Source organism: Pseudomonas sp. H1h (assembly GCF_000633255.1).
In the GTDB taxonomy this organism is placed as follows: domain Bacteria; phylum Pseudomonadota; class Gammaproteobacteria; order Pseudomonadales; family Pseudomonadaceae; genus Aquipseudomonas.
Window position 1 is genome coordinate 170005 of the sequence record NZ_AYMJ01000017.1, and the last position, 55808, is coordinate 225812.

Below are 55808 nucleotides of genomic sequence, written 5' to 3' on the forward strand. Positions count from 1 at the left end.
CGAAGTTGCCGCGCAGAACGAAGCCTGGCGTCAGGGTCGTCGTTATGTCGCCAAGCCGGGCACCGGTCAGCAGCAGCTCGATGCGACCAAGCGTGGTCGCAGCAACGCCGGCAGCGGCCAGAATGCCAAAGACAACCTGAGCCTGGTCTCCGCTGAAAGCGCCAAGGCGCGGGGCAAAGGCCCGGCCGGCGATGCCAAGGCATTGAGCAACAAGCTGGCGGTCACTCAGGAAAGCCTCGACACGACCCGTCGTGACAACGAGGAGCTGAAGAGCCGCATGGCCGATCTGCAAAGTCAGCTGGACAAGCTGCAACGCCTGATCGAGCTGAAAAACAATCAGCTGGCGAAAATGCAGGCTGACGGTACGGGCGCTGCCCCGGCCGCCAATGCTGCCGTGCCGGCGATCACTGCCGAGCTGGCCGCCACACCGCCGGCGACTCCGGCAGAAGCGGCGCCAACTCCGGAATCGGCAATTGCGCCGCCGGTCGACACACCCGCCGAGACGCCAGTCGTTGCGCCAAAACCGGTTGTCGATGAAGACAAAACGTTCAACGAGCTGCTGACCAATCCGATCCTGTTGGGTCTGATCGGTGGCGGTGCGGTGGTCCTGCTGCTTCTGCTGTTGTTGCTGGCCCGTCGCCGCAAAGCCCAGCAGGAAGCCGAGAAACACCTGCGCATGGCGCGGGCCCTGACTGAGGAGCAAGAGTTCTCCGCCGAGCAGGACCTGCCGGAGAGCAGCTTCGAAGGTCTGGAAGTGCCGGCTGCCAGCGTCAAACTCAATACCCAGGCCTCGGCACCTGCTCCGGCCCCGGTCGTGACGCCGGTGGTGATGGCCGAGCCGATCGCGGCGCCATTGGTCGCACCGGCTGCCGAGCGTTCCGATGACGTGCTGGACAAGGCCCAGTCGCACATCAACGCCGGCCGCCTGAATCAGGCTGCCGCGCTGTTGGAAGAGGGTGTCAGCCTTGAGCCGCAACGCAGTGATCTGCGCCTCAAGCTGATGGAAGTCTACGGTCAGCAGGGTGATCGCGATGCGTTCGTCGGTCAGGAGCGTCAGTTGGTGGCCAACGGCGATAACTTCGCCAAGGTCGAAGAGCTGAAGAAGCGCTTCCCGACCATGGCGGTGGTGGCTGCTGCGGGTCTGGCTGCAGCAGCAGTCGCTGCAGAGCTGGATGCGCAATATGTCAAAGACCTGCTGCTTGACGAGCCAGAAGCACCTGCACCGGAGTCTGCACCTGCACCTGCACCTGCACCTGCACCTGAGCCTGAGCCTGAGCCTGAGCCGGTGGCAGATGACCTGGACAGCGCTTTCGACCTGAGCCTGGATGACCTCGACAACATTACCCCGGTTGAGCCTGCTCCTGTCGTTGAGCCTGAAGCACCGGTGCAGTTGGACGAATTCCCGGCAGACGACGACCTGAGCTTTGAGTCGGTGTTGCAACAGCAGACCGAGATCAAGGAAAACCTCGACGACCTGTCGGACTTCGACCTGGATCTGGACCTCGGTGCCGAGCCAGCGCCAGCAGTGGACCTGGCAGACGATGACTTCCTGCTGGACCTGGACGAGGGCGTGAAAGACCTGTCTCCGGTCGAGCCTGCCGTGGTGAACGAAGCGCCGCAGGACGATCTGGAGCTGCCGGCGGATTTCGATCTGTCGCTGGCTGACGAGATGGACAGCAACCCGGCCGAACCGGATGCCTTCGCCGCCGAGCTGGATGATGTCAACGCCGAACTGGATCGCCTGTCGCAGAGTATTGCCGAGCCGACCTTCACCGAAGCCGATGCGGCCATCGGTGATGACCTGGGTGAAGACGATTTCGACTTCCTCGCCGGCACTGACGAAGCGGCGACCAAGCTCGACCTGGCTCAGGCCTACATCGACATGGGCGACAACGACGGCGCACGCGACATCCTCAACGAAGTGTTGACCGAGGGTGACGAGAAACAGCGGGGCGAGGCCAAGGAAATGCTTTCGCACCTGGCTTGATTCGGCGTCAGCAGTAAACAGAACGGCAGCCCATTAAGGCTGCCGTTTTTGTTTGGGCTGGATTTTGCTGCGTCTGGCGCGGCGCTTTCGCGAGCAAGCCCGCTCCCACAATGGTCCTGCGGCAGCCACCCATCCCGATCTCCCCCCCCAATCCCCTGTGGGAGCGGGCTTGCTCGCGAAGAGGCCGGATCGGTCAATACAGAACTGACTGGCATCCCCGACTCACAGCCTTATAATGCCCGCCTTTGCAGATCAGCAGGCTGTCCCACTTTGGCAAACATAGATAACCCGGCCGCCGAATTGGCACCCGACGGCTTTTACCGCGTGGCGCTGGGCGTCGAGTACAAAGGTTCGCGTTACAGCGGCTGGCAGCGTCAGCTGACGGGTGTCGCGACGGTGCAGGAAGAACTCGAAAAAGCCTTGTCGAAAGTCGCCAATTCACCGGTGTCGCTGCAGTGTGCCGGTCGCACCGATGCCGGGGTGCATGCATGCGGGCAAGTGGTGCACTTCGACACGCAGGTCGATCGCTCGCTGAAAGCCTGGGTGATGGGCGCCAATATCAATTTGCCTCACGACATCAGTGTCAGTTGGGCGCGGGTCATGCCGGCGCATTTTCATGCGCGCTTCAAGGCCATCGCCCGGCGTTATCGCTACGTGATCTACAACGATCAGATTCGTCCGGCCCATCTCAACGAAGAAATCACCTGGAACCATCGCCCGCTGGACGTCGAGCGCATGGCCGAAGCCGCGCAATACCTGATCGGCACCCACGATTTCAGTGCGTTCCGCGCCGGCCAGTGCCAGGCCAAGTCGCCGATCAAGAAGATGCATCATCTGCGCGTGACCCGTCACGGCAAGATGATTGTGCTCGATATCCGCGCCAATGCGTTCCTGCACCACATGGTGCGCAACATTGCCGGTGTTCTGATGACGATTGGCGCCGGCGAGCGTCCGGTGGAATGGATGAAGGAAGTGCTGGAGAGCCGCGAGCGCCGTTCCGGTGGTGTGACCGCGCATCCATACGGGTTGTATCTGGTGCAGGTCGAGTACCACGACGAGTTCCCGTTGCCCGAGCGTTTCATCGGGCCACATTTCCTTACGGGTTTCTCTGGTCTTGACGGCTGACGCCCCTGAACGCTTTTGTTACCATCCGGGACTTTCCCGGTTTTTGCCTTGAGGTTTTTATCGACATGTCAGCCGTTCGCAGCAAGATTTGCGGGATTACCTGCATAGAAGATGCGTTGGCAGCGGTCGAAGCCGGGGCCGATGCAATCGGTTTCGTGTTTTATGCAAAAAGTCCACGGGCGGTGAGCGTGCAGCAGGCGAGGGCGATCATCCGCGCCTTGCCGCCGTTTGTGACCACCGTTGGCCTGTTCGTCAATGCCAGCCGCTGCGAGTTGGGGGAAATCCTCGATGCCGTGCCGCTGGATCTGCTGCAGTTCCATGGTGATGAAAGCGCAGAAGAATGCGAGGGCTGGCATCGGCCTTACATCAAGGCGCTGCGGGTCAAGGCCGGCGACGACATCGCCGCCGCTGTCGATGCCTATCCGAGCGCCAGTGGCGTGCTGCTCGACACCTATGTCGAAGGCGTGCCTGGCGGAACCGGCGAGGCGTTCGACTGGTCATTGATTCCACAGCGGTTGAGCAAGCCGCTGATCCTGGCCGGTGGTCTCACGCCGGAAAACGTCGCTGCCGCCGTGGCGCGGGTCAAACCGTACGCGGTCGACGTCAGCGGTGGGGTGGAGGCGAGCAAGGGCATCAAGGATCATGCGAAGATCCGTGCGTTCATCGATGCCGTACGCAGTAGCTCACCGGGAGCGCCTACTTCGATGTGACGGCTTGCAGTCTGCCGCCGTCCATCAATGCACTTGCACAAAGCAGGCGAGGCTGAGGGTTTTTGGAGTTGCACGCAGGTCATGTTTCGCGCTGACCGCGGCGTTCCACCGACCATCGCCACACACATGAATTTAGCTGAAGGGCATACGCGGGGCTGCGAACCAGAGCGTTCGGGCCGCCGGTACTGGAGAAAGAAAGCATGAGCAACTGGTTAGTAGACAAACTGATCCCTTCGATCATGCGTTCGGAGGTCAAGAAGAGCTCGGTGCCTGAAGGTCTGTGGCACAAATGCCCGTCCTGCGAGGCTGTGCTGTATCGCCCTGAGCTGGAAAAGACCCTGGACGTTTGCCCCAAGTGCAACCACCACATGCGCATCGGCGCACGTGCGCGCATCGACATCTTCCTCGATGCCGAAGGCCGTAACGAACTGGGTGCCGATCTGGAGCCGGTTGACCGTCTGAAATTCCGCGACGGCAAGAAGTACAAGGACCGTCTGGTCGCAGCACAGAAGCAGACCTGCGAAAAAGACGCGCTGATTTCCGTCAGCGGCACCCTGCTGGGCATGCCGGTAGTGGTTTCGGCGTTCGAATTCAGCTTCATGGGCGGTTCCATGGGCGCCATCGTCGGTGAGCGCTTCGTGCGCGCCGCCAACTACGCTCTGGAAAACCGTTGCCCGATGATCTGCTTCGCCGCTTCCGGTGGTGCGCGGATGCAGGAAGCGCTGATCTCGCTGATGCAGATGGCCAAGACGTCCGCGGTGCTGGCGCGTCTGCGTGAAGAAGGCATTCCGTTCATCTCGGTACTGACCGACCCTGTCTACGGCGGCGTTTCCGCCAGTCTGGCGATGCTTGGCGACGTGATCGTCGGTGAGCCGAAAGCACTGATCGGCTTCGCCGGTCCGCGTGTGATCGAGCAGACCGTGCGGGAAAAACTGCCGGAAGGCTTCCAGCGCAGTGAATTCCTGCTGGAGCACGGCGCAATCGACCTGATCATCGATCGTCGTGAGCTGCGTCCACGCCTGGGCAATCTGCTGGCGCAAATGACCGGTCAGCCGACACCGACCTACATTGCCGCTCCAGTCGAGCCAATCGTCGTTCCACCGGTGCCTGCCAACGTATGACCGAGCGTACCCTTGGCGAGTGGCTCGCCTACCTTGAGCAGTTGCATCCATCGGCCATCGACATGGGGCTGGAGCGTTCGCAACAGGTAGCGTCCCGCATGGGGCTGGGCCAGCCGGCGTCTCGGGTGATTACGGTCACCGGCACCAACGGCAAGGGTTCGACCTGCGCCTTCGTGGCTTCATTGCTGCGAGCGCAGGGCCTGAGCGTTGGTGTCTACAATTCTCCGCACCTGCTGCGCTATAACGAGCGGGTGCAGCTCAATGGCGTCGAAGCCACTGATGCACAGCTGTGCGAAGCCTTCGCTGCGGTCGAGACCGGGCGCGGCGAGACCTCCCTGACTTACTTCGAAATGGGCACCCTGGCGGCGTTCTGGCTGTTTCAGCAGGCCGGGCTCGATGCGGTGGTGCTGGAAGTCGGTCTGGGCGGACGCCTGGATACGGTCAACGTGGTGGATGCCGATATCGCGCTGGTCACCAGCATTGGTGTCGACCATGCCGAATACCTGGGTGATACCCGTGAATCCGTGGCTTTCGAGAAGGCCGGGATTTTCCGCCAGGGCAAGCCTGCCTTGTGCGGCGATCTGAATCCTCCGCAGCCCTTGCTCGACAAGGCGCGTGAACTGGCGTGTCCGTTTTTCCTGCGTGGGCGTGATTTCGATCTCGGTATCACCGAGCAGCATTGGCAATGGCGCGGTACCGATGCACAAGGCCGGCAGGTCGAACTGCATGATGTGCCGCTGCTGGATCTGCCGATGGAAAACGCCGCGCTGGCATTGCAGGCGTATCTGCTGCTCGATTTGCCGTGGAATGCGCCGCAGATCATCGCGGCCTTGCAGGCGACTCGCGTGGTCGGGCGTCTGGATCGTCGTTCATTCCAGTTCAATGGCAAGCGCCTGAACCTGCTGCTGGATGTGGGGCATAACCCGCACGCGGCGGAGTATCTGAAGCGACGTCTGGCCAGTCGGCCGCCGGTGGGCAAGCGCCTGGCGGTATTCGGCTTGCTCGCAGACAAGGATCTGGATGGTGTTGTCGGCGAATTGAATGCTAGTGTCCAGCATTGGGCTGTCGCGCCGCTGGATTCGCCGCGTTCGCGTCCGGTCAGTGAATTGCACGCCGGGTTGCAGAACCTTGGCGCATCCGTCACGTCCTATGACAGTGTCGCGGCCGCGCTGGAAGGGCAGTGCGCAGTGGCCACCAGCGACGACGAGATTCTGTTGTTCGGATCATTTTATTGTGTCGCCGAGGCCCTTGAATGGCTGGCCCGGCGCTCCACGGAGGAAGCGGCAAATGGCTTTGCTGGATAAAGCGTACAAGCAGCGCATGGTTGGTGCGCTGGTGCTGGTGGCGCTGGCGGTGATTTTCCTGCCGATGCTGTTTTCCCGTCAGGACGAACAGCGCCAGGTGACGGTCGAGGCGCCCGCCGCGCCGCAAGCACCTGCTGTGCCACAAGTGCAGTTGGAGCCGGTCGCTGTGCCTGAACCGCAAACGCTGCCGCAAGAACCGGTGCCGAGCGATGACGAAGTGGCCGAGCAATCGGCGCCGTCGGCGCCGATTGCACCGGCGCCAGCGCCAGCGCCAGTGGCCAAACCGGTTGCTCCAGCACCGGCGCCGGCGGCCAAGCCGACAGCGGCACCAGCGCAGCCGATTGCTGCGGCCCCGGCCAAGCCTGATACCACGCAAAGCCGTGTCGATGCCAACGGTCTGTCGGTCAGCTGGTCGGTGCAACTGGCCAGCCTGTCGAGCCGCGAGGGTGCGGAGTCTCTGCAGAAAACCCTGCGCAGTCAGGGTTACAACGCCTATATCCGCTCTGCCGATGGCAAGAATCGGGTGTTTGTCGGCCCGTTGATCGAGCGTGCGGAGGCGGATCGTCTGCGTGATGTTTTGAGTCGTCAGCAGAACCTCAAGGGTTTTGTCGTGCGTTTCCAGCCTGAGCGCGGCTAAAAACTATCACCCGGATTGAAATGCACTGACAATCGCAGCTTACCGACAGCGGTGCGCTCTGCTAAAATGCGCCGCCTTATCCGTCTGTAGGCTGCACTGTGCCATTTACCCTGGTTGACTGGGCGATCGTTGCAATCATCGCCATCTCCGCTTTGATCAGTTTGAGCCGCGGCTTCGTCAAGGAAGCATTATCGCTGGTGACCTGGATCATCGCAGGAGCCGTTGCCTGGATGTTCGGTGGCTCACTGTCCGAGTACCTCGCCGGATACATCGAAACCCCATCGGCTCGCGTGATCGCGGGCTGTGCCATCATGTTTGTCGCCACACTGATCGTGGGCGCAATGATCAATTATCTTATCGGCGAGTTGGTTCGCGTTACCGGATTGTCCGGCACCGACCGATTCCTGGGCATGGCCTTTGGCGCAGCGCGTGGCGTGTTGCTGGTGGTCGTGGCAGTCGGGCTGTTGAGCCTGGGGCCGGTACAGCAGGACGGGTGGTGGAAAGAATCACAGCTCGTGCCAAAGTTTCTATTGGTCGCTGACTGGTCCAAAAACCTGATTCTCGGGTGGAGCAGTCAGTGGCTTGCCAGCGGAATCAGCGTACCCGCTGATATTCCGTTCAAGGAGCAGCTCTTGCCGTCGGCCAAAACGCCACAGTGAGTGTTGCTCAGTTCAGATCCATTAAGTAGGGGTTGCGTCGCATGTGTGGCATCGTCGGTATCGTCGGTAAGTCGAACGTCAATCAGGCGCTGTATGACGCGCTAACCGTGCTCCAGCACCGCGGCCAGGACGCTGCCGGTATCGTGACCAGCCATGATGGCCGGTTGTTCTTGCGCAAGGACAATGGTCTGGTGCGTGACGTGTTCCAGCAGCGTCACATGCAGCGTCTGGTCGGCCACATGGGTATCGGCCACGTCCGTTACCCGACCGCCGGCAGCTCGACGTCGGCCGAAGCCCAGCCGTTTTACGTCAACTCGCCTTACGGCATTACCCTGGCGCACAACGGTAACCTGACCAACGTTGAACAGTTGGCCAAAGAGATCTATGAATCCGATCTGCGCCACGTCAACACCAGTTCCGACTCGGAAGTGCTGCTGAACGTGTTCGCTCACGAACTGGCCCAGCGCGGCAAGCTGCAGCCGACCGAAGAAGACGTATTTGCCGCCGTGACCGACGTGCACAACCGTTGCGTTGGCGGTTACGCGGTGGTGGCGATGGTCACCGGTTACGGCATCGTCGGTTTCCGTGACCCGCACGGCATTCGTCCGATCGTGTTCGGTCAGCGTCACACCGACGAAGGCGTCGAGTACATGATCGCGTCCGAAAGCGTTTCGCTGGATGTGCTCGGTTTCACCCTGATTCGCGATCTGGCCCCGGGCGAAGCGGTCTACATCACCGAAGACGGCAAGCTGCATACCCGTCAGTGCGCGACCAACCCGTCCCTGACCCCGTGCATCTTCGAACACGTTTACCTGGCGCGTCCGGACTCGATCATCGACGGTGTGTCGGTGTACAAGGCTCGTCTGCGCATGGGCGAGAAGCTCGCCGAGAAGATCCTGCGCGAGCGTCCGGAGCACGACATCGACGTGGTCATCCCGATTCCGGACACCAGCCGTACCGCTGCGCTGGAGCTGGCGAACCACCTGGGCGTGAAATTCCGCGAAGGTTTCGTCAAGAACCGTTACATCGGTCGTACCTTCATCATGCCGGGCCAGGCCGCGCGCAAGAAGTCGGTGCGTCAGAAGCTCAACGCCATCGAGCTGGAGTTCCGCGGCAAGAACGTGATGCTGGTCGATGACTCGATCGTGCGTGGCACCACTTGCAAGCAGATCATCCAGATGGCTCGCGAAGCTGGCGCGAAAAACGTCTACTTCTGCTCGGCGGCTCCGGCAGTGCGCTTCCCGAACGTTTACGGCATCGACATGCCGAGCGCGCATGAGCTGATCGCACACAATCGTTCGACTCAGGATGTGGCGGATCTGATCGGCGCTGACTGGCTGATCTATCAGGACCTGCCTGACTTGATCGAAGCGGTCGGTGGCGGCAAGATCAAGATCGAGAACTTCGATTGCGCGGTGTTCGACGGCAAGTACGTCACCGGCGACGTCGACGAGGCCTACCTGAACAAGATCGAGCAGGCACGCAATGATGCCTCCAAGGTCAAGACCCAGGCGGTCAGTGCGATCATCGATCTGTACAACAACTGAGTTTCTACCGGCCCTGAGGGGCCGGTTTTGTATCTGGCAAAAGACTTTTACTTATTCAGAACAGGGCAAGGAGTGACAGCATGAGTCAGGAATGGGATGCCGGTCGGCTGGACAGCGACCTCGAAGGCGTAGCGTTCGATACCCTGGCCGTACGTGCCGGTCAGCACCGTACGCCGGAAGGCGAACACGGTGATCCGATGTTCTTCACCTCCAGCTACGTGTTCCGTACTGCGGCCGACGCGGCGGCACGGTTTGCCGGGGAAGTGCCGGGCAACGTTTACTCGCGTTACACCAACCCGACCGTGCGCGCGTTCGAAGAGCGCATTGCCGCACTGGAAGGCGCCGAGCAAGCCGTTGCCACCGCCACTGGCATGGCCGCGATCATGGCGGTGGTGATGAGCCTGTGCAGCGCCGGCGATCACGTGCTGGTGTCGCGCAGTGTGTTCGGTTCGACCATCAGCCTGTTCGAGAAATACTTCAAGCGTTTCGGCGTGGAAGTCGATTACGTGCCGCTTGCCGATCTGTCGGCGTGGGATGCGGCAATCAAGCCGAACACCAAGCTGCTGTTCGTCGAGTCGCCGTCCAACCCGCTGGCTGAATTGGTGGACATCTCTGCGCTGGCAGAAATCGCTCACGCCAAAGGCGCGATGCTGGTGGTCGACAACTGCTTCTGCACGCCTGCGCTGCAGCAGCCGCTGAAAATGGGTGCGGACATCGTCGTGCACTCGGCGACCAAGTTCATCGACGGTCAGGGCCGTTGCATGGGTGGCGTGGTGGCCGGGCGCAGCGAGCAGATGAAAGAAATTGTCGGTTTCCTGCGTACCGCCGGCCCGACCCTGAGCCCGTTCAACGCGTGGATCTTCCTCAAGGGGCTGGAAACCCTCAACCTGCGGATGAAGGCGCACTGCGCCAACGCCCAGCAACTGGCTGAATGGCTGGAGCAGCAGGACGGTATCGAGAAAGTCCATTACGCCGGTCTCAAGAGCCATCCGCAGCACGAACTGGCCCAGCGTCAGCAGAAGGGCTTCGGTGCTGTGGTGAGTTTTGAGGTCAAGGGCGGCAAAGAGGGCGCCTGGCGCTTTATCGACGCCACCCGGTTGATTTCGATCACTGCCAACCTCGGTGACAGCAAAACCACCATTACCCACCCGAGCACCACCTCCCACGGCCGCCTGGCGCCACAGGAGCGTGAGGCGGCGGGCATTCGTGACAGCCTGATCCGCATTGCGGTCGGTCTGGAAGATGTGGCGGATCTGCAGGCCGATCTGGCGCGCGGTCTGGCGGCGTTGTGATCGAGTTGTCTACGCCGGTGGCAGGCACTCATGGCCGCGTTGCGTTGGTCACCGGTGCTGCGCGCGGCATCGGTCTGGGTATCGCGGCGTGGCTGATCAGTGAAGGCTGGCAAGTGGTGCTGACGGATCTGGATCGCGCGCGCGGCTCGAAAGTGGCGAAGGTGCTGGGCGAAAATGCCTGGTTCATCGCCATGGACGTCGCGGATGAAGGCCAGGTCGCGCTCGGCGTCGCTGAAGTGCTTGGGCAGTTTGGTCGTCTGGATGCGCTGGTGTGCAACGCGGCAGTGGCCGATCCGCACAACATCACCCTGGAAAGTCTCGATCTGGCGTACTGGAATCGGGTGTTGGCGGTAAACCTCAGTGGGCCAATGTTGCTGGCCAAGCACTGTGCGCCGTATCTGCGCGCGCACAACGGTTCGATCGTCAACCTGGCCTCGACCCGTGCACGGCAATCGGAGGCTGATTCCGAGGCATATGCGGCGAGCAAGGGCGGCCTGTTGGCGCTGACGCATGCGCTGGCCATCAGCCTTGGGCCGGAGATTCGCGTTAATGCGGTCAGTCCGGGCTGGATCGATGCGCGGGATCCTTCTGCGCGTCGAGCCGAGCCTTTGGCCGATGCCGATCATGCTCAGCACCCAGCGGGCAGGGTAGGGACGGTCGAGGACGTCGCAGCGATGGTTGCGTGGTTGCTGTCGAGGAATGCCGGGTTTGTCACCGGGCAGGAGTTTGTCGTCGATGGCGGCATGACCAAGAAGATGATTTACAGCGAATAAACCGCATAAGTATTCGGGCTTCTGCGCTGAATATGCCGCCGTCTTCGCGAGCAAGCCCGCTCCCACATTTGGAATGCATCCCCCTGTGGGAGCGGGCTTGCTCGCGAAGGCGGTCTTGCAGGATAGAAACAATTTCGTCTTTTTCAGAAAAACTTCAATCCTGCTATTGACTTAGGTTCGCTACCTGCGTAAATTTCGCGGCCTCGGAGATGCAAACGGGTGATTAGCTCAGCTGGGAGAGCGTCTGCCTTACAAGCAGAATGTCGGCGGTTCGATCCCGTCATCACCCACCACTCCCGAGAGACTTGCGAAAGCAAGAGCGTAGGCTGAAAGTGCCTGCACCGACGCGCAGCGGTAGTTCAGTCGGTTAGAATACCGGCCTGTCACGCCGGGGGTCGCGGGTTCGAGTCCCGTCCGCTGCGCCATATTTTACGAGTCAGGCCTTGCCTGGTTCGCGATTGAAATGCACCGAAGCTTTCAATCAAACGAGTTACTTGAGCGCAAGCTCAAAGCGATACGCAGCGGTAGTTCAGTCGGTTAGAATACCGGCCTGTCACGCCGGGGGTCGCGGGTTCGAGTCCCGTCCGCTGCGCCATATCTGTTTCAAGGACCACTGAACGCCTTGAAGCACCGAAAACAGCCTCTGGTTGATTCGGATCCGATAGCAAAGACCCTGGTCGAAAGACCGGGGTTTTTTGTGTCTGAAATTTGGCTATTCCTCCTTATTTATCTTGTTCCCTTCTGATCGTCGATGCAGCGTTTGGCGCATATCCCTGTGGCAGCGGGCTTGCTCGCGAAAGCGTTCTTTCAGTCAATGCAAGTGTTGAATGTTCCGATGCCTTCGCGAGCAAGCCCGCTCCCACAGGGGGGGGGCGGTAGGTTCAGCGGTCTGCTGCGGTGCCACGTCGCATTGATTTTTTGATTCTTTAGTCAAATTTTTGTAACTGGTTGTTTGCTGCGAGCCCAGAAACCTTTAAAGTTAACCTTTCGGTCAGCTTTGCACTGTCATCACGCCCTTTGTTTAGCCAAGAAGGGCTTCTGCAAGACTCGAGATTCCCAGTAGATAACCAGAAGGGCGGACACATAACCGCCCAGAGGATGATCCATGTCCAACCGTGATATATCCCGGCGCTCGTTCCTCCAGGGCGGGCTGGTGGCGGGTGTGAGCGTCACGCTCGCGCCGCTCAGCAGTCAGGCGCTGGCTGCCTTGATGGAAAACAGCGTCACCGTGCCGTCCGAGAAGTGGCTCGGCAACAACGGCAAGGCGCGCCAACGTAACGATGCATTGTCCAAGGTCTGCGGCAGCAAAGTCTTTGCCCGCGACATTCGCTCCAAGGACATGCCGGGCTGGCCTGAACAACAGGGTCACGCCATGCTGCTCAAAACCATCAAGGCCGACCGTATCTATGACGGTTACGACCTGTCGTGGCTCGGCGCCGAGCTGCAGCCCGACCGCATCGTCACCGCTGCCGATCTGGACAAGGACGGTATCGTTTTCCCGGAAGAGCACGCACCGGATCCATTGCTGCCCGAAGGCAAAGTGCCGATGTTCATCGGTCATCCGGTAGCGATCCTGATCTGGAACGATTTCGAGCGTTTCCGCCAGGCCAAGAACAAGCTCAAATTCAATGACAAGGCGATTCGTTACGGTGCACAAGTGCCGTACTACGAAGGCGACCCCTATGGCAGCTTCCGTTACGTGCGCGTGGGTGGCCCGACCTCGGCCGACGAAGACGAATTCGCCAGCCTCAAGGATTCGATCCTGTTCCCCATGCTGAAAAACCGTCGCCCGGTGTGGAATTCCCAGCCGAACCTGCACGGCAACCTGACCGAGCGTGGTCTGTTCTACGCCGACCGCATGAAGAACGAGATCGATACGCCGCCGGACAACTGGCTGGTGTTCGACGAGCGCTACAAGACCCCGTCGATCGAGCCGGCCGCGATGGAGCCGGACAACGGCAACGGCTGGTACGACCCGCAAACCAAGACCCTGCACTTCGTGGTGGCCACCCAGTGCCCGCTGGAAGCTGCGACCGAGACCGCGAAAATGATCGCGCCGTCGCGCTTTGGCCTGGCCAACCTGAACATGCACCCGGGTTACACCGTGGGTTACGGTTCCAAAGACCACAACATCTTCGTCTACTACGCCGCCCTCGCGGCGCTGTACGGCGCCGGTGTACCGATCCGTTTGGCCAACGACCGCTACGAGCAGTTCCAGAGCGGCATCAAGCGTCACCCGTTCGACATCCGCTACCAGTTGGCGGTGGACAAGAACGACTACAGCTTCAAGATTTTCCGCGCAGAAATGAGCGTCGACGGCGGCGGTCGTATCAACTACAGCCCATCGGTGGCTGCAGTGGGTGCCACGGCAGCACAGTCGATCTATTACATGCCGCAGAACGATCTGCAGGTCACCGCTTACCACTCCCGTGGTGTTGAGGCGGGTTCGATGCGCGGCTACGGCACGCTGCAAAGCATGGCCTCGACCGAAATGATGGTCGACGAAATTGCCAATCGACTCGGTGTCGACGCGATTGATCTGCGCCGCAAGAACGCCTTGCGTTCGGGCATGAAAAACACCCAGGGCGCGATTCCGGCCGGTGCCTTGCGCCTGCACGAGATTCTCGACAAGGCCTCGGTGCACGAAGTCTGGAAAAATCGTGACGCGATCAAGAAACAACGCGAAGCGGCAGATCCGGACAACTGGTACGGCGTCGGTTTCGCCATTTGCCAGAAAGACTTCGGTACCGGTTCGGAAGCGCCGATGGCCAGCATCGAATTCACCGCTGAAGGTCGCATTACCCTGCGCCACATCGGTATCGAGATCGGCACCGGCATGTCCACTTCGCAAGCGCTGGTGGTGGCTGATTTCCTCGGCAGCCCGGCGCATGACGTGAAGACTGGCGAAACCGAATGGAAGGAGATGCAACTGATCACCAGCGGCAACCCTTACATCATGAGCCAGGCCGAACAGGACAACCTGCTGCGCAACCCGCGCTGGGTCGGCAAGCTGGCCTCGGCGTCGTCCGCGACCAACTCGGCTTACTACTTCAGTCACGCTACCCGTGAAGCGGCACGCGTGCTGTTCAACAATGGTCTGTGGCCGGCGGCCATGGAAATCTGGCGTCAGGGCCCTTACGGCGGTCAAGCCAACCCTTACGTCGTGCGTCGCGAAGATGCGCATTGGGTCGATGGCAAACTCACTGCCAACGGCATGCAGCCGTTGACCTTTGAAGAGCTGGCCAAGCGCGCTCACGAGCGTGGTCTGGTGACCGGCGCCACTGTTCACGCGTTCAACCGCTGGAGTTGGGCCGAGGCCGAATACAGCATTGACGGTGTGCGCGAGCGTCTGCCGCTCGACGGTCTGGCGGTGAAGTACGGCGATGGCGCGCCGAAGGCGAAGAAAGCACTGATGAACACGGCGGGCTTCCATCTGCTGGATCGCCAGAACATCAACTACCCGGTTGTCCAGCTGAACAATGCAGCTGTGACTTACTACAGCCCGGTGGCGACGCTGGTAGAGCTGAAGGTCAACAAAGGTTCGGCGGAAGTCGAAGTGCTCAACCACCATTCGTGGGTCGAGTGCGGCCGGGTGCTGGTCGAAGAACTGGTCAAGGGCCAGCTCGAAGGCGGGATCGCCATGGGTATCGGTCACGCGCTGATGGAAGAGATGCCACTGTACGAAGGCGGGCCGGGGGAGGGTGACTGGAACTTCAACCGTTATCGCCTGCCGATGGCCCGCCACGTGGCGGTGTGGAAGCAGACCGCGGAGATTCTGCCGCCGCTGTCGCCAAGCGATCCATCCAAAGGCATCGCCGAAGTGGTGATGATCCCGGTGGTCGGTGCCATCGGTAACGCCGTGGCTCACGCCATCGGTAAACGTGTTCGCGATCTGCCAATCACTGCTGCGCGCATCAAGGAGGCCCTCAATGGCTAACCGTCCGCTTCAACTGACCCTCAATGGTCAATCCGTCGGCCCGGTGGACATCCCTGATGACCTGCCGATGATCGACTACCTGCACGAATACAAGAACCTCACCGGTTCGCGCCTGGGCTGCGGCCAGGGCATCTGCCACGCCTGCGTGGTGATCGTCGACAACCCGGACGGCACCAGCGAAGAAGTGCGCACCTGCATCACCGGCGCGCATTATTTCGAAGGCAAGAAAGTGCGCACCATCGAAGCTCACGCCAAGCGTGACGAGCAGGGTCAGGTCACTGAGCTGAACCCGATCCAGCAACGCTTCGTCGACGAATTCGCCTTCCAGTGCAGCTACTGCGCACCGGGCTTCGTCAACGCCGCGACGGTGCTGGTGGAGAAGCTGCAGCGCCAGCCGATCGCCAAGAGCAAACTGGAACAGGTCATTGAGGACAGCCTCGGTCATCACGTCTGCCGTTGCACCGGGTACGTGCGTTACTACAACGCCACCCGCAACGTGCTGACCGATCTCGGCCTGGTCAAGGAGGGTTGAGCATGAAGCATCTACTGACCCGCCTGACCCTGGCGGTCGGGCTGGCTGCGCCGGTGTTGTTTGCCCACGCCGACGATCAGGTCAAGCGCGGCGAATACCTCGCCCGCGCGGCCGACTGCATGGCGTGCCACACCGCGCCGGGCGGCGCGCCGTTTGCTGGCGGGCTGCCGATCGTCTCACCGTTCGGCACGATCTACGGCACCAACATCACGCCGAGCAAAGAGCACGGCATCGGCCTGTACAGCGATGATGAGTTCTTCGCTGCGCTGACCGAGGGCAAGCGTCGCGACGGCGCTAATCTGTACCCGGCGATGCCGTACACCTCGTATCACCTGGTGCCGCGTGAAGATTCCGACGCGATCCACGCGTACCTGAAAACCATCGAGCCGATCGAGCGCGCCGCGCCTGTCACCAGCCTGAGCTTTCCGTTCAACGTGCGTCTGGGCCTGATGGGCTGGAACATGATGTATGGCAAAGCCCTGAAACTGGAGTCGGCCGAAGGTAAAAGTGAATCCTGGAAGCGCGGCCAATACATGGTCGAGGTGCTCGGTCATTGCGGCGAATGCCACACGCCACGCGGCCTGCCGGGCGCGATGCAGCTGGACAAGCGCCTGACTGGCGGCATCCTCAACGGTTATCTCGCGCCAAGCCTGCTCGCCACCGATCTGGCGGCGCGCGGCTGGAACCAGCAGGACCTGAGTACGTTCCTCAAGCACGGCATGAGTGCTCAGGGCACGATGTTCAACGAGATGTTCCCGGTATTCCACAACAGCACCCAGGGCCTGAACGATCAGGATCTGGCAGCGATGGCGACGTTTCTGCTCGGTGACAAGCCGCCAGCAGCCAAAGAACTCGTTGAGGTGCCGGTGGACAAGCTCAGTCCGAGTGCCCAGCGCGGCCGTCAGGAATATTTGAACGTCTGCGCCGGTTGCCATGCGGCCGGTGGTGAAGGCAAGCCGCACATCGCCGTGGCCATGCGCGGCAATACCACGCTGCGTCTGGAGGATCCGCGCAACCTGGTGCGGGTGATCGAGGATGGTATCGGCGAGCAGAAATTCGCCGGGTTCGAACACATGCAGCCGATGCCGGGTTTTGCCGACAAGCTCAGCGCTGAACAACTGACCGATCTGCTGAACTACCTGCGTCAAGGCTGGGGCGGTCAATCGGCAGAGCTGGCGGTCAGCGATGTGCAAAAACTGCAGGCTGAAGTCCCGGCCATCGAGCACAAGGCGCACTGACATGCAGCATCTCGATCTGCAAGTGGTACGGCGGGCGCTGGAGTGGTCGGTGGCGGGGCAGCGCATCTGGCTCTGCACCGTGCTGACCACCTACGGCTCGGCGCCGCGTGCGCCGGGTTCACTGTTGGCAGTGAACGATGGTGGGCAGTGGATCGGGTCGCTGTCCGGTGGCTGCGTCGAGGAAGACTTTCTCGAGCGCGTGGCGCAAGGCGCGTTTCTCGATGCGGTCAACGTGGTGCGTTACGGTGAAGGGGATGATCCGCGCTCGCGGGTCAGCCTGCCCTGTGGCGGCATTCTCGACGTACTGGTAGAGAAATTTGACGCCGACTGCGAGGTGCAGGCGCATCTGCGTGAGCTCGAATCGGCGTTGCTCGGACAGCGTCGTCTGATTCGCGAAGTCGATCTGGCCAGTGGTGCGCGCAGTCTGTTCGCTGATCGCGAGCAGGGTGTGCGCATCGAGCGTGAGATCGACCGGGTGCGTATTCGCATGGGAGCCGCTCAGCGTTTGTTGCTGGCCGGATACTCCAGCGTGGCACAGGCGTGCGCCGAATTTGCGGTTGGTCTGGGCTTTGAAGTGATTCTCTGCGACCCGCGTGATGAAGTGCTTGAGGGCGTGGTGTTGAATGGTGTGGAGATTCGCCGGCAACTGCCGTCGGTGTTCATTGCCGACGGTGGCTGTCACCGCGATACCGCGGTGGTGGCGTTGACCCACGATCCGCGTATCGATGACCTGGCGATGATGGAAGCGGTGCGCACCGAAGCGTTTTACATCGGTGTCATGGGCTCGCAGCAAACCTCGCAGAAACGCTTCGAGCGCTTGCGCAGGATCGGTGGGCTGGGCGAGGTCGAGCTGGCGCGGATTCATGCGCCGATCGGCTTGAACCTGGGCAGCAAGACACCGGCGGAGATCGCCTTGGCAGTGCTCGCTGACATCTTGCGGATCCGTAGCGGGATTGCTCGGGATCAGCTCTGAAACAAGCTGGTAGCGTACTTTTTGTGGCGAGGGGATAAATCCCCTCGCCACATGTGTTTCTGCAGTCAGAATCCGAATTTGTCGCGCAACCCGTAATACCACGCGCCCAGCGCGGCAAACGGCGTACGCAGCAACTGCCCTCCCGGGAACGGGTAGTGCGGCAGGTCAGCAAACGCATCAAAACGCTCGGCCTGGCCGCGCAATGCTTCGGCCAGCACCTTGCCGGCCAGGTGCGTGTAGGTCACGCCGTGGCCGCTGCAGCCCTGCGAGTAATAGATGTTGTCGCCCAGGCGGCCAACCTGCGGCAGGCGCGACAGGGTCAGCAGGAAGTTGCCCGTCCACGCGTAGTCGATCTTCACATCCTTCAGTTGCGGGAAAGCCTTGAGCATTTTCGGGCGGATGATCGCTTCGATGTTCGCCGGATCGCGCGCGCCATAAACCACACCGCCGCCGAAGATCAAGCGCTTGTCGCCCGTCAGGCGGTAGTAGTCGAGCAGGTAGTTGCAGTCTTCGACGCAGTAATCCTGTGGCAGCAATGATTTCGCCAGTTCTTCGCCCAGTGGTTCGGTGGTGATCACCTGCGTGCCGCACGGCATGGACTTGGCTGCCAGTTCCGGCACCAGATTGCCGAGGTAGGCGTTGCCGGCGACGATGATGAACTTGGCCCTGACCTTGCCCTGTGGCGTGTGCACCACCGGGTTGGCGCCGCGCTCGATGCGTATGGCCGGCGATTGCTCGTAGATCGTACCGCCGAGGGATTCCACGGCGGCGGCCTCACCCAGCGCCAGGTTCAGCGGGTGGATGTGGCCGCCGCTCATGTCGAGCATGCCGCCGACGTACTGATCGCAGGCCACCACTTCGCGAATGCGGCGCTCGTCCAGCAACTCCAGTTGCGTATGGCCGAAGCGTTCCCACAGGCGCTTCTGCGACTCCAGGTGGCCCATCTGCCTGGCGGAGAGGGCGGCGAACACGCCGCCGTCCTTCAGGTCGCACTGGATGTTGTACTTGGCGACGCGCTCACGAATGATCCGTCCGCCCTCGAATGCCATCTGCCCGAGCAATTGCGCCTGCTTGGGTCCGACGGTGCGTTCAATGACGTCGATGTCGCGGCTATAGCTGTTGACGATCTGCCCGCCATTACGCCCAGACGCCCCGAAACCGACCCTGGCCGCTTCCAGCACCGTCACGCGAAAACCGTTCTCCAGCAGAAACAGCGCCGAGGACAGCCCGGTATACCCGGCGCCAATCACACAGACATCCGTCTCCACATCATCCTGCAAGGCTGGACGTGGCGGTACGGCATTGGCCGACGCAGCGTAATAAGACTCTGGGTAAGGGGTGTTCGCCATCCGGCAGCCTCTGTTTAATATATTTTACGAGTGCGCCGATGCTACCCGAGTTGAAAAACCTCCGCCAGCCACCGAAAAAATCTTCTTCACTGGGCCGAAATTAAATATTTTGCATATTCATAGGGTTAGGTGAAAAAAAGGTGTTGACACCCCTCCGGAATTCCGTAGAATGCCGCCTCACAGCAGGCACGTAGCTCAGTTGGTTAGAGCACCACCTTGACATGGTGGGGGTCGTTGGTTCGAGTCCAATCGCGCCTACCAAACAAAATCCGCTCTGCTGGGCGGTCTAGAAGGGCTCACCGAAAGGTGGGCCCTTTTTTGTTGTCTGCGATTTGCAAAACCCACCCCTCAGAACGCCAGTGCGGCGTTAACCTCAACGAGTTCGCCCTGTCTTTCTATTTGCTCCAGGCGCGGGACCGTCATCAAAAAACGGCTATTTGCCGAGACGTGCTTGATCAACTACTCAATAACAGGTGGGCCAAGGCGAATGTGGCGGATCGCTTTTACGGGCGCTTGAGATCCCTGGCGTCAATGATCAGGTCTGCTGCCTCTCCACCTGCGGTCGTGATGCCCAGGCATTGCTTGTTGCTCTTGCTGGGTTTCCAGCCGTATTTGAGTAATGCTTTTCGTGCTGATAGAAAAGGCATTCCTTCCTTGATGGGAATTTCATGATGTCGGCCGACAAAAATACCGTTCGTCGCCAGCGACCTTTAAAATTGTGTGGATATTGAATGGCTTACGAGCGTTACGAACTAACCGGTTATCAAAAAAACGTTGTTACCTGGCGTGGATTTCAGTAACATTCGCCCCGCGTTCACCACCACGGTTTATGCATTTTTAAATCCCAAGCTTCCATCAGCTGCTTGGGATTTTTTTTGCCTGCGATTTGGCAAATCGCGCTTTCTGCCTCCCTGTTTCCTGCGCGATGCTTTCTGGCCCCACGATGGTGTGTGAGCGCAACTGACTTTTTTCGACTACTACTGACTGGCGTTTTCCAGCGCTTTCTCAAAGGAGTTCGTCGAATGCTGGTTCACTGGTTTCTTGCCGCTATTCATCTATTGGCCTTTGCCTTGGGCTTCTGGGCCGTATTGACCCGTGGCACGGCGTTCAGCCAGCTGGCGGCTGGTGTCGGCGAGGCCAAGCGCGTTTTGCTCGCCGATAATCTGTGGGGGATTGCTGCGCTGGTGCTGCTGGTGACTGGTGGCATGCGCGCCTTCGGCGGCTTTGAGAAGGGTACTGACTACTATCTGCATCAGCCGCTGTTTCATTTGAAAATGACGCTGTTCGTGCTGATTCTGCTGATAGAGCTGGCGCCGATGATCACGCTGGTGAAGTGGCGGATCGCATCATCGCGAGGCAAGGCGCTCGATACCGGACGTGCAAAGCTGTATGCGCGGATCAGTCACGTCGAGGCGCTGCTGTTGGTGCTGATGGTTATTGCAGCCACTGGCATGGCGCGAGGCGTGACGTTCAGCTAACAGGGAAATTCTCTGTGTTCTCTCGGAAATGTCTGACAGCCAGGCTGGGCCGTCGCAGGTAGTATCGCGCTGCAAGAGAGAAGGGGGCGGATGAAGCGGAGGGGATGAATGTGTCAGGCGCCGTGCCCAGTGGACTGGGGAGCGGATGGCAATACGGCGCGTGAATCTCTAGCCAGTCATTACGCAGAGCAAACGAACTGGCTACTGACTGCGATGCGGCTCAGGGAGTTTGTGGCTTGTCCGGCGCGGTCAGGCCAGCCTGAATGCGCTGATAAATCTCTTCACGGTGTACGGCAACGTTTTTCGGGGCGTTGATGCCGATGCGGACTTGCTGACCGCTTACGCCGAGGATGGTGATCGTAATGTCATCACCAATGTTTATGCTTTCACCGACTTTGCGGGTGAGTATCAGCATGGTCTTCTCCTTGATTGCTTTGTAGGGCACCTGATTCAGACAGTGCAGAGGTCGGTGGTACGTATAGATTAGTGCGAAGTCTCACGGTTTGGGTGCCTCTTTCTGACGCGCAGATACGGCATTAATTCCCAGGGCGTAACTATACAGAGGCTGCAATCATCAATCTCGTTGTTTTGTGCCCATTTTGCGGGCCTCGCGAAGTATTTATGAATGTTAAGATCGCCGCTTTGAGATTTTCGAGGAAAGCGTTGTGCGCAAATTGGTCTGGATGGTCGCGGCACTGGCATTGGCAGGATGTGGTGAAGGCAAGAGTGTAGACGTGCAGAAGCCGAAAACCGCAGTGGTGGCCGCACCTGCGGCGGTGTCGGCCCCGCAGTGGGACCTCGAAGTACGCGGTGAAACGCCCCAGGCTGTCAGTGACCTGAGTGGCTGGTTGATCGAGCATGCTTTTGTGCCGACCGTGATCAAGGACAGCAGCGGCAAGACGCGGATCCTGATTGGCCCGTTCAACTCCCAGGCCGAGGCTGAAGCGCGCAAGGTACAAGTGGACGCGGCATTGGTGAAGGCCAAGAAGCAGAACGTCGAATCGGTGATTGTGGAGCATCCGCTCGCGCCGTAAGCAGCACTTTCAGCGGAGCGGCCTAAAGGGCATCGCAGGCGACTCGTCTTATACGAGTCAATCACGATTTTCTGCAGGAGCTCCGCATGGCCTCCACCGCTCCCTATAAACTCTTCAATGCGGTTCTGCACCGCAAGACGCTGGTAAGTCCGCACATGATGCGGATCACGCTCGCCGACCCCTCGATCCGCGGCATGGCCACCTGGGCGCCGGACCAGCGCGTCAAACTGTTCTTCCCTTCTGAAGATGGAACCCCCGCAACGCTCGCGCAGGAGGAGGGCTGGTACGCGCGCTTTCGGTCGATGCTCGCGAGCCGTCGACCGGCGATGCGCACTTACACCATTCGTCATTTGCGCGCTGATCTAGGCGAGGTCGACATCGACTTCGTCCTGCACGGCGAGACCGGTCCTGCTTCGCGTTGGGCGTTGCATGCGCAGCCGGGCGCCTCGATGCAGATTCTCGCTCCCGACAGCGGGTTTTCGGCGCTGGAGGCCGGAGGGTTCGAATGGAAGCCGCCGCAGGTGCTCAGGCAGGTTTTGCTGGTGGCCGATGCGACGGCATTGCCGGCGGCCATGGGCATTCTCGAAGCGTTGGCCGCCATGGCCGAACCGCCTCAGGTTCAAGCGTATTTTGAAGTGGACAGCGCGCCAGACATGCTCTCGGTGCCGGACTGGCCCGGGCTGTCGGTGCAGTGGCTGGTTCGTGATCAGGCGCCGGCAGCGGTTGCTGGTGCGTTGATGGCAGACGCAGTGCAACAGGCGTTCCTGCCGGCAGATGATTCCCCGGCCGGGCAAGTTGCCGAACTGGCTGAGGTCGATATCGACCAGGACATCCTCTGGGAGATTGCCAATACCGCCCCTGAAGGATTCTATGGCTGGATTGCCGGCGAAAGCGCAGCCGTCATGCGCTTGCGCAAGCATCTGATCAAGGCATGCGGCATCCCGCGTGAATCGCTCAATTTGATGGGGTACTGGCGCTACAACAAGGCTGGCAGCTAGGAACAAAAAAGGCCTCGGACACCACGTTCGAGGCCTTTTTTTGGGGCTGGAGGATCAGCCGCAGGCTTTCAGGTTCACCGGGCCGACAAATTCATTGCCGCGCCCCATCACACACGCCACGCTCTGGTTGCGTTGGCGTTCCCAGTCTTGCACCGGGTAAGTCTTGTCCCACGCCTCGTACAGCTGTCGATCCTGTTTCGACAGACGCAAGCCGTACTGCTTGCTCATGTAGAAGTAGGTGCGAGCGATCATGCCGCGAATCGACGGGCGCGGCATGACCTTCTTGGCCTTGAAGTCGACCTGGGTCAGGCACGAGCCGTACTGGCCGGATTGCACCGGCAGCCAGCCGTAACTGAAGTTGCTGCGATCACCGTTGACCTCGCCAATGCTCGGCACCAGGTTGTGCAGATCGGCTTCGGCTTTCTGATAGCTCGGGTCATAGCGCGTGCAGTTCTTGCGCCCGCCCGACTGCCAGCATTGACGCTGATGGCCGAACTCCCACGCCGGCACGATGTGCTCCCACTCGATGCGCGAGGCGCGCTTGGCATTTTTGCGCGGCACGTAGCCACAAGCCTTCAAGTCCACCTTGTTGCCGGTGTACTTGCACCCGCAGTAAAACTCGGTGGACTGCGGTGCATAGAGTTTCCAGGCGACCTTCTTGGCTTCGGTAAACGTGCGGGGCGCGCCAGCCTGGGCACCACACGCGATGAACAGCAACAGCAAAGCAAAACAGCGGACACTCATTGAATCAATCTTCCTTCGGCACAACCCAAAAAATCTGCACGCCACCATCGTCGCGATAGGCGAGTGTGACGTTGTCGTTCTCGTCGATTTCCTCGAGCAGTTGCTCCCAGGCATCCATCGGCTCGTCCGGCAGACGGAAGATCAATGCGGCTTTGGCTTTTTGTGCGGTGGGAGAATTGATGATTTTCTGAACGCGCATGCCCATGCGTTCGTAAGCGTCAGGAGCATCAGGAGAGGTGGCCACGAGGTTATCCTTATTAAGCTGTACGTGCATACAGTATTTAACTGTAAGCATTTTCGCAACTGCTTAAAATTCAAGAAAATCCTCTGACAGCGCTTTTCCGGTTTTGGTGTAAGTGGGGTCGATTATTTTGTGCGAAAAGGTCGCGCTCGGCGTAGGTGGCAGCACCACCCGCCGCGCGGGCGAGTGGTGAGCAAGCTGCCCGACCCGGAAAGGGTCAGGCGAGGGTCGATCAATATTCCCAGAACATCCGTTGCAGCTCTTTACTGTCGTTGGTTTTGGTCAGGGCGACCATGGCCAGGATGCGGGCTTTTTGCGGGTTCAGGTCGTGGGCGACAACCCAATCGTACTTGTCGTCAGGCTGTTCGGCGTTGCGCAGGACGAAACCGCCGGCGTTGACGTGGGACGAGCGGATGATCTGCACGCCATCTTTGCGCAGGGCTTGCAGGGATGGCACGACGCGGGAGGACACCGAGCCATTGCCGGTACCGGCATGGATGATGGCCTTGGCGCCGGCCTGGGCCAGAGCCTTGTAGGCGGTGTCGTCGACGTTGCCGTAGGAGTAGGCGATTTCTACGTCAGGCAGGCTCTTGATGTTCTTGATGTCGAATTCCGAATCCATGGTGTGGCGCTTGGCTGGCAGGCGGAACCAGTAGGATTTGCCTTCAACCACCATGCCCAGCGGACCCCAAGGGCTTTTGAACGCTTCGGTCTTGATGTTGATCATCTTGCTGACGTCGCGACCGGACTGGATCTCGTCGTTCATGGTCACCAGCACGCCTTTGCCGCGCGCATCTTTGCTGCTGGCAACGGCAACGGCGTTGTACAGGTTGAGCATGCCGTCCGCCGACATGGCGGTGCCCGGACGCATCGAGCCAACCACGATGATCGGCTTGTCGGTCTTCTCGACCAGGTTCAGGAAGTAGGCGGTTTCTTCCAGGGTGTCGGTGCCGTGGGTGATGACGATACCGTCGACGTCCTTGCTGTCGGCCAGTTCGGACACGCGGCGGCCCAGTTGCAGCAGGTTTTCGTTGGTGATGCTTTCGGAGGCGATCTGCATGACTTGTTCGCCGCGCACATTCGCCAGTTTGTTCAGCTCGGGAATGCCGGCAATCAGTTGTTCAATGCCGACCTTGGCTGCCTGATAAGTGGCGCTGTTGGCCGCGCTGGCGCCAGCGCCGGCAATGGTGCCGCCGGTCGCGAGTACCACGACGTTGGCGAGTTTGGTCTGGGTTTCGACTTCTTTTGCCTGGAGGGCGGTCGGCAGGAGCAGGAGGAGGGCCAAAGCGCCCGGTACCAAGGTGTTGAAAGCAGATTTCATTATTTTTCTCTCTAGTAGTGAGACGGTGCTGATGCAGGTTCATCTAGATGCGCCCCAGGCCGATCTGAATGCCCGGGGTGCAGGCTAGGGAGCAGGATCTGTACCAGCCATACTTTGCTTTAGAGAAATGTTTAACCTGATGATTTACATCAATATTTTGTTGATTGGAAAGTCGCGCAACAGATCGTTTATCCGGGTTTCCGAACATTTGAAGCTTTCGCGTTCGGCTCACCGAAAGGGACTACGAGTGCTGTCGAACGAATCGTCTTGCTTTTCTGCTAAAGAAACCCATCCGCAAGCCGATGGGTGTTCAAGGAAACGCTAATTTAGGGAGTTCACATGTCACTGACGATCGGCTTTTCAAATCCCGGTGCAGTCACCATCGGCGGTAAAACCGCAGCGACGATCAACGCCATGAACCAGGCGGAGGCGGACGCTTCTGACGCGGCGCTGGGCGTTGAAAAAGAACCGAGCAATCAGGTCAGAACCGGTGGTCCCGCGCAAGAAGCCAGCAAGGCTGACAGCGCAGACAACGGCGATAACCTGAGCGTCACGGTCAAAATGCTGTTGACGCGGATGCAGGAATTGCAGAAGCAGCTGCAGGAGCAGCAACAGCAACTGGCGGCCGCTCAGGCTGCGAGCTATCCGACACCTGAAGCCAAGTCGCAGGCGGTGATGTCGGTGCAGGGCCAGATCGCGCAAACCAGTGGGGAGCTGATGGAAGTTGCGGCGGCGCTCGTCAAGGAAATGACCAAGAACTCCACCAGCGGCAGCATGGTCAACACTACGGCCTGAGCATCGAAGGGCGAATCAGCGGATTCGCCCGGCACTCGATACCGATTTCTGATTGTTGACAAATGTCGGCGGGATTCGCATAGTTCGGTCTACGCAAACGTTTGCGCGGCTTTCTCGGTGCACTGTAGCCCGGAAGATAGCGATCCAGCTTACGCCAGCGCGAGCGTTGCTCACAATAATCATAAGATCGGAGTGAACCCATGAAGCTGCCATTTGCTGGACGTCTTCTTGCTGTCGCTATGCTGGCTGCCGCAGCCGCCGCACTACCTGTCTCTTCGGCCTTCGCCGAGTCCCCGGAAAAACCCAAAGTCGCGCTGGTCATGAAATCCCTGGCCAACGAATTCTTCCTGACCATGGAAGACGGCGCCAAGGCCTACCAGAAAGAACACTCCGCCGATTTCGACCTGATTTCCAACGGCATCAAGGACGAGACCGATACCGCTGGCCAGACCCGCATCGTTGAGCAGATGATTCTGGCGAAGGTCAACGCACTGGTCATCGCGCCTTCCGATTCCAAGGCCATGGTGCCGGTGATCAAGAAAGCCGTCGATGCCGGTATCACCGTGATCAACATCGATAATCAGCTTGATCCGCAAATCGTCAAAAGCAAGAACATCAGCGTGCCATTCGTAGGCCCGGACAACCGCAAGGGTGCGCGTCTGGTCGGCGAGTATCTGGCCAAGCAACTGAAGGCCGGTGACGAAGTAGGCATTATCGAAGGCGTGTCCACCACCACCAACGCCCAGCAGCGCACCGCCGGCTTCAAGGATGCGATGGACGCGGCGCAGATCAAGGTCGTCTCGCTGCAATCCGGTGACTGGGAGATCGACAAGGGCAACAAGGTTGCTGCGTCGATTCTCAGCGAATACCCGGATGTCAAAGCCTTGCTGGCGGGTAACGACAGCATGGCCGTCGGCGCCGTTTCCGCTGTGCGTGCTGCCGGCAAGGCCGGGCAGGTACAGGTTGTCGGCTACGACAATATCAACGCCATCAAACCGATGCTCAAGGACGGTCGTGTGCTGGCGACTGCCGATCAGTTCGCCGCCAAGCAGGCCGTGTTCGGTATCCAGACCGCGCTGAAAATCCTCAAGGGCGAGAAAGTCGACAGCGGCGTCAATGGCGTGATCGAAACGCCGGTCGAACTGGTCACCAAGTAAGTCTTCTGGCGACACAACGGCGCTCGTCCGTCCGGGCGAGCGCATGGAGAGTTTTTTATGTCAGTTTCCGCCCCGAACGCTGTCCTCTCGGTCAGCGGTATCGGTAAGACCTATGCGCAGCCGGTGCTCACAGGCATCGACTTGACGCTGATGCGCGGTGAAGTGCTGGCGCTGACCGGCGAAAATGGTGCCGGTAAAAGCACGTTGTCCAAGATCATTGGTGGTCTGGTCACGCCGACCACAGGCCAGATGCAATTCCAGGGCAAGGACTACCGCCCGGGCAGCCGCACCCAAGCCGAAGAGCTGGGCGTGCGCATGGTCATGCAAGAGCTCAATCTGTTGCCGACCCTGTCGGTGGCGGAAAACCTGTTTCTCGACAACCTGCCGAGCAATGGTGGCTGGATCAGTCGCAAGCAATTGCGCAAAGCTGCCATCGAAGCCATGGCTCAGGTCGGCCTCGATGCCATTGATCCGGACACCCTGGTCGGCGAGCTGGGTATCGGGCATCAGCAAATGGTCGAGATCGCGCGCAACCTGATCGGCGATTGCCATGTGCTGATTCTCGATGAGCCGACGGCCATGCTCACTGCCCGTGAAGTGGAAATGCTCTTCGAGCAGATCACTCGCTTGCAGGCGCGCGGCGTCTCGATCATCTATATCTCCCACCGTCTCGAAGAACTGGCGCGAGTTGCGCAACGCATTGCCGTGCTGCGTGACGGCAATCTGGTCTGCGTCGAACCGATGGCTAATTACAACAGTGAGCAACTGGTCACTTTGATGGTCGGTCGCGAGCTGGGCGAACACATTGACATGGGGCCGCGCAAGATTGGCGCGCCGGCCCTGACGGTCAAGGGCCTGACCCGTTCCGACAAGGTGCGCGATGTTTCCTTCGAAGTGCGTGCCGGCGAGATCTTCGGGATTTCCGGGTTGATCGGAGCCGGGCGCACGGAATTGCTGCGGCTGATTTTCGGTGCCGATCTGGCCGACAGCGGCACGATTGCGCTGGGTTCGCCGGCGCGGGCGGTCAGCGTGCGCTCCCCGGTTGACGCGGTGAACCATGGCATTGCCCTGATTACCGAAGACCGCAAGGGCGAAGGCCTGCTGCTCAGCCAGTCGATCAGCGCCAACATTGCGCTGGGCAACATGCCGGAAATTTCCAGGGGTGGTGTCGTCAACAACAGCGATGAAATCGCCTTGGCAAAGCGTCAGATCGACGCCATGCGCATTCGCAGTTCGAGCCCGACACAATTGGTCTCCGAACTGTCCGGCGGCAATCAGCAGAAAGTGGTGATCGGCCGCTGGCTCGAGCGCGATTGTTCGGTGCTGTTGTTCGATGAGCCGACCCGCGGCATCGACGTCGGTGCCAAATTCGATATTTATGCCTTGCTTGGCGACCTGACTCGCCAAGGCAAAGCGCTGGTGGTGGTTTCCAGTGACCTGCGCGAGCTGATGCTGATCTGCGACAGGATCGGTGTGTTGTCGGCAGGGCGTTTGATCGACACCTTCGAGCGCGACAGCTGGACTCAGGATGATTTGCTTGCCGCCGCGTTCGCCGGCTACCAAAAACGTGATGCGTTGCTCAATGAAGCGGCGCCTAGGGAACTCCCATGAAAACTGCATCTTCTGCCGGCAAACGTAGTGGCAATTTCTACGGTCTGGGCACCTATCTGGGCCTGGCCGGTGCCTTGTTGGCGATGGTGGCGCTGTTCTCGGTGATGAGCAGCCACTTTCTGTCCTATAACACCTTCAGCACCCTGGCCAACCAGATCCCCGATCTGATGGTGCTGGCAGTGGGCATGACCTTCGTGTTGATCATCGGTGGCATCGACCTGTCGGTGGGTTCGGTGCTGGCGCTTGCCGCTTCGACGGTCAGCGTGGCGATTCTCGGTTGGGGCTGGAGCGTGTTGCCGGCGGCGTTGCTCGGCATGGCGGTGGCGGCACTGGCCGGCACGGTCACCGGGTCGATCACCGTGGCGTGGCGAATTCCGTCGTTCATCGTTTCGCTCGGCGTGCTGGAAATGGCGCGCGGTCTGGCGTACCAGATGACCGGTTCGCGTACCGCCTACATTGGTGACTCGTTTGCCTGGCTGTCGAACCCGATCGCGTTCGGCATTTCGCCATCGTTCATCATAGCCTTGCTGGTGATCTTCATTGCGCAAGCGGTTCTGACGCGCACGGTGTTCGGTCGCTATCTGATCGGTATCGGCACCAATGAAGAAGCGGTGCGTCTGGCCGGGATCAATCCCAAGCCGTACAAGATTCTGGTGTTCAGCCTGATGGGGCTGCTGGCGGGGATCGCGGCGCTGTTCCAGATCTCTCGTCTGGAAGCGGCGGATCCCAATGCCGGCTCCGGTCTGGAGTTGCAAGTGATCGCTGCCGTGGTGATCGGTGGCACCAGCCTGATGGGCGGTCGCGGTTCGGTGATCAGTACCTTCTTTGGTGTGTTGATCATCTCGGTGCTGGCCGCCGGTCTGGCGCAGATCGGTGCGACCGAGCCGACCAAGCGCATCATCACTGGTGCTGTGATCGTCATCGCGGTCGTACTCGATACCTATCGCAGTCAACGCGCCAGTCGACGGGGCTAAGTCATGGCAACGATCAAGGATGTGGCGGCGCTCGCGGGCATTTCCTACACCACCGTTTCTCATGTGGTGAACAAGACGCGCCCGGTCAGCCAGGAGGTGCGGTTGAAAGTCGAGGCGGCCATCAAAAGCCTCGACTACGTGCCCAGTGCCGTGGCGCGCTCACTGAAAGCCAAGACCACTGCGACTATTGGCTTATTGGTGCCCAACAGCCTCAACCCGTATTTTGCCGAGTTGGCGCGGGGCATCGAGGATTACTGCGAGCGTAACGGTTACTGCGTGATCCTCTGCAACTCTGACGACAACCCGGAAAAACAGCGCAGCTATTTGCGTGTGCTGCTGGAAAAGCGCATCGACGGCCTGATCGTCGCCTCCGCCGGTGGCGACACCGGGCTTGCGCAAGGGCTGGCCGGCGTGAAAACGCCGATGGTCATTGTCGACCGGGGGCTCGATGGCGTGGATGCGGATCTGGTGCGCATTGACCATGAATATGGCGCCTATCTGGCGACCCGGCACCTGCTGGAACTGGGGCATCGAGACATTGCTACCATCGGCGGTCCGTCGAGCACCAGCGTGGCGCAAATGCGTCAGGCCGGTTTTTGCCGGGCATTGAAGGAGACCGGCATCAAGGTTCGGCCAGAGCGTCTGCTGGAAAGCGATTTCACCAGCACCGGCGGCTACAACGCGGCAGCGATCCTGCTCGAAAACAATCCGCCAAGTGCGATTTTCGCCGGTAACGACATGATCGGTATTGGCGTGCTTCGCGCGGCGGCCGAGCGCAATGTGCGGGTGCCGAGCGAGCTGTCGGTGATCGGCTTCGACGATATCCAGATGAGCCGTTATGTGTACCCCGCGCTGACCACGGTCGGTCAATCGATCCTGCAGTTGGGCGAGATGGCTGCCGAAGTATTGTTGCGAAGGATTGCCACCCCGAGCCTGGTCACCGATCAACGGATCGTGACCCCGAGTATTGTCTTGCGCGAATCGACTGCGCCGCTGTCCGGCGTGTTCACCGAGTACCGCTGAAACCGAATTGACGAGTAGTGATGTATGCCAGCAAATGTAGTGGTAATAGGCAGCCTGAACATGGATCTGGTGACCCGGGCGCCACGGCTGCCCGTGGGCGGTGAAACGCTGATCGGTCATTCCTTTGCCACCGTGTCCGGCGGCAAGGGCGCCAATCAGGCGGTGGCTGCTGCGCGCCTGGGTGCACGGGTTGCCATGGTTGGCTGTGTTGGCAACGATGACTACGGTGTGCAATTGCGTGACGCATTGCTGGCCGAGCAGATCGATTGCCAGGCAGTGAGCACGGTGGAGAATTCCAGTGGGGTGGCACTGATCGTGGTGGATGACAACAGTCAGAACGCCATCGTGATTGTCGCTGGCGCCAACGGTGCCATGACGCCTGCGGTGATTGACCGCTTTGATGCGGTGCTGCAGGCCGCCGATGTTGTGATCTGCCAGCTCGAGATCCCGGATGCGACGGTGGGGCATGCGCTCAAACGTGCGCGTGAGCTGGGCAAGACCGTGATTCTCAATCCGGCACCGGCCAGTCGTCCGTTGCCGGCAGACTGGTTTGCGGCAATCGACTACCTGATTCCCAACGAAAGCGAAGCCACCGCGTTGAGCGGGTTGCCAGTGGATTCGCTGGACACCGCAGAAAGCGCGGCCAGCCATCTGATCGCGATGGGCGCAGGCAAGGTCATCATCACCCTCGGCGCGCAAGGTTCGCTGTTCGCCAATGGTCAGGGTTTCGAGCATTTTCCGGCCCCGAAAGTGCAGGCTGTCGATACCACGGCAGCGGGGGATACCTTTGTTGGCGGGTTTGCGGCGGCGCTCGCCAGCGGCAAGTCTGAAGCCGAAGCGATCCGTTACGGACAGATCGCGGCCGCGTTGTCTGTGACTCGGGCTGGCGCGCAACCTTCCATTCCAACCATGTCCGACGTACAGGCGTTCAAAACCGCATGAAAAAGACTCCTTTGCTCAATGTCGCGTTGTCGCGACTGATCGCCTCCCTCGGGCATGGCGACATGGTGGTCATCGGTGATGCCGGTCTGCCGGTGCCGCCGGGTGTCGAACTGATCGATCTGGCGCTGACCCACGGTGTTCCGGATTTCGTCAGCACCCTGAAAGTCGTGCTCAGCGAGATGCAGGTGGAAAGCCATGTGCTGGCCAACGAAATTCTCGACAAGCAGCCAACGGCCTTGACCACCCTGGGTGAATTGCAGGAAGAAGGCGCCCTCGGTCGGCGCGACCTGCTGACTCATGAGCAATTCAAGGTGCTCAGCCGACAGGCGAGGGCGATTGTTCGTACAGGCGAATGTCAGCCGTACTGCAACATCGTGCTGGTCGCCGGCGTCACGTTTTAACCGGGTTTTCGACCCTTACATTTTCATCAGCACAAGGAATGCGCCATGCACCGCTATGCTCAAAAACTGCACCAATTGCTTCGGAGTCTGCTGCTTTTGTCTTTTATCTCCGCCACTGGCGCTCAGGCCGCTGAAAAGATCGACCTGATCATCGACACCGATCCCGGTGCCGACGACGTGGTTGCGTTGCTGTTCGCCCTGGCCTCGCCGGACGAACTGAACATCCGTGCGTTGACCACCGTGGCCGGCAACGTGCGTCTCGACAAGACTTCGCGTAACGCGCGTCTGGCCCGCGAGTGGGCGGGGCGCGAGGACGTTCCGGTATATGCGGGTGCGCCGAAGCCACTGATGCGCACGCCGATCTACGCCGAGAACATCCATGGCAAGGAAGGCCTGTCGGGTGTCACTGTGCATGAGCCGAAAAAAGGCCTGGCCGAAGGCAATGCGGTCAACTACCTGATCGACACCCTGAAAAAGGCCAAGCCGCACAGCATCACCATCGCCATGCTCGGTCCGCAGACCAACCTGGCGCTGGCGCTAATCCAGGAGCCGGAGATCGTTCAGGGCATCAAGGAAGTGGTGATCATGGGCGGTGCGCACTTCAATGGCGGCAACATCACCCCGGTAGCCGAGTTCAACCTGTTCGCCGACCCGCAGGCTGCAGAAGTGGTGCTCAAGAGCGGCGTGAAACTGACTTACCTGCCGCTGGACGTGACCCACAAGATCCTCACCAGCGACGCTCGCCTGAAGCAGATTGCCGCGCTCAACAACAACGCAAGCAAGATTGTTGGCGACATCCTCAATGAGTACATCAAGGGAGACATGGAGCATTACGGTATCCCGGGCGGCCCGGTGCATGACGCTACCGTCATCGCTTACCTGCTCAAGCCTGAGCTGTTTACCGGCCGTTCGGTGAACGTGGCTATCGATAGCCGTGAAGGGATCACCTTCGGTCAGACCGTCGTTGATTGGTACGACGGCCTGAAGCAACCGAAAAATGCATTCTGGGTCGAGAACGGCGACGCCCAGGGCTTCTTCGATCTGCTGACCGAGCGTCTGAAGCGCTTGAAGTAAGGCTTAAGACCCGCAGGCGCCGACCTGCGGGTTTTTACTCTCTCTCGGTGTCCTGCGTGTTTTTCTGATCATGCTGATACCGTTCGAACACTTGAGCGATAAACGTTTGTGCGCCTTGGGTTCCCATCGTCTTGACCAGCAGATCGATGCTGATCAATGCCAGCTCCTCCGAACTGCCCGGGCTATACGAGCTGTGCCCTTTTGGCCACAGGACTTTGATGTCGGCGGTGATGCTTACGGTACTCATGAGTGCGCTCGAAAAGTCGGGAATGTCTGAGGGCGAGTTAACCACTTTGTCGGGCGTTTGGCACTGCGACTTAGGCATGAGCGTGATGCTATGCGACACTTGGTCTTTTCCGGCAGATCCAAGGAATGCGCTGTGCAGATTGATTTGAACACCCCCGATGGCCTGACAGTCGAGGCTGTGCGCCAGTTACTGGCTTCGGCCAGCGATGATGTGCACACACAATTGCGTGTGACCAAGGGTGGGATTGCCTACATTTCTTGCGGCGTGACGGGTGGTCAGGACATCGATGGCCTGCTGTTTCGGCTGGAGACCTGGGCCAAGGGTTCGGGGTATGTCGGCAACGTGGCGGCCAGCGATGAAGTCTGGGTCATGCAGATTTTCAATGCGCTCAAGGACAACTGGCCGAATCCGCCACACGATTACATCGACATCTACTGAGCTTCGTTAATATTCGGTGACGATTGTTTGAGGATGCGTTGCCCGTTCTTGAGGCAGACTCGGCGTCTTTCCGGATCGTGGGGCAGGGTGATGGCACTTGCTGTGAAACCAAACGCCGGATTGGCGGTCGCACGATCTCAGCTTAACCATTTGAAAGAAGGAGGCTTCATGCCTTTGAAGTTCGCGTCTCTGGGTGCACTTATGGCCGTTGCGATGTTGGCCGGTTGCAGCACAACTTCCAGCGAGTCGGCAAAGGATCCTGTGGCGACCGATGCCGGTCATAGCCGCTGTGAAGCAACGGCAGCGGAATTTGCCATTGGTAAAAAAGCTTCGCCGCAGCTGCTGGATCAGGCGCGTGCCAAGTCTGGTGCGCAAAATGCCCGCTTTCTCAAGCCGACGGACATGATCACCCTGGAATATCGCTCCGATCGCCTGAACCTGAACACGGACGCCAATCTGGTGGTCACCCGCGTCAACTGCGGCTGATCACAGACAGCTTTTGTTGCAGGCATAAAAAACCCCGTCACATGGACGGGGTTTTTTTAGTGCGCCGAGAAATTACTCTGGGCGAACTTGTGCAGCTTGCATACCCTTTTGGCCTTTCTCAGCCACGAAGGAGACGGTCTGGCCTTCTTTCAGGCTTTTGAAACCGTCGGATTCGATAGCTTTGAAGTGTACGAACAGGTCGTCACCGCCACCTTGAGGAGTGATGAAGCCGAAGCCTTTTTCATCGTTGAACCATTTAACGGTGCCGGTTTGGCGATTAGACATGGTGTATCTCCAAGAAACATATATTTTCAGTAGTACTGTGCTGCTCAGGCCAACTGGGCACACCCGGGTATCATAGTCGAAATGTTCGCTTTGGTAGCCCCCCGGACGTGCTGTTTGCTTTCATATTGCATTCATTTCAACCTCTGAAATGTCTGCAGGCCCCGGTTTCAGAGGCTTTCGTCCGAAAATTCAGGGCGTAAAAAAAGCTATAAAACCTGCGTAAATTATCCAAATCAGGGGCTTTTTGGCGGTTTTAAGACTGCCGCAGGCCCGAAAAATCATTCGTCAGTGCTTATTTCTGCACTCGGCAAACCGAGATTTCCTTGAGTGCGCGCTGGCCCAGTTCACCACTTGGCGGGGTGTTCTTGTCCATCAACTGCGCGATCTCCTGCGTGGTGAATTTTTTCTCCAGGACATCGGCACCGCACGTGCAGTGCTGTTTTGCCACAGTTGGATTGACACTTTGGGCAGCAGCTTTGGTGCAGTCACTCATGTACTGGTCTTTGACGCCAGCAGGCCATGCCGCGTTGGCGCTCAGCGGCAGCAGCAGGGCCAGCGGGGCCGCGAAAGCAAAAAGACGGATAAGGCGCATGTCTGAAACTCCTTGATTTGATATCGGCGACGATTCTCAGCCTATTTGAGGCAAAGCGTATATCCCAAGTTCACTTTGCGCCGCAAAAATGCACAAATCTTCATCGTTGCAAATCGTGCGAGTCGATGACCGCTCATCTGTGCTAGCATGCCGGGCTCAAGCGTTCTCAGGCTCCGGACGGCCTTCAGCCCCGGCAGCGGTCAGCGTGCGAACATTCTGATTTGAATCCCAGTCACTCTGGTTCGGTTTTCCGGTTGGCCGCAAGGCTCCTGCCGCTGTAAGGCAGGCGTTCGTCATTGAATGGCCTGGATCGGATCTTGTACTGGCTCATCCCAACCCACGTGACCTTTGGTAGGGGTCACCACTAGGAGAGGAGGCGCCATGCCAACTATTACTCTTCCCGACGGCAGTCAACGTTCATTCGATCACCCGGTTTCCGTAGCCGAGGTCGCCGCATCCATTGGTGCCGGTCTGGCCAAGGCCACCGTGGCCGGCAAGGTCAACGGCAAGCTGGTCGATGCCTGCGACATCATCGACAGCGACGCGACGCTGCAAATCATCACGCCAAAGGATGAAGAGGGGCTGGAGATCATTCGCCACTCTTGCGCGCACCTGGTTGGCCATGCGGTCAAGCAGCTGTACCCGACGGCCAGGATGGTCATCGGTCCGGTCATCGACGAAGGCTTCTATTACGACATCGCCTTCGAACGTCCTTTCACTCCGGACGACATGGCCGCCATCGAACAGCGCATGCATCAGCTGATCGACAAAGATTACGACGTCATCAAGAAAGTCACTCCGCGCGCCGAAGTGATCGAAGTGTTCAAGGCTCGCGGTGAAGACTACAAGCTGCGCCTGGTCGAGGACATGCCGAACGAACAGGCCATGGGCCTGTACTACCACGAAGAATACGTCGACATGTGCCGCGGTCCGCACGTGCCGAACACTCGCTTCCTGAAATCCTTCAAGCTGACCAAGTTGTCCGGCGCCTACTGGCGCGGCGATGCCAAAAACGAGCAGTTGCAGCGCGTTTACGGTACTGCCTGGGCTGACAAGAAGCAGCTGGCGGCTTACATCCAGCGCATTGAAGAAGCGGAAAAACGCGATCACCGCAAGATCGGCAAACGCCTGGGTCTGTTCCACACCCAGGAAGAAGCGCCGGGCATGGTGTTCTGGCACCCGAATGGCTGGACCCTGTACCAGGTGCTCGAGCAGTACATGCGCAAGGTGCAGCGTGACAACGGCTACCTCGAGATCAAGACCCCGCAAGTGGTCGATCGCAGCCTGTGGGAGAAATCCGGGCACTGGGCCAACTACGCCGACAACATGTTCACTACCGAGTCGGAAAGCCGCGACTACGCCATCAAGCCGATGAACTGCCCATGCCACGTGCAGGTGTTCAATCAGGGCCTGAAGAGCTACCGCGAGCTGCCGATGCGTCTGGCCGAATTCGGTGCCTGCCACCGTAACGAGCCGTCGGGTGCGTTGCACGGCATCATGCGTGTTCGTGCATTCACCCAGGACGATGCCCACATCTTCTGCACCGAAGAGCAGATGCAGGCTGAGTCCGCTGCGTTCATCAAGCTGACCATGGACGTTTACCGCGACTTCGGCTTTACCGATGTCGAGATGAAATTGTCCACTCGTCCGGAAAAACGCGTGGGTTCCGACGAACTGTGGGATCGCGCTGAAGCCGCACTGGCTGCAGCCCTTGATTCTGCGGGCCTGCCGTACGACCTGCAGCCGGGTGAGGGTGCGTTCTACGGTCCGAAGATCGAGTTCTCGCTGAAAGATTGCCTCGGTCGCGTCTGGCAATGTGGTACCTTGCAGCTCGATTTTAACCTGCCTGTCCGTTTGGGCGCTGAATACGTCTCCGAAGACAACAGCCGCAAGCATCCGGTGATGTTGCACCGGGCGATCCTCGGTTCCTTCGAGCGTTTCGTCGGGATTCTGATCGAGCACTACGAAGGTGCGTTCCCTGCGTGGCTTGCGCCAACCCAGGCAGTGATCATGAATATCACTGATAAACAGGCAGATTTCGTCGCCCAGGTTGAAAAAACTCTCAACGAAAGCGGATTTCGTGCCAAGTCCGACTTGAGAAATGAAAAGATCGGCTTTAAAATCCGCGAGCATACTTTGCTCAAGGTTCCCTATCTTTTGGTTATCGGAGATAAGGAAGTCGAGATGCAGACTGTCGCTGTGCGTACTCGTGAAGGTGCTGACCTGGGCTCGATGCCCGTCGCCCAGTTCGCTGAGTTTCTCGCGCAAGCGGTTTCCCGGCGTGGTCGCCCAGATTCGGAGTAATTATTATTAAGCGTGAAATGAGACAAGATAAACGAGCTGCACCGAAAGCCCCGATCAACGAGAATATCTCGGCACGCGAGGTTCGGTTAATTGGCGCTGATGGCGAGCAGATTGGCATCGTCTCGATTGATGAAGCGCTTCGTATTGCTGAAGAAGCAAAGCTTGATCTGGTAGAAATCTCTGCTGACGCAGTCCCACCGGTTTGCCGGGTGATGGACTACGGCAAATCGATCTTCGAAAAGAAGAAGCAGATTGCAGCGGCGAAGAAAAACCAGAAGCAGATTCAGGTAAAAGAAATCAAGTTTCGTCCAGGGACGGAGGAAGGGGATTACCAGGTAAAACTGCGCAACCTGGTACGTTTCCTGAGTGACGGGGACAGGGCCAAGGTATCCTTGCGATTCCGCGGCCGTGAGATGGCCCACCAGGAGCTGGGGATGGAACTCCTCAAGCGGGTTGAAGCTGACCTGCTCGAGTACGGTTCGGTCGAACAGCATCCTAAGATGGAAGGACGCCAGCTGATCATGGTCATCGCCCCGAAAAAGAAGAAGTAATCAACAGGGCACGGCAGGCCTTCTGATTATGTTTATCAACTGAATGCGGAGTATCCGAACATGCCAAAAATGAAAACCAAAAGTGGTGCTGCTAAGCGGTTTCTGAAAACTGCTAACGGTATCAAGCACAAGCACGCTTTCAAGAGCCACATCCTGACCAAAATGTCGACCAAGCGTAAGCGTCAACTGCGCGGTAGCAGCTTGCTGCATCCGTCTGACGTGGCAAAAGTCGAGCGCATGCTGCGCCTTCGTTAATTTTAGTCAAGAATAGAGGAAGTAACTCATGGCTCGTGTAAAGCGTGGCGTCATTGCCCGTAAGCGTCACAAAAAAATTCTGAAACTTGCTAAAGGCTACTACGGCGCACGCTCCCGCGTATTCCGTGTTGCCAAGCAAGCGGTAATCAAGGCAGGCCAATACGCCTACCGCGACCGTCGTCAGAAAAAACGTCAGTTCCGCGCTCTGTGGATCGCTCGTATCAACGCTGGTGCTCGTGTTAACGGTCTGTCCTACAGCCGTTTCATCGCTGGCCTGAAAAAAGCGTCCATCGAGATCGACCGTAAGGTTCTGGCTGATCTGGCAGTGAACGAAAAAGCGGCGTTTGCTGCGATTGTCGAGAAAGCTAAAGCCACCTTGGCTTAAGTACCCCCGACAGTCACCCGGCCTCACCTCTGTGGGGCCAGGTGTTAAACGTCATAAATAGGGGAAGAGCCTTCAAGCTCTTCCCCTATTTTGTATCTGGAGTCTGTACATGGAAAACCTGGATGCGCTGGTCTCTCAAGCACTAGAGGCTGTGCAAAGCGCTGAAGATATCAATGCCCTGGAGCAAATCCGGGTTCAATACCTTGGCAAAAAGGGTGAATTGACTCAGGTGATGAAGACCCTGGGGAATTTGCCGGCAGAAGAGCGTCCGCAAGTCGGCGCGCTCATCAACGTTGCCAAGGAACGTGTCACAGGCGTTCTCAATGCGCGCATGGCGCTGTTTGAAGAAGCCGAACTGGCTGCCAAACTGTCTGCCGAATCCATTGATGTGACGTTGCCGGGCCGTGGCCAGACCTCCGGTGGTCTGCATCCGGTTACCCGGACTCTGGAACGTGTCGAACAGTTCTTCACCCGCATTGGCTACGGCATCGCCGAAGGCCCTGAGGTCGAAGACGACTATCACAACTTTGAAGCGCTCAACATCCCAGGCCACCACCCGGCCCGGTCGATGCATGACACCTTCTACTTCAATGCAAACATGCTGCTGCGCACTCATACCTCGCCGGTACAGGTCCGCACCATGGAATCGAAACAGCCGCCGATCCGCATCGTCTGCCCAGGCCGCGTGTATCGCAGCGACTCCGATATTACCCACTCGCCGATGTTCCACCAGGTCGAAGGCCTGCTGGTTGATCGCGACATCAATTTTGCCGATCTCAAAGGCACCATCGAAGAGTTCCTGCGGGTGTTCTTCGAGAAAGAGCTGGCTGTTCGTTTCCGTCCTTCGTACTTCCCGTTCACCGAGCCATCCGCTGAAGTCGACATGGAATGCGTGATGTGCAGCGGTAAAGGCTGCCGCGTCTGCAAGCAGACCGGCTGGCTGGAAGTGATGGGCTGCGGCATGGTGCACCCGAATGTGCTGCGCATGTCCGGCATTGATCCGGAAGAGTTCTCCGGCTTTGCCTTCGGCATGGGCGTCGAGCGTCTGGCCATGCTCCGTTACGGCGTGAACGACTTGCGTCTGTTCTTCGACAACGACTTGCGGTTCCTCGCGCAATTTCGCTAGTCGTAACGAATTCTTAGGAGAGCAGGATGAAATTCAGTGAACAATGGCTGCGTGGCTGGGTTAGCCCGCAGGTAAATCGCGACGAGCTGGTTGCTCGTCTGTCGATGGCCGGTCTTGAGGTCGATAGCGTTACGCCGGCCGCCGGTGTATTCAGCGGCGTGGTGGTGGGTGAGGTGCTGAGCACCGAGCAACACCCTGATGCCGACAAATTGCGCGTTTGCCAGGTGAGCAATGGCGCGGAAACCTTCCAGGTCGTGTGCGGTGCGCCAAACGTGCGTCCGGGCCTGAAGATTCCGTTTGCCATGATCGGTGCCGAGTTGCCGGGCGACTTCAAGATCAAGAAGGCCAAGCTGCGTGGCGTTGAGTCCAACGGCATGCTCTGCTCGCAAGCCGAGTTGCAGGTTGGTGAGGGCAACGACGGTCTGATGGAACTGCCGGTCGATGCGCCGGTGGGCGAAGATTTCCGTGTGTACCTGGATCTGGAAGACGCCATCATCGAGGTCGACCTGACCCCGAACCGCGGCGACTGCCTGTCCCTGGCCGGTCTGGCCCGTGAAGTCGGCGCGCTGTATGCCGCTCCGGTCACGCGTCCGGTGGTCATGGCCATTCCTGCCGTGCACGATGAAGTGCGTTCGGTAGAAGTGCTGGCTCCAGCGGCATGCCCGCGTTACTTGGGCCGTGTTATTCGTAACGTTGACCTGTCCAAACCGACTCCGCTGTGGATGGTTGAGCGTCTGCGTCGCGCCGACGTGCGCAGCATCGACGCTGCCGTCGACATCACCAACTACGTGATGCTTGAACTTGGCCAGCCGCTGCACGCCTTCGATCTCGCCGAAATCAATGGCGGCATCCGCGTACGCATGGCGGAAGAGGGCGAGAAGCTGGTACTGCTCGACGGTCAGGAAGTCAGCCTGCGTAGCGATACGCTGGTGATTGCCGACCATACTCGCGCTCTGGCGATTGCCGGCGTGATGGGTGGCGAGCACAGCGGCGTGTCCGCGACCACTCGCGACGTGTTCCTGGAAAGCGCATTCTTCGACCAGATCGCTGTCGCTGGCAAAGCCCGTTCCTACGGCCTGCACACCGACGCATCACACCGCTACGAGCGCGGCGTGGACTGGCAACTGTCCCGTGAAGCCATGGAGCGCGCCACTGGCCTGCTGCTGGAAATCACGGGTGGCGAAGCCGGCCCGATCATCGAGACCGTCAGCGAGCAGCACCTGCCGTCGGTCGCGCCGATCACCCTGCGTGCGCAGCGCATCACCCAGATGCTGGGTATGGAAATGGATTCGGCGCAGGTCGAGCGTCTGCTCAGCGGCTTGGGTCTGAACATTTCCGCTGACGGAGCCGGGCAGTGGCGCGTAGAAGTACCAAGCCACCGCTTCGACATCAGCCTGGAAGTCGATCTGATCGAAGAACTGGCGCGTCTGTACGGCTACAACCGCCTGCCGGTTCGTTACCCACAAGCGCGTCTGGCGCCACAAGCCAAGGCTGAAGCACGTAGCGATCTGCCTGAACTGCGTCGTCTGCTGGTGGCTCGTGGTTACCAGGAAGCGATCACTTACAGCTTCATTGATCCGAAGCAGTTCGAGCTGTTCAATCCAGGTGTCGAGCCGCTGTTGCTGGCCAACCCGATCTCCAATGACATGGCTGCCATGCGTTCCTCGCTGTGGCCGGGTCTGGTCAAGGCGCTGCAGCACAACCTGAACCGTCAACAGGATCGCGTGCGCCTGTTCGAGAGCGGTCTGCGCTTCGTCGGTCAGTTGGAAGGCCTTAAGCAAGAGCCGATGCTGTCCGGTGTGGTTTGCGGCAGCCGTCTGCCGGAAGGCTGGGCGCAAGGTCGCGACACCGTCGATTTCTTCGACGTCAAGGCTGATGTTGAAGCGGTGCTGGGCTTCGCTGGTGCACTGGATACCTTCACTTTCGCCCCGGGCAAACACCCGGCGCTGCACCCGGGTCAAACCGCGCGCATCGAACGCGAAGGTCGTGAAGTCGGCTTTATCGGCGCGATCCACCCGGAATTGTCCAAAGCCTTGGGGCTGGATCGTCCGGTCTTCGTTTTCGAGTTGGTTCTGGCTGAAGTAGCACTCGGTAAAATGCCGAAATTCCACGAGTTGTCGCGCTTTCCTGAAGTACGTCGTGACCTTGCACTGATTGCGCACAAAGACGTCGCGGCCTCGGCGGTGTTGGACGTAATCCGTGAAAATGCAGGCGAATGGCTCACGGATCTCAGGCTGTTTGACGTGTATCAGGGTAAAGGTATTGATCCTGATAGAAAAAGCCTTGCAGTTGGCTTGACCTGGCAGCATCCATCGCGCACTCTTAATGACGATGAGGTGAATTCGACGACGCAAAATATCCTCACCTCGCTCGAACAAAGGTTGAACGCCACGTTAAGGAAGTGACGTATGGGGGCTTTGACGAAAGCTGAGATGGCGGAACGTCTGTATGAAGAGCTGGGCCTGAACAAGCGGGAAGCCAAGGAATTGGTTGAACTGTTTTTCGAGGAAATCAGGCACGCTCTTGAGGACAACGAGCAGGTCAAATTGTCGGGTTTCGGCAATTTCGACCTTCGGGACAAACGCCAGCGGCCTGGCCGCAACCCGAAAACGGGGGAAGAAATCCCGATCACGGCTCGCCGTGTGGTCACCTTTCGTCCAGGGCAGAAGTTGAAGGCCCGAGTTGAGGCTTATGCTGGAACCAAGTCATAACGACGAACTACCCGTCATCCCGGGCAAACGCTACTTCACCATTGGTGAAGTCAGCGAGCTGTGTGCGGTAAAACCACACGTGCTGCGCTACTGGGAGCAGGAGTTTCCTCAACTCAACCCCGTCAAACGCCGCGGAAACCGCCGGTATTATCAGCGCCAGGACGTGCTGATGATCCGGCAGATCCGCGCGCTCCTTTACGATCAGGGGTTCACCATCGGCGGCGCGCGCCTGCGTTTGTCCGGCGATGAAGCCAAAGACGACACCACCCAATACAAGCAAATGATCCGCCAGATGATTGCCGAGCTTGAAGATGTACTGGTGGTGCTCAAGAAATAAAAAGCGGCTTTTAAATACTTCCAGTTTTCAAAAGCTTGCGATATATTCTTGAGCGCTCTTCGAGACGAAGGGCAGATTTCAAACCAGTCGGGGCGTAGCGCAGTCCGGTAGCGCACTAGCATGGGGTGCTAGGGGTCGAGTGTTCGAATCACTCCGTCCCGACCATATTTCTCAATGACTTAGGCCAATGTTTACGACATTGGCCTTTTTCATGCGCGTGAGTTTTACGCGGCGGCTAAGAAGTCGCTACGCGCAGGCAGGACTCAATGCAGAACCCTGCGACTCTCACCGATCCTGATCCGGTCCAGTGCCCGGTTCAAAGCGTCCAGTGCATCGAGAAGTGCCTTTGCCTCAGCTTCTCGGCCATCGCCCCAAAGGCGTTCCGCCATTTTGTTAAGCGCCTGGATCGAGCGTTCGATGTCTGCGGCGGTGGTCGCGGCTGAGGTTTGTGCTGGTCTTTTGGGCATTCGGTTCATCTGCAGGAAATTGAAAACTTCTCCAGCATGATCGGCGTTCACAAGCGTTCAATCCAGAGACTATTGTTTTGGCTTGCTCTGAATGTCTTCCGAGTCGCTGGAGGTCGCCGCGTCTTTCTCGGTTTCTTTCGATGCGGCGCCGGAGTTCGAACCAGAGGCTTCTTCACCTTTCTTGTTGGCCTTTTCTTCATTGGATTCAGGCTTGCTGCTGGATTGATTGACGCCCGGAATGGCGGTAGGCGGCGCGGCGGATCCTGCCTTATCGGTTGCCAGTGAGAGACCCGAGGCCGTCAACATCAGGCTTGCCAGTACCAGGGTCGCAATCTTCTTGTTCATTTCCAGGCCTTCCGTACGAGGGATGTACCGCATTGGAGGTGCGGGCAGGGCCAAGGTGCTGTTCGTTGGACGAGCGGTAGGCAATGAAACCAGGCGGCAAATTGCTGGCCCCCAGGTTTCCCGAGACCGGGCAAACTCGCCTTTTTTCAAAAGGTTAGGTTGGCTATATGCGGACGATTGTCATAACCGTTGCAACGCTTTCCCTGGCTGCATTTGCCATGGGAGCCCAGGCAAAAGAGTTGAGCAAGAGTCATCGGTTTGCCTGTACCTGGGGTTCAGACATCGCTGCCGGTGCCCAGCAGTCGAAGCTGTCGGGGATTTCCCTGTATGGCGCGCGCAAGCAATTGCAGGTGCGCAAGTTCCAGCAGCCGTGGATGCGCATGACGGCGATGGGGATTACCGAGCAGACCTACAACAGCACGTCAAAGCTCAAGCCAGCGGCGGTCAAGCAGACCTATTACGAACAATGCGTACGGCATGAACTGGCCCAGCGATAAATCAAAAGCCCAACCCGAAGAGGTTGGGCTTTTTCATGCCTGCCGAAACGTCAGCGTCACTTGTTGCTCTCGCAATTGACCATCCACGACACGCCAAAGCGGTCCACCAGCATGCCGAAACGGGCGGCCCAGAACGTGGTTTCCAGCGGCATGTCGACGCGACCGTCCTTGGCCAGCGCATTGAACACCCGCTCGGCTTCGGCAATGCTGTCGACGTTGAGGGAGATCGAGCAACCGCTCATGCCCCCGGTTGGCCGGTCTGGCGTGGTGTCTGAGGCCATGATCATCTGGTCGCCGACTTTCAGGCAAGTGTGTATGACCAGGTGGTGATGCTCTGTCGGTACGTGTTCGGCGGCAGGTGTTTCGCCGAAGGTCATCATCGCTTCGAGTTTTCCTTGCAAGGCTTGCTCGTAGAAGGTGAAGGCCTCGCGGCAGTCGCCGTTGAAGATCAGGTAGGGATTGATTCTCATGGTGGTGGTCCTGGCAGTAGGCGCGGAGTGAGGCGATTTTCGCCAGGTTCCGCGAAAGGCGGTTAAAACATAGCAGAGCATTGGACGCCGGAATGGGCAGAGTTTTTCCAGATGTTTTTCTCATGAAAAGGCCCGGTTTCAGCACGGATCACACCTGCGGAGTACCATGGCAGGCTCTATCAGTTGTCGAGTTCACTGATCCATGCCTTTGATTTCCCGCTTCCACGCTTTGTTCGATCAGGCCCGGCGCGCCTTGTTGCTGGTCTGGGCGACATCTCGCGGGTTGTTTCTGGGCTTGGTGCTGGCGACATTGATTGCCGGTGTACTGCCGGCGCTGGCCGCATGGCTGGGTCAGCGCATTGTCGATGCGGTGGTGACGGCGATGCAGTTACACGCACAGCACGGCGATGCGCCGCTGTGGCCGGTGTTGCGTTATGTGTTGATGGAAGCGGGAGTGTTGGCGCTGTTGTCCGGTACGCAACGGGCGTTGTCGGTCCAGCAGTCGCTGTTGCGGGTGCAATTGGGACAGAAGGTCAACACGCTGATTCTGGAAAAGGCGCAGACCCTGTCACTGGTGCAGTTCGAGAACTCCGAGTTCTACGACAAACTGGTCCGCGTGCGCCGTGAGGCCTCGACCCGGCCGCTGGCGCTGGTGATGAAGTCGCTGGGGTTGATCCAGAACCTGATCATGCTGATCAGCTTCGGTGTGTTGCTGGTGCATTTTTCGCCGTGGGCACTGGTGCTGCTGGTGGTCGGTGCGTTACCGGTATTCTTCGCCGAGGCACACTTTTCCGGCGACGCTTTCCGCCTGTTCACCCGCCGTGCGCCAGAGAGCCGGCAGCAAAGCTATATCGAAACCTTGCTGTCCCATGAGGCCTATATCAAAGAGGTCAAACTGTTCGGTTTCGCGCCGTTGCTGCTGCAACGCTACCGGGACACCTTCGCCAGGCTCTACGCTGAAGACCGGCGCCTGACCTTGCGTCGCGATGGCTGGGGTTTCGGTCTTGGATTGCTCGGCACCGGGGCTTTCTATCTGGCTTATGCCTGGGTGGTGATCGACGCGGTGCATGGCAATATCAGTCTGGGCCAGATGACCATGTACCTGGTGCTGTTCAAGCAGGGGCAAAGCGCGGTCAGCAGTAGCTTGAGCGCGATCAGCGGCTTGTATGAAGACGGTTTGTACCTGTCGAACCTTTACGAGTATCTGGCCGAACCGGTGCTGGCCGCTTCCGGTCATCTCACTGTCGGCGCGCAGCCGGGCGATGGCCTGCGCTTTGAAAACGTCGGTTTCCGTTATCCGGGAGCCAACCGTGCGGCGCTGGAAGGCATCGACCTGCATCTAGTGCCGGGCAAGAGCCTGGCGCTGGTAGGGGAGAACGGCTCAGGCAAGACCACCATGATCAAACTGCTGACTCGCCTGTATCGGCCCGATCAAGGACGTATCCTGCTCGATGGCAGTGACTTGCAGGATTGGGAAGAGACCACGTTGCGCCGGCGTATCGGCGTGATTTTCCAGGACTACATTCGCTACCAGTTCAGCGTGGGGGAGAACATCGGCGTCGGTGATACTTCAGCGTTCAATGAAGAGCCACGCTGGAAGGCTGCGGCGATCGAAGGCATGGCCGCACCGTTCATTGAAGGGCTCGACCGCGGTTACGCCACACAGTTGGGTCGCTGGTTTGCCGGTGGTCAGGAGTTGTCCGGTGGGCAATGGCAGAAGATTGCCCTGTCCCGGGCCTACATGCGCCGCGATGCAGACATCCTGATCCTCGACGAACCGACTTCGGCTCTGGATCCGGCTGCGGAAGCGGCGGTGTTCGAGCACTTCAGCCAGCACACCGAAAATCGCATGACCTTGCTGATCTCCCACCGTTTTTCCAGTGTGCGCAACGCCGATCAGATCATCGTGCTGGCGGCCGGTCGAATACTGGAGCAGGGCGATCACGAATGGCTGATCGCGGCCAACGGACACTACGCCAAACTGTTCGATCTGCAGGCCCGTGGCTATCGCTAGGAGTCCTGTGCGCTACGTGCCAATGCCGGACCGGCCACATGGGGCGCAGGTTTGGACTGGATCAGCGCATCGATCGCCTTGAGGTAATTCTGCCCGCCCAGCGCCATGCTGTTGTTGTGGGTGGCACCCGGTACCAGCAGCAATCGCTTGGGCTGTTGAGCGGCGTTGAACAGTTGCTCGCTGAAGCGTGGCGGCACGAACGCGTCGGCCATGCCGTGTACGACGAGTAATGGCATGTGAATCTCGGCGATCTTGTCGATCGAGTCGAACTTCTGCGACAGCAGCCAGCGCACCGGTAACGAGGTGTTGGCCACAGCAGCCGCTACGTCGGCGAGGGAGGTAAACGTCGATTCGATCACCAGGCCCTTGACTGGCAGCGGTGTATGGTCGCGTGCGGCGTCCTGGCCGAGTTCGGCCGCCAGATCGATGGCCACGGCGCCTCCCAGGGAGTGGCCGTAGATCAGTCGTTTGCTCGGGTCGGGCTGCAGCAGTTTGAAGCGCTCCCATGCCACGCGGGCGTCTTCGTACACGCTGCTTTCAGAGGGCAGATCACCCTTGCTCTGGCCGAAACCACGGTAGTCGATGGCCAGTACCGAGTAGCCTGCCGCGCGCAATTGCTCGATGCGGAACAACTGCCCGGTGAGGTTCCAGCGCACGCCGTGCAGATAGAGGATTGCCGGGGCGTTCGGCCGTTCCGCCGGCCACCACCAGGCATGAATATTCTGCCCGGCCTTGAAACTCCTGGGCTGCAAGTCGAGTTCCTGCACGCTGCCCGGCAAACCGTGGTACCAGCCGGCCGTGCCCGGTTCGATGCGAAACAGCAGTTTGCGCTCGGTGTGTTCGAGGACGGCACAACTCGTCGGCACGCCAATGATCAGCGTAGCCATGCAGGCAAACGCCAGACGACGGCGACGCAAACGAGTCATGAAGGAAAGGAACATTTAACGGTTCACCACAGCGCAGACGAAGAAGGCTTTTTACCAGAACCCGTGGTCTGCGCGTGGCTTTTTCGACCGCCGTGTGCCCGCAACAATTACAAAATGCTGCGGTTCAATCGACCCGCAGAACGATTTTGCCGATGTGATCACCGCTTTCCATGTGCGCGTGCGCCCGTGCCGCATCGTGCAGCGAATAGACCTTGTCGATGATCGGCAGGCAGCGCCCGGCGGCCAGCACCGGCCAGACGTATTGGCGCAGGTGGTCGGCGATTTCGGCCTTTTCCTCAGAGGTGCGCGCACGCAGCAGCGAACCGGTGATCACCGCACGCTTGGCCATGATCGCCAGCAAGTCGATGTCGTTGGCCTTGCCACCACCGAGAAAGCCCAGCATCACCAGCCGGCCATCCATCGCCAACGCGCTGACATTAGCGTTGAGGTACGAGGCGCCCATGATGTCGAGAATCGCGTTAACGCCTTTGCCGGCGGTTTTTTCCGCGATGACGGCAGCGAAATCCTGCTCGCGATAATTGATCGGCTGCCCACCCAGTTCGCTGATCGCCGCGCATTTGTCCGCGCTGCCGGCGGTGGCGAAGGCTTCGATGCCGAACTCACGGCAGAGCATCAGCGCGGTCGTTCCGATGCCACTGGTGCCACCGTGAATCAGCACCCGCTGACCACGCTGGGCGCCGCCGAGGCCGAACAGGTTGGCCCACACGGTAAAGAACGTTTCCGGGATGGCGGCGGCCTGCACCCAATCCAGCCCCTCGGGGATCGGCAGGGTTTGCCCGGCGGGCACCGTGCAGTATTCGGCGTAACCGCCACCGTTGGTCAACGCACAGACTTTGTCACCCACGGCAAACTCACTGACACCGTCCCCCAGCGCCACGACTTCGCCAGCCACTTCCAGACCGGGAATCGGGTTCATGCCGGGTTTCATCGGGTACTTGCCAGCACGTTGCAACGCGTCCGGCCGGTTGATCCCGGCGGCATGCACGCGGATCAGCACTTCGCCGGCAGCAGCGACGGGTAGCGGCACACGCTTGGGTTGCAAGACATCTGGTCCACCGGGTTGAGTGATTTCGATGCGGGTCATTTCGCTGGGCAGTGTCATATCCGGTCCTGTTGCGTAGGGGGTCTGTAGGTGGGAGTTCAAGTGGTTGGCAATGATTCCCTTCAAAAGCCCTTCAGGCTTGAGAACAGTGGCGAGAATATCGGCTATTGTTGCTGCTTTCGCGCAGCGATTTGGCGGCACAGTGATGCAAATCTGCATCAACAGGAGAAGCGATGAATTGGGATGACGCACGGGTGTTTCTCGCGGTCTGCCGCGAGTCGACGCTGCGGGGCGCGGCGCGGGTGCTTGGCGTGGACCAGGCAACGGTCGGACGGCGGATCACCGCGCTGGAAAAGTCCCTGAGCGCGACGTTGTTCCTGCGTACCTCCGACGGTTATGCACTGACTGCGGTGGGTGAAGCAGCACTCAGGTCTGTCGAGAAAATGGAGCATTCTGCGCTTGAACTCGAGCGCCAGATCGAGGGCCTGGATGATCGCCTGACCGGCACGGTGCGGGTCAGCACCACCGATTCGCTGGCCATCGACTTCCTGATCCCGGCCATCGCCCGTTTGCACGCACAGCATCCGGACGTGCGCGTGCAACTGGATGCCTCCACGCAGATGCTCAGCCTGGCCAAGCGCGAAGCGGACATCGCCGTGCGCAATGCCCGGCCGGACAATCCGGGCCTGATCGCCCGACGCATCGCTCGCTGGCCCACCGGGCTGTTCGCCACGCAGGCTTACATTGATGCCCACGGGGTACCCGAGCAGGGCAGTGCGTTCGCGGGGCATGATCTGGTGGTCTATCAACCGTACCTGCAGAGCCACAAAGACCTGACGCTGGTGGGCGAGCCGATCAGTCGCGGGCGTATTGTCGCCAGTCTCGGCTCCAGCCTGCTGATACGGCGCTCGATTGCGGCGGGCATTGGTGTAGGAGAAATCCCGCTGTACATGGGCGAGCGCGACGGGCTGGTCAGGCTCTGGCCGCAGCGTACCCGGCCGCAGCCCTATGAAGTGTGGCTGGTGACCCATGCGGATCTGCGCCACACCGCACGGGTGAGGGCGGTGATTGAACAGATCGTCGAGGTGTTTGCCTCGGAAAATGAGTAGCGCACACTGGCATCTGCGAACTCACAGAACCTGACGAAACGGCCTACGCCGATAGCAGAAACCGCTGGCTTGTAGGCCGAAGGACCGAGGGCTATCGTTTCAAAGGCTGGTGCGAGGCAGCACGCTTGCACTGGCGTGACATACCACGGACGGTATCGGTAGCCCGATAAAGGTGTCGAATTGGAAGCCAGGGAATTCAGTCACTTTCAAAGCAGTGACACAACGAGTAAAGGCCAGGGAACGCAAGTCATGGGCGCCATCCGTCGCGAAGAATTCAATGCCAGGATCGAGACCATCGAGACACGAATGGATGCTCGGCTGGACGCGGTATCAATGAAAATCGACGGGTTTTTATCTGTTCAGGTAGAGCGAGACAAACGCTACGACCTGATTACGCAAGAAATGCGCAGGATTGCCGACGGCGCGCAGGACGCAGCAAGGCAAGGGGCGACCGTCAAAGCCAATGTCTGGGCTGCAACGGCCGTCCAGTTACTGGGGATAGTCGCCATCGTCGTCGGTGCTTATTACGCCAATCAAGCCAACATGTATGTCGCCATACAAACCACCCTCGCCGCAGTTCAAGCAGGCAAGGACGTTCACGCACCAAAACCGTCGATGCTGCCAACGCCTTTACCGCCACAATAAAAAACGGCCTTCAAACGAAGGCCGTTTTTGCAGGCGACAAACCCCTGCCTCATGGCATTTGCGGCAACTCCTGCGGCCGCAGATCAAACACCAGCACCTCGGCATCCACGCCATTGCCCAAGGTCAGGGCCTGGTCTTCACGCACCCGCACACCATCGCCTTCCTGCAACTGCACGCCGTTGAGTTCAACGCTGCCACGCGCCACATGCACGTAGGCATAACGGTTGGCCGGCAGTACCAGTGTCGCGCTTTCCTTGCCGTCGAACAGGCCGGCGAAGACCCGTGCGTCCTGACGTACTTTCAGTGAGCCATCAGCGCCGTCTGGCGAGATGATCAGTTGCAGGCGACCGCGTTTCTTCTGCGCGCTGAAGTGCTCCTGCTGGTAGCGCGGTTTTGCCCCGGCCACTTCCGGCACGATCCAGATTTGCAGAAAGTGCACAGGCCGGGTGGCCGAATGGTTGAACTCGCTGTGGGCCACGCCGCTGCCGGCACTCATCAGTTGCACGTCACCGGGTCGAATCACCGAGCCGGTGCCGAGGGTGTCCTTGTGTTCCAGCGCGCCTTCCAGCACGTAGGAAAAGATCTCCATGTCGCGGTGCGGGTGCTGGCCGAAGCCCTTGCCGGCCGCCACGCGGTCGTCGTTGATCACCAGCAGGTCGGAAAAACCCTGCTCACGCGGGTCGCGGTAGCTGGCGAAGGAAAAGGTGTGGAAGGACTTCAGCCAGCCATGATTGGCGAGGCCGCGGTCGGAAGCTTTGCGCAGAGTCAGCATGATGAAATCTCCTGGCGGGACGTTGATTCGTCCGAGTGAGGAGAAGGTTACTGTTAACCGCTCTGTGCAATAAGTAGATGGAAATTGAAATACTGTCCCTTTCAGGTTGACAGTTTTGCGTACTCGATCACGCATTCTTTTCGCTGCTCGCCACGCACTTGGCCATAATGCGAGCTCTGGCTACTTTTCCTTGATTTCAGTGATGTTCACCCATGAAAACCGTGGCAATGGTGCTGTTTCCCGAATTTTTACTGCTCGACATGGCCGGTCCCATGGAGGTGTTTTCGGTCGCCAACCGCTACTTGAAGGCCGACGATCATTACCAGTTGATCACCCTGGGCACCGAGCGCGGGATGCTCCGCGCCTCCAATGGCGTGCAAGTACAAACCGACCGCCATATCGACGACCCGATCCCGGCCTGTGACCTGCTGCTGGTACCGGGCGGCCCGGGGGCCTACAGCGAAAGGCACCCGCCATTGCTCGCCTGGCTGCAACGGGCGGCGGGGCAGGCTGGCCGCTATGGTTCGATCTGCACCGGGGCCTTTGTGCTGGGCCATGCCGGTCTGCTCGATGGCTATCGCGTGACCACCCACTGGAACTACACCGAACGGCTGATCAAGGCCTTCCCCAAGGCGCAGGTGGAGACTGATCAGATCTACACCGAAGACCGCAATCTGATCACCTCGGGAGGCGTGACCGCCGGTATCGATCTGGCATTGGCGGTGGTCGCGCAGGATCACGGGAAAAAAGTCGCCCAGGACGTGGCCAAGGTTCTGCTGGTGGTGATGAAGCGTCAGGGCGGGCAAGCGCAGTTCAGCCCGTTGATGGCGGCGGTGGCCCCGCAGGAAACCGCCATTACCCGCGTGCAGAACCACGTGCTGGAACACCTCGACGAGGCGTTTACGGTCGAGCGCATGGCCGGTCTGGCGAACATGAGCACCCGGCACTTTGCGCGAGTGTTCGCGCGGGATGTGGACATGACGCCGATGGCGTTTTTACAGAACGCCCGTATCGATTGCGCGCGTAATCTTCTGGAAACCACCGAGCTGCCCTTGAAGACCGTGGCTTATAAAAGCGGTTTCGGCAGCGTGCGCCACATGCGTCTGCTGTTCGCTGAAAAGCTCGGCCTGACCCCGGCGCAATACCGCAAACAGTTCAGCTAGAGCGGTTGTGTCCGTCCGGTGCATCCGGATGTCCGTGCTGCGCCCCGCACGGAGGTTGTGCCGTCACCTGCGCCTGCCAAGATAACTGCAACGCTTGGAAGGGAGAGGCGCCGGAGGCCGGAGGCATGATGCTCACGACCGCTGGCACTGGAAAACGGCATGCACAGCCACGAAGATTTGCCCGCTGCATCGGTCCTGTATTTTGGGCCCTACGCGTTTCATCTGCGCCAACGGCTGGTCCTCGACGGTGACCGGCAGTTGCGCATGGGCGGCCGCGCCCTGGACATTCTGCAGATGCTGGTCGAACGCGCCGGTCGGGTGGTGCGCAAAGAGCAGTTGATCGCCTGGGTGTGGCCAGACAGCGTGGTCGAGGAGATCAACCTGCGGGTGCACATCGCCGCGTTGCGTCGGGCGTTGGGTGATGGCGAGAATGGTCAGCGCTACATCGTCAACGTGCCGCAATGCGGCTACTGCTTCATTGCCCCGGTGCACGCTCAAAGCGTTGCGCAAGTGGTGTTCGAAACCCTGCAAGCCCCGCAGCATAATTTACCCGCTCGCTTGACTCCGGTCATCGGCCGCGATTCGCTGGTCGGCAGCCTGGTGCGACAAATGCCGCTGTGCCGGTTGATGACGCTGACAGGCCCGGCCGGGATCGGCAAATCCACGGTGGCGCTGCGCGTGGCCGAGTTGCTGCTACAGCATTATCGCGATGGCGTCTGGTACGTCGATCTGTCCCTTGCCAATGACGCTCCATCGTTGCTCGACCACCTGCTGCACACCCTCGACACCTCGTTCGAGGCGTTAGTGTCACGTCATGCCTTGCTGGTGCTGGACAATGCTGATCGTCGTCGCGAACCGGGCCGGGCGCTGGTCGAGCGATTGCAACTGGCTGCGCCCCGGCTGGCGCTGCTGGTCACCAGTCGCGAACCGTTGCACGCCCATCTCGAGACCCTGCAACCGGTTGCGCCATTGAGTTTTCCCAAAGCGTTGGCAGTGGACAGTGTTGAAGAACTCATGGGCTATTCGGCGGTGCAATTGCTGGTCAGCCGCGCTCGCGCCCGTCAGCATGATTTCCGCCTGCGCGAGCAGGATCTGCCCACCGTGTGTGACATCTGTCGTCGGCTCGACGGTTTGCCGCTGGCCATCGAACTGGCGGCGGCGCAGATCGATTCACTGGCGCTGGTGGGGCTGCAGACACAACTGGATAACGGTCTGCGCCTGCTCAGTCATGGTCGACGCACCGCGGTAGCGCGGCTCCAGTCGATGAGCGCCGCGCTGGACTGGAGCTATCAGGACCTGAAGGCCAGCGAGCAACGGGTATTGCAGCGCCTGTCGGTGTTCAAAGCGGCTTTTACCGAGGCGGCGGCGTTGCAGGTGATTGACGGTGCGCACCTGAAGGCGATGATCGAGCGTCTGGCCGCCAAGTCATGGCTGACGGTGGAGCGGGGCGCAGACCCGGTGTGCTACCGGATGCTTAACACCATTCGCTGTTATGTGCGTGAGCAGCTCGAAACCAGTTCTGAACTGAGCGACATCGTGCACCGCCATGCCCGGTACCACGGACAGAGTCGATCCGGCTCAGTCGTGCCGGGCGCGCAGCGTGTCGAGCAGTAAGCGCACCTTACGCAGGTCCGGGGTGGCGTAACCTTCGCTGAAGCGTTGGTAGATCGGGGTCAGCAAGTCCAGTGCTTCGCGGTCACGTGATTGGCGCTGCCACAGCTGTGCCAGGGACGTTGCACTGCGCAGTTCCCAGGCCAGGGCGCCCTGGGACCGGGCGATGGCGAGGGCGTCTTGCAGAAGTTTTTCTGCCTGGTCGACGGTGCAGGCGGTGCCTGGGTGATCGCTTTCGCAAGCCGGCGGGCGCTTGTGGGAGCGAGCCTGCTCGCGAAGGCCTCCCTGCGGACAACCCGACTCATCAGCCAATAACCGCTCGGCTTCGGCCCGTAACACCTCCGCCGTGCTCCAGCCCGCCGCGCCACTGCGTGCGCGCTCCAGCAAGGCGGCATCGATGTAGCGTGCATCGAGTGTGACCATCAGCTCCTTGATCAGGCCGCTTTGCGCAGGGGCGTCGGGCTCGGCCAGACGCTCATCGATAACCTGCGCATAGTGCCGCCCCCAGTTGTAGAACAGCAGCACCGAATGCTTCTGCGCCTGCTCCAGCAGCAGTTGCAACAGCGCTCGTGCGGTCTTGGGATCGCCGTTGTAGTGCGCGATCAGGCAACTGGCCAAGGCCAGGGTGTAACAGATCGAGGTGCCGTGGTTGATCTGCACGGCGATGTCCAGCGCCTGTCGCGCGGTGCGCCACGCCTGTTCGGGAAACCCTTGCAGCCATAGCACCCGGGCGAGAATGGTCAGCGACGCCACGCTCTGGTCGTACTGCACGCCGAAGCCGTGGGTGAACCGGTTGCGATAGCCGCTGTGGGCCATGCGCTGGATCACTTGCTCGGCGCTGATCCGGGCTTGCGGTTGGTCGCCGGCAAAGTGCAGGGCCAGGACACGCAGGCGGTGAGTACTCAACGACAGCAGAGGATCGTCGTGGTCACCGAGGCTGTCGAAGTGTGCGCTTTGCTGCAGTGCTGCCTGGTAATGGCCGCAACTGAGGTTGACCGCCAGGTGTCCGGATATCGCGCGCAATTGCCCGGCGACGTCGCGGTGCTGTTGCGCCAGCGCGTTGGCTTGAGTGAACGCTGCGATGGTCTCCGGCGAACCGCCCCAGGTGTGGTAGCAGGCGCTGCCGAGCGCCAGTTGCAGGGCGATTTCCAGAGGTGGGCAAGGTTGTTCGGCAGCTGCGAGCAAGGTCAGCGCCTGGCGTACATGCGCGCCATATTCCTTGAGTAATGACAGCTCCTGCCACAACGCGGCCGACGTCGCCGTCAGACGGATTCCGAGTGAACGCGAGCCGGCACCCTGCAAACTCCAGTCGAGGGCGGCGCGCAGATCCTCCAGCGCTCGGGCATAGCGCTCGATCCATTGCGTGGTTGGCGTGTGCTCCCAGTCGGCTTGCGCCTGTTCCATCAACGTCAGATAGCGCTCGGCGTGGCGTTCGCGCAGGGTTTCGCGTTCACCGCTGTGTTCAAGTTTTGCCAGCGCGTAATGGCGCGTGGTGTCGAGCAGGCGATAGAACACTTGTTCATCGCCGACATCCACATTGAGCAGTGATTTGGCCACCAGTTGCGTGATCGCCGCGAGTACCTGGGTGGGCTCGATGTGCTGCCCGACGATCACCGCTGCGGCCGAGGCCAGGCTGAAGCTGCCGCGAAACGCCCCGAGGCGGCGCAGGCAGGTCTGCTCGCAGGGGGTGAGCAGGTTGAAACTCCAGTCCAGCGTGGCATGCAACGTCTGGTGCCGTGCATGGCGCTGGTGGTTGCCTGCCGCCAGTGGATGCAGATGATCCTGCCACTGCTGCAGCAAACCGCTCAGGCCGAGGCTTTCGACCTGCGCTGCCGCCAGTTCCAGGGCCAGCGGAATACCGTCCAGGCGCCGGCAGATTTCAATGGCCAGCGGCAACTCGGCGTCGCTCAATTCAAAGTGTTCGTGGGCGACCATGGCCCGTTCGACGAACAGTTGCAGCGCGGCAAACGCCATCGCCTGTTCGCGATCGAGATCGCTTGTCGCCGGCGGGCAGTCGAGTGAATCCAGACGC

The 55808-nt window shown here is 59.7% G+C and carries 56 protein-coding genes and 5 tRNA genes (2 of these 61 only partly in view); 46 read left to right on the forward strand and 15 right to left on the reverse strand.

Annotated elements, in window-relative coordinates; all coding sequences use genetic code 11:
- From U862_RS0115260 to U862_RS0115340, 17 genes are all read left to right on the forward strand, one after another.
- On the forward strand, positions 1 to 1987 hold the 3' portion of the coding sequence (locus U862_RS0115260; protein WP_025111187.1) for a FimV/HubP family polar landmark protein. 695 nt of this gene lie to the left of the window's left edge; the window shows 1987 of its 2682 coding nt (coding positions 696-2682); the start codon falls outside the window, past its left edge; it ends in the stop codon at positions 1985 to 1987.
- Between the two features lie 270 nt (positions 1988 to 2257).
- A complete protein-coding gene (truA, locus tag U862_RS0115265) occupies positions 2258 to 3112 on the forward strand; it encodes a tRNA pseudouridine(38-40) synthase TruA (RefSeq protein ID WP_025111188.1) in 855 nt (284 codons plus the stop codon).
- A 65-nt stretch (positions 3113 to 3177) separates the two neighbouring features.
- Entirely contained in the window at positions 3178 to 3822 is a 645-nt protein-coding gene (locus U862_RS0115270) for a phosphoribosylanthranilate isomerase (RefSeq protein WP_025111189.1), read from the forward strand.
- 200 nt (positions 3823 to 4022) lie between these two features.
- Positions 4023 to 4943 carry an acetyl-CoA carboxylase, carboxyltransferase subunit beta gene (gene accD / locus U862_RS0115275; protein WP_025111190.1) on the forward strand — a complete coding sequence of 307 codons (921 nt, stop codon included), beginning with the start codon at positions 4023 to 4025 and terminating at the stop codon, positions 4941 to 4943.
- Positions 4940 to 6247, forward strand: coding sequence for a bifunctional tetrahydrofolate synthase/dihydrofolate synthase (gene folC / locus U862_RS0115280; RefSeq protein WP_025111191.1), 1308 nt, complete (start codon positions 4940 to 4942; stop codon positions 6245 to 6247). Before accD ends, folC begins: the two co-directional genes overlap by 4 nt.
- Positions 6231 to 6884 carry an SPOR domain-containing protein gene (locus U862_RS0115285; protein ID WP_025111192.1) on the forward strand — a complete coding sequence of 218 codons (654 nt, stop codon included), beginning with the start codon at positions 6231 to 6233 and terminating at the stop codon, positions 6882 to 6884. Before folC ends, U862_RS0115285 begins: the two co-directional genes overlap by 17 nt.
- A 98-nt stretch (positions 6885 to 6982) precedes the next feature.
- Positions 6983 to 7543 carry a CvpA family protein gene (locus U862_RS0115290; protein WP_007961197.1) on the forward strand — a complete coding sequence of 187 codons (561 nt, stop codon included), beginning with the start codon at positions 6983 to 6985 and terminating at the stop codon, positions 7541 to 7543.
- A gap of 41 nt (positions 7544 to 7584) precedes the next feature.
- A complete protein-coding gene (purF, locus tag U862_RS0115295) occupies positions 7585 to 9090 on the forward strand; it encodes an amidophosphoribosyltransferase (protein ID WP_007956466.1) in 1506 nt (501 codons plus the stop codon).
- Between the two features lie 80 nt (positions 9091 to 9170).
- Positions 9171 to 10382 carry an O-succinylhomoserine sulfhydrylase gene (locus U862_RS0115300; protein WP_025111193.1) on the forward strand — a complete coding sequence of 404 codons (1212 nt, stop codon included), beginning with the start codon at positions 9171 to 9173 and terminating at the stop codon, positions 10380 to 10382.
- Positions 10379 to 11155 carry an SDR family oxidoreductase gene (locus U862_RS0115305; RefSeq protein WP_025111194.1) on the forward strand — a complete coding sequence of 259 codons (777 nt, stop codon included), beginning with the start codon at positions 10379 to 10381 and terminating at the stop codon, positions 11153 to 11155. The genes U862_RS0115300 and U862_RS0115305 overlap by 4 nt, the downstream gene beginning before the upstream one ends.
- 217 nt (positions 11156 to 11372) lie before the next feature.
- Positions 11373 to 11448: transfer RNA gene (locus U862_RS0115310), tRNA-Val, on the forward strand.
- Positions 11449 to 11503: 55 nt separating this feature from the next.
- Positions 11504 to 11580, forward strand: a tRNA-Asp gene (locus tag U862_RS0115315).
- A 93-nt stretch (positions 11581 to 11673) separates the two neighbouring features.
- Positions 11674 to 11750: transfer RNA gene (locus tag U862_RS0115320), tRNA-Asp, on the forward strand.
- Positions 11751 to 12260: 510 nt separating this feature from the next.
- Positions 12261 to 15092: a xanthine dehydrogenase family protein molybdopterin-binding subunit gene (locus U862_RS0115325; RefSeq protein WP_025111195.1), complete on the forward strand. Its 2832-nt coding sequence runs from the start codon at positions 12261 to 12263 to the stop codon at positions 15090 to 15092.
- Entirely contained in the window at positions 15085 to 15624 is a 540-nt protein-coding gene (locus tag U862_RS0115330) for a (2Fe-2S)-binding protein (protein ID WP_025111196.1), read from the forward strand. Before U862_RS0115325 ends, U862_RS0115330 begins: the two co-directional genes overlap by 8 nt.
- Positions 15625 to 15626: 2 nt before the next feature.
- Positions 15627 to 16862 (forward strand): cytochrome c, encoded by a 1236-nt coding sequence (locus U862_RS0115335; protein ID WP_025111197.1) that lies wholly within the window; start codon positions 15627 to 15629, stop codon positions 16860 to 16862.
- A 1-nt stretch (position 16863) separates the two neighbouring features.
- Positions 16864 to 17835 (forward strand): XdhC family protein, encoded by a 972-nt coding sequence (locus U862_RS0115340; protein ID WP_025111198.1) that lies wholly within the window; start codon positions 16864 to 16866, stop codon positions 17833 to 17835.
- Between the two features lie 65 nt (positions 17836 to 17900).
- On the opposite strand, the gene U862_RS0115345 is transcribed toward U862_RS0115340, so the two are convergent.
- On the reverse strand, positions 17901 to 19184 hold the full coding sequence (locus tag U862_RS0115345; RefSeq protein WP_025111199.1) for an FAD-binding oxidoreductase: 1284 nt from the start codon (positions 19182 to 19184) through the stop codon (positions 17901 to 17903).
- A 184-nt stretch (positions 19185 to 19368) separates the two neighbouring features.
- On the opposite strand from U862_RS0115345, the gene U862_RS0115350 reads away from it, so the two are divergent.
- Both U862_RS0115350 and U862_RS0115360 read left to right on the forward strand, forming a co-directional pair.
- Positions 19369 to 19445: transfer RNA gene (locus U862_RS0115350), tRNA-Val, on the forward strand.
- 761 nt (positions 19446 to 20206) lie between these two features.
- Complete coding sequence (locus U862_RS0115360) at positions 20207 to 20662, forward strand: DUF2214 family protein (RefSeq protein ID WP_025111200.1); 456 nt, start codon at positions 20207 to 20209, stop codon at positions 20660 to 20662.
- A 220-nt stretch (positions 20663 to 20882) separates the two neighbouring features.
- Here U862_RS0115360 and csrA read toward each other — a convergent pair whose 3' ends face one another.
- Positions 20883 to 21077 (reverse strand): carbon storage regulator CsrA, encoded by a 195-nt coding sequence (gene csrA / locus U862_RS0115365; protein ID WP_003179932.1) that lies wholly within the window; start codon positions 21075 to 21077, stop codon positions 20883 to 20885.
- A 250-nt stretch (positions 21078 to 21327) separates the two neighbouring features.
- On the opposite strand from csrA, the gene U862_RS0115370 reads away from it, so the two are divergent.
- Both U862_RS0115370 and U862_RS0115375 read left to right on the forward strand, forming a co-directional pair.
- Positions 21328 to 21696 (forward strand): SPOR domain-containing protein, encoded by a 369-nt coding sequence (locus tag U862_RS0115370; protein ID WP_025111201.1) that lies wholly within the window; start codon positions 21328 to 21330, stop codon positions 21694 to 21696.
- Positions 21697 to 21782: 86 nt separating this feature from the next.
- Entirely contained in the window at positions 21783 to 22694 is a 912-nt protein-coding gene (locus U862_RS0115375; RefSeq protein ID WP_025111202.1) for a siderophore-interacting protein, read from the forward strand.
- 54 nt (positions 22695 to 22748) lie between these two features.
- On the opposite strand, the gene U862_RS0115380 is transcribed toward U862_RS0115375, so the two are convergent.
- The 3 genes from U862_RS0115380 to U862_RS0115390 form a co-directional block, all read right to left on the reverse strand.
- The gene (locus U862_RS0115380; protein WP_007961223.1) at positions 22749 to 23438 is read right to left on the reverse strand and encodes an endonuclease; all 690 of its coding nucleotides are present in this window, start codon (positions 23436 to 23438) and stop codon (positions 22749 to 22751) included.
- Positions 23439 to 23442: 4 nt separating this feature from the next.
- Positions 23443 to 23712: a DUF1654 domain-containing protein gene (locus U862_RS0115385; RefSeq protein WP_371262577.1), complete on the reverse strand. Its 270-nt coding sequence runs from the start codon at positions 23710 to 23712 to the stop codon at positions 23443 to 23445.
- Between the two features lie 199 nt (positions 23713 to 23911).
- Entirely contained in the window at positions 23912 to 25000 is a 1089-nt protein-coding gene (locus tag U862_RS0115390; protein ID WP_025111204.1) for an asparaginase, read from the reverse strand.
- Between the two features lie 339 nt (positions 25001 to 25339).
- Between U862_RS0115390 and U862_RS0115395 the strand changes: the two genes are divergently transcribed.
- The 8 genes from U862_RS0115395 (at position 25340) to U862_RS0115430 (ending at position 32977) form a co-directional block, all read left to right on the forward strand.
- Positions 25340 to 25795 carry a hypothetical protein gene (locus U862_RS0115395; RefSeq protein ID WP_025111205.1) on the forward strand — a complete coding sequence of 152 codons (456 nt, stop codon included), beginning with the start codon at positions 25340 to 25342 and terminating at the stop codon, positions 25793 to 25795.
- Positions 25796 to 25995: 200 nt separating this feature from the next.
- Positions 25996 to 26952: a sugar ABC transporter substrate-binding protein gene (locus tag U862_RS0115400; protein ID WP_025111206.1), complete on the forward strand. Its 957-nt coding sequence runs from the start codon at positions 25996 to 25998 to the stop codon at positions 26950 to 26952.
- A 57-nt stretch (positions 26953 to 27009) separates the two neighbouring features.
- Positions 27010 to 28563 (forward strand): sugar ABC transporter ATP-binding protein, encoded by a 1554-nt coding sequence (locus U862_RS0115405; protein ID WP_025111207.1) that lies wholly within the window; start codon positions 27010 to 27012, stop codon positions 28561 to 28563.
- Complete coding sequence (locus U862_RS0115410) at positions 28560 to 29537, forward strand: ABC transporter permease (RefSeq protein ID WP_025111208.1); 978 nt, start codon at positions 28560 to 28562, stop codon at positions 29535 to 29537. Before U862_RS0115405 ends, U862_RS0115410 begins: the two co-directional genes overlap by 4 nt.
- 3 nt (positions 29538 to 29540) lie before the next feature.
- Entirely contained in the window at positions 29541 to 30560 is a 1020-nt protein-coding gene (locus U862_RS0115415; RefSeq protein ID WP_025111209.1) for a LacI family DNA-binding transcriptional regulator, read from the forward strand.
- Between the two features lie 24 nt (positions 30561 to 30584).
- Complete coding sequence (gene rbsK, locus U862_RS0115420; protein WP_025111210.1) at positions 30585 to 31502, forward strand: ribokinase; 918 nt, start codon at positions 30585 to 30587, stop codon at positions 31500 to 31502.
- Positions 31499 to 31903 carry a D-ribose pyranase gene (gene rbsD, locus U862_RS0115425; RefSeq protein ID WP_025111211.1) on the forward strand — a complete coding sequence of 135 codons (405 nt, stop codon included), beginning with the start codon at positions 31499 to 31501 and terminating at the stop codon, positions 31901 to 31903. Before rbsK ends, rbsD begins: the two co-directional genes overlap by 4 nt.
- A 45-nt stretch (positions 31904 to 31948) precedes the next feature.
- Complete coding sequence (locus tag U862_RS0115430) at positions 31949 to 32977, forward strand: nucleoside hydrolase (protein ID WP_025111212.1); 1029 nt, start codon at positions 31949 to 31951, stop codon at positions 32975 to 32977.
- Between the two features lie 34 nt (positions 32978 to 33011).
- Here U862_RS0115430 and U862_RS0115435 read toward each other — a convergent pair whose 3' ends face one another.
- Positions 33012 to 33224, reverse strand: coding sequence for a hypothetical protein (locus U862_RS0115435; RefSeq protein ID WP_025111213.1), 213 nt, complete (start codon positions 33222 to 33224; stop codon positions 33012 to 33014).
- Between the two features lie 132 nt (positions 33225 to 33356).
- Between U862_RS0115435 and U862_RS0115440 the strand changes: the two genes are divergently transcribed.
- Positions 33357 to 33662 carry a hypothetical protein gene (locus tag U862_RS0115440; RefSeq protein WP_025111214.1) on the forward strand — a complete coding sequence of 102 codons (306 nt, stop codon included), beginning with the start codon at positions 33357 to 33359 and terminating at the stop codon, positions 33660 to 33662.
- Between the two features lie 168 nt (positions 33663 to 33830).
- Complete coding sequence (locus U862_RS0115445) at positions 33831 to 34148, forward strand: I78 family peptidase inhibitor (protein ID WP_025111215.1); 318 nt, start codon at positions 33831 to 33833, stop codon at positions 34146 to 34148.
- Positions 34149 to 34220: 72 nt separating this feature from the next.
- On the opposite strand, the gene U862_RS0115450 is transcribed toward U862_RS0115445, so the two are convergent.
- On the reverse strand, positions 34221 to 34433 hold the full coding sequence (locus tag U862_RS0115450) for a cold-shock protein (RefSeq protein ID WP_003179963.1): 213 nt from the start codon (positions 34431 to 34433) through the stop codon (positions 34221 to 34223).
- Positions 34434 to 34725: 292 nt separating this feature from the next.
- Positions 34726 to 35025 carry a hypothetical protein gene (locus U862_RS0115455; RefSeq protein ID WP_025111216.1) on the reverse strand — a complete coding sequence of 100 codons (300 nt, stop codon included), beginning with the start codon at positions 35023 to 35025 and terminating at the stop codon, positions 34726 to 34728.
- A gap of 381 nt (positions 35026 to 35406) precedes the next feature.
- Here U862_RS0115455 and thrS point away from each other — a divergent pair, with 381 nt between their 5' ends.
- The 9 genes from thrS to U862_RS0115500 all read left to right on the forward strand — a co-directional run bounded on the left by thrS (position 35407) and on the right by U862_RS0115500 (position 42859).
- Positions 35407 to 37329, forward strand: coding sequence for a threonine--tRNA ligase (thrS, locus tag U862_RS0115460; RefSeq protein WP_025111217.1), 1923 nt, complete (start codon positions 35407 to 35409; stop codon positions 37327 to 37329).
- Positions 37329 to 37880, forward strand: coding sequence for a translation initiation factor IF-3 (gene infC / locus U862_RS0115465; RefSeq protein WP_170929410.1), 552 nt, complete (start codon positions 37329 to 37331; stop codon positions 37878 to 37880). The genes thrS and infC overlap by 1 nt, the downstream gene beginning before the upstream one ends.
- A gap of 60 nt (positions 37881 to 37940) precedes the next feature.
- The gene (gene rpmI / locus U862_RS0115470; protein ID WP_002553160.1) at positions 37941 to 38135 is read left to right on the forward strand and encodes a 50S ribosomal protein L35; all 195 of its coding nucleotides are present in this window, start codon (positions 37941 to 37943) and stop codon (positions 38133 to 38135) included.
- Positions 38136 to 38163: 28 nt separating this feature from the next.
- The gene (gene rplT / locus U862_RS0115475; protein WP_002553161.1) at positions 38164 to 38520 is read left to right on the forward strand and encodes a 50S ribosomal protein L20; all 357 of its coding nucleotides are present in this window, start codon (positions 38164 to 38166) and stop codon (positions 38518 to 38520) included.
- A 109-nt stretch (positions 38521 to 38629) separates the two neighbouring features.
- Positions 38630 to 39646 (forward strand): phenylalanine--tRNA ligase subunit alpha, encoded by a 1017-nt coding sequence (pheS, locus tag U862_RS0115480; protein ID WP_003226365.1) that lies wholly within the window; start codon positions 38630 to 38632, stop codon positions 39644 to 39646.
- A gap of 26 nt (positions 39647 to 39672) precedes the next feature.
- Positions 39673 to 42051 carry a phenylalanine--tRNA ligase subunit beta gene (pheT, locus tag U862_RS0115485; RefSeq protein ID WP_025111218.1) on the forward strand — a complete coding sequence of 793 codons (2379 nt, stop codon included), beginning with the start codon at positions 39673 to 39675 and terminating at the stop codon, positions 42049 to 42051.
- A 3-nt stretch (positions 42052 to 42054) separates the two neighbouring features.
- Complete coding sequence (gene ihfA / locus U862_RS0115490) at positions 42055 to 42357, forward strand: integration host factor subunit alpha (protein WP_002553164.1); 303 nt, start codon at positions 42055 to 42057, stop codon at positions 42355 to 42357.
- Positions 42338 to 42694, forward strand: coding sequence for a MerR family transcriptional regulator (locus U862_RS0115495; RefSeq protein ID WP_003179985.1), 357 nt, complete (start codon positions 42338 to 42340; stop codon positions 42692 to 42694). The genes ihfA and U862_RS0115495 overlap by 20 nt, the downstream gene beginning before the upstream one ends.
- An 88-nt stretch (positions 42695 to 42782) precedes the next feature.
- A tRNA-Pro gene (locus tag U862_RS0115500) sits at positions 42783 to 42859 on the forward strand.
- A gap of 98 nt (positions 42860 to 42957) precedes the next feature.
- On the opposite strand, the gene U862_RS0115505 is transcribed toward U862_RS0115500, so the two are convergent.
- Positions 42958 to 43161 (reverse strand): hypothetical protein, encoded by a 204-nt coding sequence (locus U862_RS0115505; RefSeq protein ID WP_025111219.1) that lies wholly within the window; start codon positions 43159 to 43161, stop codon positions 42958 to 42960.
- A 69-nt stretch (positions 43162 to 43230) separates the two neighbouring features.
- Positions 43231 to 43506: a hypothetical protein gene (locus U862_RS0115510; RefSeq protein WP_025111220.1), complete on the reverse strand. Its 276-nt coding sequence runs from the start codon at positions 43504 to 43506 to the stop codon at positions 43231 to 43233.
- Positions 43507 to 43673: 167 nt separating this feature from the next.
- Between U862_RS0115510 and U862_RS0115515 the strand changes: the two genes are divergently transcribed.
- Complete coding sequence (locus U862_RS0115515) at positions 43674 to 44003, forward strand: hypothetical protein (RefSeq protein WP_025111221.1); 330 nt, start codon at positions 43674 to 43676, stop codon at positions 44001 to 44003.
- A 56-nt stretch (positions 44004 to 44059) separates the two neighbouring features.
- On the opposite strand, the gene U862_RS0115520 is transcribed toward U862_RS0115515, so the two are convergent.
- Entirely contained in the window at positions 44060 to 44473 is a 414-nt protein-coding gene (locus U862_RS0115520; RefSeq protein WP_025111222.1) for a VOC family protein, read from the reverse strand.
- Positions 44474 to 44675: 202 nt separating this feature from the next.
- Here U862_RS0115520 and U862_RS0115525 point away from each other — a divergent pair, with 202 nt between their 5' ends.
- On the forward strand, positions 44676 to 46487 hold the full coding sequence (locus U862_RS0115525; protein ID WP_025111223.1) for an ABC transporter ATP-binding protein: 1812 nt from the start codon (positions 44676 to 44678) through the stop codon (positions 46485 to 46487).
- Here the strand turns inward: U862_RS0115525 and U862_RS0115530 are convergent.
- The gene (locus U862_RS0115530; protein ID WP_025111224.1) at positions 46484 to 47428 is read right to left on the reverse strand and encodes an alpha/beta hydrolase; all 945 of its coding nucleotides are present in this window, start codon (positions 47426 to 47428) and stop codon (positions 46484 to 46486) included. The genes U862_RS0115525 and U862_RS0115530 overlap by 4 nt on opposite strands.
- Before the next feature lie 109 nt (positions 47429 to 47537).
- A complete protein-coding gene (locus U862_RS0115535) occupies positions 47538 to 48536 on the reverse strand; it encodes an NAD(P)H-quinone oxidoreductase (protein ID WP_025111225.1) in 999 nt (332 codons plus the stop codon).
- 173 nt (positions 48537 to 48709) lie between these two features.
- Between U862_RS0115535 and U862_RS0115540 the strand changes: the two genes are divergently transcribed.
- The gene (locus U862_RS0115540; protein ID WP_025111226.1) at positions 48710 to 49585 is read left to right on the forward strand and encodes a LysR family transcriptional regulator; all 876 of its coding nucleotides are present in this window, start codon (positions 48710 to 48712) and stop codon (positions 49583 to 49585) included.
- A 249-nt stretch (positions 49586 to 49834) separates the two neighbouring features.
- A complete protein-coding gene (locus U862_RS0115545; RefSeq protein WP_025111227.1) occupies positions 49835 to 50230 on the forward strand; it encodes a hypothetical protein in 396 nt (131 codons plus the stop codon).
- A gap of 49 nt (positions 50231 to 50279) precedes the next feature.
- Here U862_RS0115545 and U862_RS0115550 read toward each other — a convergent pair whose 3' ends face one another.
- Entirely contained in the window at positions 50280 to 51002 is a 723-nt protein-coding gene (locus tag U862_RS0115550) for a pirin family protein (RefSeq protein WP_025111228.1), read from the reverse strand.
- A gap of 212 nt (positions 51003 to 51214) precedes the next feature.
- Here U862_RS0115550 and U862_RS0115555 point away from each other — a divergent pair, with 212 nt between their 5' ends.
- The gene (locus U862_RS0115555; protein WP_025111229.1) at positions 51215 to 52165 is read left to right on the forward strand and encodes a GlxA family transcriptional regulator; all 951 of its coding nucleotides are present in this window, start codon (positions 51215 to 51217) and stop codon (positions 52163 to 52165) included.
- 159 nt (positions 52166 to 52324) lie between these two features.
- Complete coding sequence (locus U862_RS0115560; protein WP_025111230.1) at positions 52325 to 53779, forward strand: winged helix-turn-helix domain-containing protein; 1455 nt, start codon at positions 52325 to 52327, stop codon at positions 53777 to 53779.
- Here U862_RS0115560 and U862_RS0115565 read toward each other — a convergent pair.
- Positions 53744 to 55808: the 3' portion of a winged helix-turn-helix domain-containing protein gene (locus U862_RS0115565; RefSeq protein ID WP_025111231.1), read on the reverse strand. Its footprint extends 812 nt past the window's final position; the window shows 2065 of its 2877 coding nt (coding positions 813-2877); its start codon lies off the right edge, out of view; its stop codon occupies positions 53744 to 53746. The genes U862_RS0115560 and U862_RS0115565 overlap by 36 nt on opposite strands.

Excerpts from the sequence above, each read along its gene's own strand:
- U862_RS0115525 (WP_025111223.1), top strand. The coding sequence starts at position 44,676 with ATGCCTTTGATTTCCCGCTTCCACGCTTTGTTCGATCAGGCCCGGCGC.
- rpmI (WP_002553160.1), top strand. The coding sequence starts at position 37,941 with ATGCCAAAAATGAAAACCAAAAGTGGTGCTGCTAAGCGGTTTCTGAAA.
- rplT (WP_002553161.1), top strand. The coding sequence starts at position 38,164 with ATGGCTCGTGTAAAGCGTGGCGTCATTGCCCGTAAGCGTCACAAAAAA.
- U862_RS0115375 (WP_025111202.1), top strand. The coding sequence starts at position 21,783 with ATGGCCTCCACCGCTCCCTATAAACTCTTCAATGCGGTTCTGCACCGC.
- U862_RS0115560 (WP_025111230.1), top strand. The coding sequence starts at position 52,325 with ATGCACAGCCACGAAGATTTGCCCGCTGCATCGGTCCTGTATTTTGGG.
- ihfA (WP_002553164.1), top strand. The coding sequence starts at position 42,055 with ATGGGGGCTTTGACGAAAGCTGAGATGGCGGAACGTCTGTATGAAGAG.
- U862_RS0115530 (WP_025111224.1), bottom strand. The coding sequence starts at position 47,428 with ATGTTCCTTTCCTTCATGACTCGTTTGCGTCGCCGTCGTCTGGCGTTT.
- pheT (WP_025111218.1), top strand. The coding sequence starts at position 39,673 with ATGAAATTCAGTGAACAATGGCTGCGTGGCTGGGTTAGCCCGCAGGTA.
- rbsK (WP_025111210.1), top strand. The coding sequence starts at position 30,585 with ATGCCAGCAAATGTAGTGGTAATAGGCAGCCTGAACATGGATCTGGTG.
- U862_RS0115540 (WP_025111226.1), top strand. The coding sequence starts at position 48,710 with ATGAATTGGGATGACGCACGGGTGTTTCTCGCGGTCTGCCGCGAGTCG.
- U862_RS0115270 (WP_025111189.1), top strand. The coding sequence starts at position 3,178 with ATGTCAGCCGTTCGCAGCAAGATTTGCGGGATTACCTGCATAGAAGAT.
- U862_RS0115550 (WP_025111228.1), bottom strand. The coding sequence starts at position 51,002 with ATGCTGACTCTGCGCAAAGCTTCCGACCGCGGCCTCGCCAATCATGGC.
- U862_RS0115330 (WP_025111196.1), top strand. The coding sequence starts at position 15,085 with ATGGCTAACCGTCCGCTTCAACTGACCCTCAATGGTCAATCCGTCGGC.
- U862_RS0115450 (WP_003179963.1), bottom strand. The coding sequence starts at position 34,433 with ATGTCTAATCGCCAAACCGGCACCGTTAAATGGTTCAACGATGAAAAA.
- thrS (WP_025111217.1), top strand. The coding sequence starts at position 35,407 with ATGCCAACTATTACTCTTCCCGACGGCAGTCAACGTTCATTCGATCAC.
- U862_RS0115445 (WP_025111215.1), top strand. The coding sequence starts at position 33,831 with ATGCCTTTGAAGTTCGCGTCTCTGGGTGCACTTATGGCCGTTGCGATG.
- U862_RS0115515 (WP_025111221.1), top strand. The coding sequence starts at position 43,674 with ATGCGGACGATTGTCATAACCGTTGCAACGCTTTCCCTGGCTGCATTT.
- folC (WP_025111191.1), top strand. The coding sequence starts at position 4,940 with ATGACCGAGCGTACCCTTGGCGAGTGGCTCGCCTACCTTGAGCAGTTG.
- rbsD (WP_025111211.1), top strand. The coding sequence starts at position 31,499 with ATGAAAAAGACTCCTTTGCTCAATGTCGCGTTGTCGCGACTGATCGCC.
- U862_RS0115390 (WP_025111204.1), bottom strand. The coding sequence starts at position 25,000 with ATGAAATCTGCTTTCAACACCTTGGTACCGGGCGCTTTGGCCCTCCTC.
- U862_RS0115325 (WP_025111195.1), top strand. The coding sequence starts at position 12,261 with ATGTCCAACCGTGATATATCCCGGCGCTCGTTCCTCCAGGGCGGGCTG.
- U862_RS0115535 (WP_025111225.1), bottom strand. The coding sequence starts at position 48,536 with ATGACACTGCCCAGCGAAATGACCCGCATCGAAATCACTCAACCCGGT.
- U862_RS0115360 (WP_025111200.1), top strand. The coding sequence starts at position 20,207 with ATGCTGGTTCACTGGTTTCTTGCCGCTATTCATCTATTGGCCTTTGCC.
- pheS (WP_003226365.1), top strand. The coding sequence starts at position 38,630 with ATGGAAAACCTGGATGCGCTGGTCTCTCAAGCACTAGAGGCTGTGCAA.
- U862_RS0115505 (WP_025111219.1), bottom strand. The coding sequence starts at position 43,161 with ATGCCCAAAAGACCAGCACAAACCTCAGCCGCGACCACCGCCGCAGAC.
- U862_RS0115405 (WP_025111207.1), top strand. The coding sequence starts at position 27,010 with ATGTCAGTTTCCGCCCCGAACGCTGTCCTCTCGGTCAGCGGTATCGGT.
- U862_RS0115520 (WP_025111222.1), bottom strand. The coding sequence starts at position 44,473 with ATGAGAATCAATCCCTACCTGATCTTCAACGGCGACTGCCGCGAGGCC.
- U862_RS0115495 (WP_003179985.1), top strand. The coding sequence starts at position 42,338 with ATGCTGGAACCAAGTCATAACGACGAACTACCCGTCATCCCGGGCAAA.
- U862_RS0115300 (WP_025111193.1), top strand. The coding sequence starts at position 9,171 with ATGAGTCAGGAATGGGATGCCGGTCGGCTGGACAGCGACCTCGAAGGC.
- U862_RS0115415 (WP_025111209.1), top strand. The coding sequence starts at position 29,541 with ATGGCAACGATCAAGGATGTGGCGGCGCTCGCGGGCATTTCCTACACC.
- U862_RS0115285 (WP_025111192.1), top strand. The coding sequence starts at position 6,231 with ATGGCTTTGCTGGATAAAGCGTACAAGCAGCGCATGGTTGGTGCGCTG.
- U862_RS0115555 (WP_025111229.1), top strand. The coding sequence starts at position 51,215 with ATGAAAACCGTGGCAATGGTGCTGTTTCCCGAATTTTTACTGCTCGAC.
- U862_RS0115435 (WP_025111213.1), bottom strand. The coding sequence starts at position 33,224 with ATGAGTACCGTAAGCATCACCGCCGACATCAAAGTCCTGTGGCCAAAA.
- U862_RS0115380 (WP_007961223.1), bottom strand. The coding sequence starts at position 23,438 with ATGAGTGTCCGCTGTTTTGCTTTGCTGTTGCTGTTCATCGCGTGTGGT.
- U862_RS0115430 (WP_025111212.1), top strand. The coding sequence starts at position 31,949 with ATGCACCGCTATGCTCAAAAACTGCACCAATTGCTTCGGAGTCTGCTG.
- accD (WP_025111190.1), top strand. The coding sequence starts at position 4,023 with ATGAGCAACTGGTTAGTAGACAAACTGATCCCTTCGATCATGCGTTCG.
- U862_RS0115395 (WP_025111205.1), top strand. The coding sequence starts at position 25,340 with ATGTCACTGACGATCGGCTTTTCAAATCCCGGTGCAGTCACCATCGGC.
- U862_RS0115545 (WP_025111227.1), top strand. The coding sequence starts at position 49,835 with ATGGGCGCCATCCGTCGCGAAGAATTCAATGCCAGGATCGAGACCATC.
- U862_RS0115340 (WP_025111198.1), top strand. The coding sequence starts at position 16,864 with ATGCAGCATCTCGATCTGCAAGTGGTACGGCGGGCGCTGGAGTGGTCG.
- U862_RS0115510 (WP_025111220.1), bottom strand. The coding sequence starts at position 43,506 with ATGAACAAGAAGATTGCGACCCTGGTACTGGCAAGCCTGATGTTGACG.
- csrA (WP_003179932.1), bottom strand. The coding sequence starts at position 21,077 with ATGCTGATACTCACCCGCAAAGTCGGTGAAAGCATAAACATTGGTGAT.
- U862_RS0115410 (WP_025111208.1), top strand. The coding sequence starts at position 28,560 with ATGAAAACTGCATCTTCTGCCGGCAAACGTAGTGGCAATTTCTACGGT.
- U862_RS0115400 (WP_025111206.1), top strand. The coding sequence starts at position 25,996 with ATGAAGCTGCCATTTGCTGGACGTCTTCTTGCTGTCGCTATGCTGGCT.
- U862_RS0115335 (WP_025111197.1), top strand. The coding sequence starts at position 15,627 with ATGAAGCATCTACTGACCCGCCTGACCCTGGCGGTCGGGCTGGCTGCG.
- U862_RS0115455 (WP_025111216.1), bottom strand. The coding sequence starts at position 35,025 with ATGCGCCTTATCCGTCTTTTTGCTTTCGCGGCCCCGCTGGCCCTGCTG.
- purF (WP_007956466.1), top strand. The coding sequence starts at position 7,585 with ATGTGTGGCATCGTCGGTATCGTCGGTAAGTCGAACGTCAATCAGGCG.
- U862_RS0115345 (WP_025111199.1), bottom strand. The coding sequence starts at position 19,184 with ATGGCGAACACCCCTTACCCAGAGTCTTATTACGCTGCGTCGGCCAAT.
- U862_RS0115385 (WP_371262577.1), bottom strand. The coding sequence starts at position 23,712 with ATGCACGTACAGCTTAATAAGGATAACCTCGTGGCCACCTCTCCTGAT.